Origin of the sequence: Streptomyces flaveolus, assembly GCF_000716535.1 — a bacterium.
Lineage (GTDB): Bacteria > Actinomycetota > Actinomycetes > Streptomycetales > Streptomycetaceae > Streptomyces > Streptomyces flaveolus_A.
In genome coordinates, this window is record NZ_JNWV01000006.1 from 56,300 (window position 1) to 113,970 (window position 57,671).

Consider the following 57,671-nt stretch of genomic DNA (forward strand, 5'->3'; position numbering starts at 1 on the left):
CGCGAGGGCGCGCCGGTTCAGCGGCGGGATCAACATGTAGGCCACCATCGCGCCGACCCACAGCGACAGCGGGATGAAGTAGGGGGCGAAACCGGTGCCGTAGTTCGGCGCCCTGTGCAGGTCGTGGGAGGCCAGCCGGACCGGGTCGGCCATCACGCCGGTGCGCCGGTCGCGGTCCTGCTTGTCGTAGTCCGGGATCTTCCTCGCGCCCGAGTGCAGCCCGCCGGCGAGCTTCCCGGAGCCGTCGGACAGCTTGTACAGGCCGCCGTTGAGGGTCTCGGCGCCGGACTTCGCGGTGCCGATGCCCTTGTCCAGGGTGACCGCGCCGGTGTGCGCGGTGCCCAGTCCGGTGTGCAGCTTCTCGGCGCCGGCGGCGACCTTGTGCGCGCCGGTGTTCAGCTTGTCGATCTTCTTGACGGCGTCCTCGACGTCCTCGGACAGGTGCGGTGCGCGCTCGGCCAGGGCGTCGGCCTGCTTCTGGAGCGTGCCCAGGTTGTCCCGCATCGTCTTCAGGTCGCCGTCCTGGTCCGCGATCAGCGTGTTGAGGTCGTCGGCGACGGTGGCCACCTCGGCGGCGGCCGTCCTGGCCCGCTTCAGTTCGGGGCAGGCCGGGTCGGGGATCGTCGCGCTCTCGCAGCGGTCCTTGTAGACCTCGTCCAGGACGGCGGAGGAGGCGTGCGCGGTCTTCGCGGCGCCCGGCGCGAGCTTCACCAGCACGTCGAGGTTGTCCTTGACCGCCTTGGCGGAGTCGGAGACCAGCCGGGCGGTGTCCCCGATGGTCTTCTCGTTGCCCTTCAGGAACGGGCCCACCTCGGCGTAGACGCCGTCGACCTTGTCGGCGAGCGCCTGGGTACCGTCGGCGACCTGCCGCGAGCCCTCCTGGAGGTCGCCGGCGCCGGTGTCGAGCTTCTTCAGGCCCTTGGCCAGCTTGCCGCTGCCGTCCTTGGCGTCCTTCAGCCCGTCCGCGAGGTCCTTGGAACCCTTCTCCGCCTTTCCGATCCCGCTGTTCAGCTTGTCGGCGCCCTGGGCGGCCGTGACGGTCTTGTCGTGGATGTCGGAGAAGGACACGAAGATCTTGTCGAGGAAGCTCCGTGAGGCCTTGCTGGACGCGGCCGAGCGCACCTCGTTGAAGACCGTGCGGGAGATCTGGCCGACGATGTAGTTGTTCGCGTCGTTGGTGCGCACCCGGAGGGCGCCGGTCTCGGGGGAGTCGCCCGAACTGGACGCGATCCGGCTGCTGAAGTCGGCCGGCATGGTCAGCGACAGGTAGTAGGTGCCGTTCTCGACGCCCGCGCTGGCCTCCGCGTCGCTGACCTCGTGCCACTCGAAGGTACGGCTGTCGCGCAGTCCGTCGACGATGTCGTCACCGGCGGTGATCTTCTTCCCGCCCGCCGTGGCGCCCTTGTCGTCGTTCACCAGGGCCACCGGGATGCGGTCCAGACGGCCGTACGGGTCCCAGAACGACCACAGGTACAGGGCGCCGTAGAGCAGGGGCAGCACGAGCAGCGCGACGAGGGCGGCCCGGGGGAGCTTCCCGCGCCCGAAGCGCCTCAGCTCAAGCGCGGCCAGCCTCGGTGAGCGCATCACCGGCGTCCTCCTTCTTCGGCGCGGCGTTCTCCGGCGCGGCGTTCTCCGGTTCGGCGTTCTCCGGTTCGGTCCTCCGCGGTGCGGTGAGCACGGTGACGCAGTCCGCGGGAGCGGTGCGGCACACGGCCACGACCGTCGTGCCCGCGCGCGTGAGCGACCGCAACAGGGCCCAGATCTCCGTTCGTTCGGCGTCCGAGAGCTTCATGTCGACGTCGTCCACGCCGAGCAGCCGGGGCCGGCCGAGCAGGGCCAGCGCGAGGGACAGGCGCAGCTCCTGCGGCCGTTCCAGGTCGCGTACGGCCGTCCGGGAGCCCTTCGGGAGCGTCTTCAGGTCGAGGCCGGCGGCGGCCAGGGCCGCGTCGACCCGCAGCCTCGCCTCGTACGCGCGCTGGGCGCGCGGGCGCAGCACCTGGCGCAGGGAGTCGCCGAACCGGCTTTGCAGCAGGGCGCGTTCGCGCAGGTGCTCGCCGACCGTGAGGGCCGGCTCCAGGTCGGTCACGCCGGTCACGTTGACCACCGCGCTGACCCGGCGCAGGGCAGCCATCTGGCGCGGGAGTTTGAACCCGGCGACGGTGGCCACTCCTTCGGTGGGCTTCATCCGCCCCGTGAGCGCGAGCAGCAGAGACGTGCGGCCGGAGCCGGACGGTCCCTCGACCGCGATCAGCGAGCCGGGCGCCGCGTCCAGGGTGACCCCGCGGAAGGCCCACCCCCGCGGCCCCTTGAGCCCGAGCGCCTCGGCGCTGACGTCGGCGCCGACGGTTCCGTCCGCGCCGAGCGTTCCGTGTGCGTCGTCCACAAGCCCCCCTGCCGGCGTAGGCCGTATTTGAACTGACTGGTCAGTGCAAAAATACGCCCGAACCTACGATCGAGGCAAAAGCCCAGGTCAGAACGGATTGTCAGTGGCATACCGCACGATGGGCACATACGGCATTCGTGCCGTCACCCAGACGACAGGAGGTTCGTCATGGCCCACTCGTCCGCAGCCGCCGCCCGTCGGCGCCGCGCCACCGGCCCTGCCCCCTCACTGACCGGCCCGGCGAGCGACGTGCACCCCGTGCTCCGCCGGGCCACGGCCCCGCCCGCCGCCCTCGACCTGCTCGCCCAGGCGCGTGCCGGACTGGAGGAGGCCACCGTGCTGGACACGCCGAACGAGCGCTACGCGACGGCCCACCTCGCCGCCCTGCGCACCGCCGCCGCCGTGCTCGCCGCCCGGGGCCGGCCCGAGACCACCCCGCGCCGCCGGCCCCGGATCCGCAGCGCCTGGGAAGTGCTGCCCGAGATCGCACCGGAGCTGACCGAGTGGAGCGCGCTGTTCGCCTCCGGGGCCGCGCGCCGCGCCCGGGCCGAGGCGGGCATCCAGGGAGCGGCCGGGCAGCGGGACGCCGACGACCTGATACGCGACGTGGAGATGTTCCTCCGCATCGTGGAGCGGATGCTGGTCCTCCAGCCGGTCCTGCCCCAGCCCCGCCAGGACCCCGCCGGCGCCACCGACGCCGTCGACGGCGGCACCAGCCCCGGCGGGGACGGCCCGAGGAGGGGAGGCGGTCCGGCGGGCGGTCTGCCGGACGCGGGCTGAGAGGCGGAGGTCCTCGCCACGGACGGGCGGGGCCGCGCCACGGACCACCCGCCGGGGAGGCGCGCGTGGTCGGCGCCGTCGCGGTGACCAGGCGCGGCGTGGAGGCAATAGGGTGGACATCGCCTGAAGTCCCGCCCCGCCGAGGAGTCAACTGCCGTGTCGGACCCGATGCGCCCGCCCGTCTCCCACCACCCCCAGACGACGTCGCTGCGCTCCGACCCCTCCCGTCCTCGCGCCTCTCTCCGTACGGCCGTGGTCTGGGAGGTGCTGCAGGACGCCCTCGACCGCCGGGTCAAGGCCACGGGCCGGGACTCGCTGGACGTCCTGGACACCGGAGGCGGCAGCGGCAGGTTCGCCGTGCCCCTCGCCCGCCTCGGCCACCGCGTCACCGTGGTCGACCCCAGCCCCAACGCCCTGTTCGCACTGGAGCGGCGCGCCGCCGAGGCCGGCGTCGCCGAGCGGGTCAAGGGCGTCCAGGGCGACGTGCACGGGCTGTTCGACGTGGTCGAGCGCGGCGGCTACGACGCCGTCCTGTGCCACGGCGTCCTGGAGTACGTGGACGACCCGGCCGAGGGCATCCGCAACGCGGTCGCCGCGCTGCGCCCCGAGGGCGTCCTCAGCCTGCTCGCGGCCGGCCTCGGCGGCGCGGTGCTCGCCCGCGCCCTGGCCGGCCACTTCACCGAGGCCCGGCAGGCGCTCCAGGACCCCGACGGCCGCTGGGGCGCCGGCGACCCGATGCCCCGCCGCTTCACCGCCGAGCAGCTCACCGCGCTGGTCGAGGGCGCGGGCCTGCGGGTCGGCGCGGTGCACGGCGTGCGCGTCTTCGCCGACCTGGTGCCCGGAGTCCTCGTGGACACCGAGCCCGGTGCCCTCGACGCCCTGCTGCAGCTGGAGGCCGCGGCGGCCGAGCTGCCCGCCTTCCACTCCGTCGCCACCCAGCTCCATGTGCTCGGGGAGACCACGCGTACTCGCGAGGTCTGAGATCACGATTGGCACGGGCGCGCATCCCGGGACCGGGGCGCACTGCCGGGACGAGCCCCTGATCAGCGCCTCGGCCGCAGATGGAGTACGCCACAAGCCCCCCGATCGAGGGGTTTGCGCCGTATGATCGAGGTACACCGTCCGGCATGACGGGTCGGCCGCCGGGGAATGGAAGCCTCAGCGAGTCGGATGGCCATGACGGGCTCCGGTTGGCCAATTGGCGTAGAGGGGCGGGTTTCACGGGGGCGATTCCCTGCCTATCCTGAAGGGACCCCCCGGGTCGCCCCCGGCGACTGCACGATGAGGAGGACTCCGTGCCGCTCTCTGAGCACGAGCAGCGAATGCTTGAGCAGATGGAGCGAGCGCTGTACGCCGAAGACCCCAAGTTCGCGTCGGCGCTTGAGGGAAACGGGCTGCGGACGTACACCCGGCGGCGGGTCTACCAGGCGGTCGCAGGCTTCCTCGCGGGTATCGCGCTCCTCATGGCCGGAATGGTCGCGCAGCTGATCTGGGTCAGCGTGGTGGGTTTCCTCGTCATGCTGGGCTGTGCCGTGCTCGCCGTCACCGGCTGGCGCAAGGCACCGAAGCCGGGTGAGCAGCCCCCGGGCACCCCGCAGCGCCAGGGGCGGCCGAAGCGCTCCGTGATGGACCGGATCGAGCAGCGCTGGCAGCGCCGCCGGGACGAACAGGGTCACTGACGGCTCGGCGCCTCCGCGGCGCCGGACCAGCAGACATACGTGAGGGGCGGCCACCAGCCGGTGGCCGCCCCTCACGCGTGCTCAGCCGCCCTCGCGGCGGCGCTCAGCCGCCCCACACGGCGCGCCGGCCGCGGCGCGCCCGTTCCGCCCGCCGCCGTGCCGCGTGCGTCTACCTGCGCTGCCGTGCCGCGTGCTTCAGGCCCGCTGCCAGGCCGTGTGCGTTCATGCTCGCTGCCGCGCGGCGTATGTCCACCTGCGCAGCCGCGCCGCGCCCGTTCACCCGCGCTGCCGTGCCGCGCGCGGTCAGCCCCGCTGTCCGGACGGCCGGCGCAGCGTCGGGCGGGCCGCCGCGGCCCGGGTCCGCAGGGCCGACCAGCGGGCCGACACCGTCCACAGCACCCGGACCGACGAGCGGGGCAGGAACAGTGCCCGCAGCCGCGTCCCGGTGCTCACCGTGGCCCGCAGCCCCTCGATCACCCGGCGCACGTCCTGTGCCGTCCCCGCCGCCGGGCGCGGCCGGGGCGCGTAGAGCACCTGCTCCACCGCGTCGGCCACCCGGTGCACGGCGGCCCCGGTCGCCGGATCGAGATGGCCGAGCCGGACGATCCGTTCGGCGGCCTTGCGCGGAGTCAGCGACTCGTCCGGCGTGATGCCGTGGTCCCAGGCGCTGTCGGTCAGCTCCTGCCAGGCCGCCAGGGTGTGCGCCGCCGTGCCCTGAGCCGTCCGGGCGTGCCCGCCCAGCCGGCGCCCGCGCATCCGCTCCCGCCACAGCAGCGGTGACAGCGGCACCGCCAGGACCAGCAGCGCGCCCAGCCCGATCAGCGGCCACCACCACCAGCCGTCGCCGCCGTCCTCCTGGTGCGCGATCGCCGCCGCGGACGGGCTGCCGCAGGCCTGGAGCTTGCGCAGCTCCCCGGCGCAGCTCTCGCTCGGCGACGCCGCCGCCGAAGGCGCCGAGGACGCGCCCTTGGACGGCAGCGCCTCCTCCGGCACCGAGCTGCCGGGCGTGTCCGACTGGGTGTACGACGGCGTGGTGCCCCGGGTGGGCGTCGGCTCGAAGCGGGTCCAGCCCACGCCCTCGAAGTACAGCTCGGGCCACGCGTGCGCGTCCTTCTGGTTCACCGCGACCGTGCCGTCGGCCTGCGGGGTGCCGGGCGCGAAGCCCACCGCGACCCGGGCCGGGATGCCGAGGGTGCGGGCCATCGCGGCCATAGCGAAGGAGAAGTGGACGCAGAAGCCCTGTTTCTTCTTCAGGAAGTTCGCTATGGCCCCGGAACCGCGGCCCACCTGCACCGAGGTGTCGTACTGGAAGCCCCCGGTGACCGCGAACCAGTCCTGGAGCTTGACGGCTTCCTCGTAGTGACTGCTCGCGCCCGCCGTGATCTCCTGCGCGGTGCGGGCCACCACCTTCGGCAGCGAGGACGGCACCTTGGTGTACTCGCGCCTCAGGGCGGCCGGCGGCTGCGGCGCGGCGGCGAGCTGCTCCGCCGTCGGCTGCACGTCCAGGCTGGTCACCTGGTAGGTCTCGCCGCGCGTGGTCTGGCCGCGGTCGCCGACGAGGGTCATCCCGACGGGCTCGTACCGCCACCGGCCGCTGATCTTGACATCGCTCGGCGGGTAGGGCATCGGCAGCCAGTCCTGCGCGTACCAGTCCGCCGCGGTGACGGTCGTCGTCACCTTGCCGCGCGTGACGTCCGAACCCAGGCCGATGGGTGTGGGGAGCTTGTCCGGCACGCCGACGATGTGCCGTTGGGCCGGCTTCCAGGTGGTCCCGTCGAAGTCGTCCAGGGAGACGATCCGCAGATACAGGTCGGAGATGTCGTTCGTGTCCGTCCGCAGCGTCAGCACCTGGCGGTCGTCGTTCGTGTTCAGGTTGTCCCGCAGCGACACCAGTGGGTTGACCGCGGAGATCGTGCCCCCGCTGCCGTTGCCCACCCCCACGCCGGTGCCCGCCGCGTCCAGCAGGCCGCCGTCGATCGTGGGCAGGGCGAGCGGCACCACCACGGCCACGCCGAGCGCGACCGCGCCGATCCGGCGCCCGGTGCGCACCGGTGCCACGGCGCCCTCCGGGCCGCCCGGCGTACGGGGCGCGCCGCCGAAGACCCGGCCCCACTGGGCGAGCCGGTCCCGGCCCTCCGCGAGCAGCAGCATCAGATAGCCGGCCGCCGCCACCAGGAACCACAGCCAGCCCGCGCCGCCGCCGGACAGGCCCGCGGCCACCGAGTACAGCGCGAGCAGCGGCAGCCCTGCCGGGGCCGCGCTGCGGAGCGTCACCGCGAGCGTGTCCACCAGCAGGCCGATCACCAGCGCACCGCCGATCAGCATCAGCTTGATGCCGTCGGTGACCGGCGCCGGCGTCGCGTACCGGCTGACGTCGTCCGTGCCCTGCTGGAGCAGGTCGGCGAAGTACCGGAAGGTGTCCGGGCCGGGGATCAGGCCGATGAGCGCGTGCCCCCGGGCGAAGACCAGGGTGAGCAGCATCAGGGTGACCAGCGCCTGCGCCGCGACGGTCAGCGTCCGGCCCAGCGGCACCCGCCGGGCCGCCGCGCCCACCCCGGTCTGGATGGCCACCAGCGGGACCAGTTGCAGCAGCCAGGTCGGCTCGGTGACCAGCGGCAGCAGCGCGCAGGAGGTCATCAGGGTGGCCGCCGCCGCGCACAGTGCCAGTCGTGCCCGCCCGCTCATCCCCGCGCCTCCCCGGTCACGGCGGCCAGGCCGGAGCGTTCCTGGTCCGCCTGCTGCCACAGTTCGTCCAGCGAGGCGCCGCGCGGCACGCTCAGCGCCGTCCAGCCCGCCTCGCGCAGCATCCGCAGCCGCTCCCCGTGCCGGTCGTCCGGTCGGGGCACGTCGGTCGACTCCCGGGTCCAGGTGTCGGGGTCCAGCACGAAGGCGACGGCGCCGCCGCTGCGCCGGCTCATCTTGGCGACCGTCGTGGCCTGCTCCTCGTCCAGGTCGCCGAGGAAGGCGATCAGCAGCCCCTCGTTGCCGCCGCGCAGCACGTCGTACGCCCGGGACAGCCCGGTGCCGTCGGAGTGGTCGATCACCGCGAGGGTGTCCATCATCAGCCCGGCCGCGTCCGCCGTCTCCTGTCCGGTGCCCGCGAACCCGTCGGCACCCTCGCCCGGCACCGCGCTGCCGCTGTCGGTCAGCAGCCGTACCGAGAAGCCGCGCTCCAGCATGTGCACCAGCACGGAGGCGGCACCGGAGACGGCCCACTCGAAGGCCGAGTCGGGGCCCGCGCCCTCGAAGGCGCCGCCGCGGGTGTCCAGGAGCACGGTGCACCGGGAGCGCCGGGGCTGCTCCTCGCGGCGCACCATCAGCTCGCCGTAGCGCGCGGTGGACCGCCAGTGCACCCGGCGCAGGTCGTCGCCGTAGCGGTAGCCGCGCGGGATGACGTCGTCCTCGCCGGCGAGGGCCAGCGAGCGCTGCCGCCCGTCGCCGTACCCCTTGGCCTCCCCGCCGAAGCGGACCGGGGAGAGCGGCTCCACGCGCGGGATGACCGTCAGGGTGTCGTACGTCGAGAAGGAGCGGGTCAGCTCGCACATGCCGAAGGGGTCGGTGAGCCGCAACTGGAGCGGGCCGAGCGGATAGCGGCCCCGCAGGTCGGAGCGGACCCGGTAGGACACCTCGCGGCGGCCGCCCGGCTCGACCCGGTCCAGCACGAAGCGGGGCCGGGGCCCGAGGACGTACGGCACCCGGTCCTGGAGCATCAGCAGGCCGGTGGGCAGCCGGGAGACGTTGTCCATGCGCAGGTGCACCCGCGCCTCGCTGCCGGCGGGGACGCGCGCGGGGGACAGGCGGCGGCTCGCGGCCACCCGGTAGCGCGTGCGGTACAGCACGGCCGCGCAGATCAGGGCCAGTACGGCGAGCAGCAGGCCGACCCGCAGCAGTTCGCCGAGGCCCAGCACGAACGAGCAGATCGCGGCGGCGATCCCGGCCGCGAGGAAGGAGCGGCCCCGGGTGGTGAGGCCCGCCAGGGCCGTACGGATCCCGCCCGCCTCCCCGCGGTCGGCCTCCGCCGGTCCGGCCCCCCAGGAACTCATCACAGACTCCGCGGGGGCTGCTGGGGATAGGCGGGGACGTTCCGGCCCAGACCGCCGAAGCCGTTCTGCGGGGCCTGGGCTGCGGGCACCGCGGTGTGCTGGAGGAGCTCCAGCACCACCTGCTCGGCCGTGCGGCGGTTGAGCTGGGCCTGGGCGGTGGGCAGCAGACGGTGGGCGAGGACGGCGACGGCGAGTGCCTGGACGTCGTCCGGCAGCGCGTACTCCCGGCCGGCGAGGGCCGCGGACGCCTTGGCCGCGCGCAGCAGGTGCAGCGTCGCGCGCGGGGAGGCACCGAGTCTGAGGTCGGGGTGGGCGCGGGTGGCGGCGACCAGTTCGACCGCGTAGCGCCGGACCGGCTCGGCGACGTGCACCCCGCGGACCGCCTCGATCAGCTTCACGATCTCGTGCGCGTGCGCCACCGGCTGGAGGTCCTCCAGCGGGCTGACCCCGCCGTGGATGTCGAGCATCTGCAGCTCGGCCTCCACGCTCGGGTAGCCGACGGAGACGCGGGCCATGAAGCGGTCGCGCTGGGCCTCGGGCAGCGGGTAGGTGCCCTCCATCTCGACCGGGTTCTGGGTGGCCACCACCATGAAGGGGCTGGGCAGTTCGTACGTCTGCCCGTCGATGGTGACCTGCCGCTCCTCCATCGACTCCAGCAGGGCGGACTGGGTCTTGGGCGAGGCGCGGTTGATCTCGTCGCCGATCACGATCTGCGCGAAGATGGCGCCCGGCTTGAACTCGAAGTCCCGGCGCTGCTGGTCCCAGATCGACACGCCCGTGATGTCCGAGGGCAGCAGGTCCGGTGTGAACTGGATGCGCCGCACCGAGCAGTCGATGGACCGCGCCAGCGCCTTGGCGAGCATCGTCTTGCCCACCCCGGGGACGTCCTCGATCAGCAGGTGGCCCTCCGCGAGCAGCACGGTCAGCGCGAGTCGTACGACCTCGGGCTTGCCCTCGATCACGCCCTCCACCGAACCGCGCACCCGCTCCACCGTCGCGGTCAGATCCGTGAGGTTCGCTCGATCGTCATAGGTCGTCACCCGGCCCTCCTCGGCCCGTTCTTTCCGGGCCGGCGCTCTCGTGCGAAACCGGCCCACCGAAACACGGACACCACGCGGGAGAAGTTCCGCGTGACGTCACACCCCGCATTCTTGCTGCCGTTACCGATTCGTGTCACTCGCCTGTGGACAACTGCCCCCGCGATGCCGGTCTTACGACTTTTCGACCGTATTTTCGATACGAGGACGGCGGATGTGTTCCGGGGCGGTGGGCCGGCACCCCGGATCAGGCCGGGTCGACCTCGCGCAGCAGGCCGGTGCGCACGTCGAAGACGAAGCCGCGGACGTCGTCGTTGTGCAGCAGGAACGGCGAGGTGCGCACCCGCTGCATGGACTGGCGCACGTCCTGGTCCACGTCCCGGAAGGACTCCACCGCCCAGGACGGCCGCTGGCCGACCTCCATCTCCAGCTCGCTGCGGAAGTCCTCGGTGAGGGCCTCCAGGCCGCAGCCGGTGTGGTGGATGAGCACGATGCTGCGGGTGCCGAGCTTGCGCTGGCTGATGGTCAGCGACCGGATGACGTCGTCGGTGACCACACCGCCCGCGTTGCGGATCGTGTGGCAGTCGCCGAGCTGTAGACCGAGGGCCTTGTGCAGGTCGAGGCGCGCGTCCATGCACGCGACGACGGCGACGTTGAGAACGGGGCGGGCGTCCATGCCGGGGTCCGTGAACGCTTCGGCGTACCGCCGGTTGGCTTCCACGAGGCGGTCGGTCACGGTGTCGCCGGCCGTTATGGCGCCTTCGGATCCAGTGGGCACTGCTGCAGAAGTCGTCATGCTGACGACGTTACTGGTCACGCGAGGTTCCAGCCCGCTGTGAGGAAGGACAAAAATCGTCATCGTGGCATGTTGTGAGGTAACCCACACGGAGGGCGAACCGGACCCGACGGATGAATCCGTTCGAATGACCGCCCGGGCCGCGCGCGGTGCGCGACGCGCAGGCCGGTTGATTGACCGCGAGACACGGTGGACTAAAGTGGCGCGAAGCGGGAGGCGTGGCTCTTCCTGCTGGTGAAACCCCTGGAGACCCCGGCATGCGCCCGGACCGTCTCCCCACGCGCGCGGCGCGTACGTACGGCTCGGCCTCCTCCCGCTCCCGGTCGGCTGACGCTTCCGGCGCCGGCAGGCCGCCCCTTACGAGCTGGCGGGGACCCGTGGCGGTGCGTATCCTGCGCCGGATCCTGAGAGGCCCCCTTGAGCCAGAGTCGACACGTCCCGGTGATGCTCCAGCGGTGCCTGGATCTGCTGGCGCCCGCCCTGGAGCGGCCGGGCGCGGTGGTCGTCGACTGCACCCTCGGCCTCGGCGGGCACAGCGAGGCACTGCTCGGCCGGTTCCCCGAGGCACGGCTGATCGGCCTCGACCGGGACAAGGAGGCGCTGCGGCTGTCCGGTGAGCGGCTGGCGCCCTACGGCGACCGCGCCACCCTCGTGCACGCCGTGTACGACGAGCTGCCCGAGGTGCTGGACCGGCTCGGCATCGCGCGCGTGCAGGGCGTGCTGTTCGACCTCGGTGTCTCCTCCATGCAGCTCGACGAGGCCGACCGCGGCTTCGCCTACGCGCAGGACGCCCCGTTGGACATGCGCATGGACCAGACGACCGGGATCAGCGCCGCCGAGGTCCTCAACACCTACCCGGCCGGCGAACTCGTGCGGATCCTGCGGGCGTACGGCGAGGAGAAGCAGGCCAAGCGGATCGTCGCCGCGATCGTCCGGGAGCGCGAGAAGGAGCCGTTCAGCAACAGCGCGCGGCTCGTGGAACTCATCCGGGACGCGTTGCCGCAGGCCGCCAAGCGTACCGGCGGCAATCCGGCCAAGCGCACCTTCCAGGCGCTGCGCATCGAGGTCAACGGCGAACTGTCGGTTCTGGAGCGGGCGATCCCGGCCGCCGTGAAGGCCCTCGACGTCGGCGGGCGCATCGCCGTGCTGTCGTACCACTCGCTCGAAGACCGGCTCGTCAAGCACGTGTTCGCGGCCGGGGCCGCCTCCACCGCGCCGCCCGGGCTGCCCGTCGTGCCCGAGCGCTACCAGCCGCGGCTCAAGCTGCTCACCCGTGGTGCCGAACTTCCCACCGAGGAAGAGATCGCCGAGAACCGCCGGGCCGCACCGGCCAGACTGCGGGGTGCCGAGCGCATCCGGGAGGACGTCGAGTGAGCGAGACGGGTCGGAAGGGTTCCCCCGGGCACCGGGGGAGCGGTGTCCCGCACGCACCGGGGGAGCAGTGAGCAGGAAACCCGAGCTGAAGGGGAGGGCCGCCCGGCTCGCCCGGCTCCTCCCGGCCGGTCGCGCCCAGGCGGCCCGCACCCCGTTCGTCCTGCTCGTCGTCGTGCTCCTCGGCGGCGGCCTCATCGGCCTGCTGGTGCTGAACTCCGCGCTCAGCGAAGGCTCGTTCAAACTCGCCGACCTGCAGAAGCAGACGAAGAACCTCACCGACGAGGAACAGGCCCTCCAGCGGGACATCGACGCCTACTCGTCCCCCGACGCCCTGCAGCGCCGCGCCCGCGAACTCGGCATGGTCCCCGGCGGCGACCCGGCGTTCCTCGGCCCCGACGGCACCGTCAAGGGCGTCCCCGGCGTCGCCGCCCCCCAGCCCGCCGCCCTCACGGCCCCGGCCGGCCCCGAGCCGCTCACCCCGGCCGACGCCGCCCTCGCCACCGTCCCGCCCACCGCCCCGGCCCCCACCGTGCCACCCCAGCCCCCGAGCGACCCGGCAGCAGCGCCCCCGGCGCCGCCCGCCACCCTCCAGCCCATCCCCACCCCGACCCCCGGCAGGTGACGGAAGTGTCCGACAGGGAACCGCCGCGCCGCCGTGTGCCCGGGCCCGCCAAGCCCCCCCGGCCGCGGGGTGCCGTCCGGCGGCAGCCCGCGCCCGGTGCCCGGCCGGTCCGCCGCTCAGGCGGGGCCCGGCCCCCGGTGTCGCGCCCGCTCCGGCTCGGCAGCCCCCGGCCCCGGCTGCGCCTGGTCAGCCTCGCCCTGACCCTGGTGCTGCTCGCCTTCGTGGTGCGGCTGCTCCAGGTCCAGGCCGTCGACGCGAGCTCCTACACGGCGCGGGCCGAGCAGAACCGGTACGTGGTGCACACGCTGGCCGCCGAGCGCGGCGAGATCACCGACCGCAACGGCGTCGCCCTCGCCGTCAGCGAGGACGCGTACGACATCACGGCCGACCCGACCATGTTCAGCCGCGCGCAGCTGAAGATCTCCGACGGCCCGGAGCAGGCCGCCGCGCTGCTCGCCCCGATCCTCGGCCAGGACCAGGCCACGCTCGTCAAGAAGCTGCGGCCCGCGAACAAGAACTCCCGCTACACCCGGCTCGCCGCCCGGCAGACCCCGCAGGTCTGGAAGCAGATCAAGGACCTGAAGACCGCGCTCACCAACAAGTCGGAGACGGACCACACCACCGTCAACGTGCTGTCCGGTGTCTTCGCGGACCCCAGCAGCCAGCGCGTGTACCCCAACGGCGACCTGGCCGCCGGGATACTGGGCTGGGTCAACGCCGACGGCCAGGGCGGCGGCGGCATCGAGCAGGAGTTGGACAAGCAGCTGTCCGGGAAGGACGGCAAGGTCCGCTACGCCCAGGCCGGCGGGCGCGAGGTGCCGACCGCCGGGTCCACCGAGACCCCCGCCGTGCCCGGCTCCGACGTCGAGCTGACCATCGACCGCGACATCCAGTGGGCCGCGCAGAACGCGATCAGCGAGCAGGTGAAGAAGTCCAAGGCGGACCGGGGTTACGTCATCGTCCAGGACACCCGCACCGGCCAGATCCTGGCCATGGCCAATTCCCCCGGCTTCGACCCCAACGACCTGTCGAAGGCCGACGGCGACGCCATGGGCAACGCGGCCGTCCAGGACGCCTACGAGCCCGGCTCCACCGCGAAGGTGATGTCGATGGCGGCCGTGCTGGAACGGAACGTCGCGACCCCGCTCACCCATGTCGTCGTACCCAACCGGCTGCACCGCGGCGACCGGCTGTTCCAGGACGACGTCGACCACGCCACCTGGTACCTGACCCTCAACGGCGTGCTCGCCAAGTCCAGCAACATCGGCACCATCCTGGCCACCGGCGAACTCGGCAAGACCCAGCCCGAGGCCAACAAGGTCCTCTACTCGTACCTGCGCAAGTTCGGCATCGGCAGCCCCACCGGCCTCGGCTTCCCCGGCGAGACCGCCGGCATCCTCGCGCCGCCGCAGAAGTGGTCCACCTCGCAGCAGTACACGATCCCTTTCGGCCAGGGCTTCTCCATCAACGCGATGCAGGCCGCCTCCGTCTACTCGACCATCGCCAACGGCGGCGTGCGCGTCCAGCCGACCCTGGTGCGCGGCACCAAGGGCGCCGACGGCCGCTTCGTCCCGGCACCGAAGCCCGAGCAGACACGGGTCGTCAGCCAGAAGACCGCCAAGAGCCTCGCGCAGATGCTGGAGTCCGTCGTGGACGACGGGCAGGGCACCGGTGTGAAGGCGCGTATCCCCGGGTACCGGGTCGCGGGCAAGACCGGCACGGCCAACCGCGTGGATCCGGTCACCGGCCGCTACCGCGGCTACACGTCGTCCTTCGCCGGCTTCGCCCCCGCCGACAACCCGCGGATCACCGTCTACTGCGCCATCCAGAACGCCACCTCGGGCAGCTACTTCGGCGGCCAGATCTGCGCCCCCATCTACAAACAGGTGATGGAGTTCGCCCTGAAGACCCTGCAGGTCCCGCCGACCGGCGCGAAGCCCGCCAGCCTGCCCGTCGACTACAAGCCCTGATCAGCACCTCGGAAACACCAGGAACCAGCTCGTGACAACGATCACCCCGGACCCCGGGAACCAAGGCGCCCGCGGGCCCTCACTTCGCTCCGGAGCGGGTGCGCCCGGTACGCTCACCGCCGTGCCACACGCTGATCAGTCCCAAATCACCCAGAAGGGCCAACCCGTGACATATCCGGGACTGCCCCGGCCTGCGACGCTCCCCGCCACACCCCTCGCGGAGCTCGCCGGCCAGCTGGGTGTCACCGCGCCGGAAGCCGCCGCCGAGGTCACGGGGATCACCCACGACTCGCGCGCGGTCCGCCCCGGTGACCTGTACGCCGCCCTCCCCGGCGCCCGGCTGCACGGCGCCGACTTCGTCACCCAGGCCGCGAGCCTGGGCGCCGTCGCCGTCCTCACCGACCCCGAGGGCGCCGAGCGCGCCGCCGCGTCCGGGCTGCCCGTCCTGGTGGTCGAGGATCCGCGCGGCCGGATGGGAGAGCTGGCGGCCACGATCTACCACCACCCGGGCCGCGACCTGCTCCAGATCGGCATCACCGGCACCTCCGGCAAGACCACCAGCGCCTACCTGGTGGAAGGCGGCCTGAAGACCGTCCGTTCGACCGGTCTCATCGGTACCGTCGAGATCCGCATCGGTGACGAGCGCATCAAGTCCGAGCGCACCACCCCCGAAGCCACCGACCTCCAGGCACTGTTCGCCGTCATGCGCGAAGAGGGCGTCGAGGCCGTCGCCATGGAGGTCTCCAGCCACGCCCTGGTCCTCGGCCGGGTCGACGGCTGCGTCTTCGACATCGCCGTCTTCACCAACCTCAGCCCGGAACACATGGAGTTCCACTCCGACATGGAGGACTACTTCCGGGCCAAGGCGCAGCTGTTCACGCCGAAGCGCAGCAAACTCGGCGTGGTCAACGCCGACGACGAGTACGGCCGCCGGCTCGCGAAGGAGGCGACCGTGCCGGTCGTCACCTACTCCGCCGAGGGCCACCCCGACGCCGACTGGCGCGCCGAGGACGTCCAGGTCGGCCCCATGGACTCGACGTTCACCGTCCTCGGCCCGAACGGCGAGCGGGTGCACGCCAAGTCGCCGCTGCCGGGCCCCTTCAACGTGGCGAACACCCTCGCCGCCATCGTCGCCCTCGCCGCGGCCGGCCTCGACCCGCAGACCGCCGCCGACGGCATCGCCGCCGTCCCGGGCGTCCCGGGCCGCCTGGAGCGCGTCGACGCCGGGCAGCCCTACCTCGCGGTGGTCGACTACGCCCACAAGACCGACGCCGTCGAGTCGGTGCTCAAGGCGCTGCGCAAGGTCACCAAGGGCCGGCTGCACGTCGTCCTCGGCTGCGGCGGCGACCGCGACCGGACCAAGCGCGCCCCGATGGGCGCCGCCGTGGCCCGGCTCGCCGACACGGCTGTACTGACCTCCGACAACCCCCGCTCCGAGGACCCCCTCGCGATCCTCGCCACCATGCTCCAGGGCGCGGCCTCCGTGCCCGCGCACGAGCGCGGCGAGGTGCTCCTGTTCGAGGACCGGGCCGCCGCCGTCGCCGCCGCCGTGGGCCGCGCCCAGGCAGGCGACACGGTGCTGGTCGCGGGCAAGGGCCACGAGCAGGGCCAGGACATCGCCGGCGTGGTCCGTCCCTTCGACGACCGCCAGGTCCTTCGCGAAGCTATCCAGAAGACCCAGGGATGAAAATCCAGAAGACCCAGGGGATGAACTTGTGATCGCCCTCTCCCTCGCCGAGATCGCAGCAGTCGTCGGCGGGCAGACGCACGACATACCGGATCCGTCCGTGCGGGTCACGGGACCGGTCGTCCGGGACTCCCGCGAGGTGGTGCCCGGCAGCCTGTTCGCCGCCTTCGTCGGCGAGCGCGTGGACGGCCACGACTACGCCCGGGCGGTGACCGAGGCCGGCGCGGTGGCCGTGCTGGCCTCCCGCCCGGTCGGCGTCCCCGCGATCGTCGTCGAGGACGTCCAGACGGCCCTCGGCGCTCTCGCCCGGCACGTCGTCCGCCGGCTCGGCGCGACCCTCGTCGCCCTGACCGGCTCGGCCGGCAAGACCAGCACCAAGGACCTCATCGCCCAGGTGCTCCAGCGCAAGGCGCCGACGGTGTTCACGCCCGGCTCGCTCAACAACGAGATCGGGCTGCCGCTGACCGCCCTGTCCGCCACCGAGGAGACCCGGTTCCTCGTGCTGGAGATGGGCGCCCGCGGCATCGGGCACATCCGCTACCTCACCGGCCTCACCCCGCCGCGGATCGGCCTGGTGCTCAACGTCGGCACCGCCCACATCGGTGAGTTCGGCGGCCGCGAGCAGATCGCCCAGGCCAAGGGCGAGCTCGTGGAGGCCCTTCCCGCCGCGGAGGAGGGCGGCACGGCGATCCTCAACGCCGACGACCCGCTGGTGCGGGCCATGGCCTCCCGTACCAAGGCGAAGGTGGTCCTTTTCGGAGAGTCGGCCGAAGCGGACGTACGGGCCGAGAACGTACGACTCACGGACAGCGGACAGCCCTCCTTCAGGCTTCACACACCCTCCGGTGCAAGTGATCTGACGATGCGCCTGTACGGTGAGCACCACGTGTCGAACGCGCTCGCCGCGGCCGCCGTCGCCCATGAGCTGGGCATGTCCGCGGAAGAGATCGCCACCGCGCTCTCCGAGGCGGGCTCCCTCTCCCGCTGGCGCATGGAGGTCACCGAGCGCCCGGACGGCGTGACCATCGTCAACGACGCCTACAACGCCAACCCCGAGTCCATGCGGGCCGCCCTCAGGGCGCTCGCGGCCATGGGCAGGGGGCGCCGTACGTGGGCGGTGCTCGGCAAGATGGCCGAGCTGGGGGACGAGGCGCTCGCCGAGCACGACGCCGTCGGACGGCTCGCCGTCCGGCTCAACGTCAGCAAGCTCGTCGCCGTCGGGGGGATTGAGGCCTCCTGGCTGCAATTGGGCGCATATAACGAGGGTTCGTGGGGTGAGGAGTCGGTGCACGTGTCCGACGCACAGGCGGCGATCGACCTGTTGCGCAGCGAGTTGCGCCCGGGGGACGTCGTGCTCGTGAAGGCGTCCCGTTCGGTGGGTCTGGAGAGCGTCGCCCAGGCGCTCGTCGAGAGCGGTGCCGAGGGTGAGGTTGCCGCCCGATGATGAAGCAGATCCTGTTCTCAGGAGTCATTGGCCTCTTCCTGACGCTGGTCGGCACCCCGCTGCTGATCAAGCTTCTCGCCCGCAAGGGCTACGGCCAGTACATCCGTGACGACGGCCCGCGCGAGCACGCCAGCAAGCGCGGTACGCCGACCATGGGCGGTATCGCCTTCATCCTGGCGACGATCGCCGCGTACTTCCTGAGCAAGCTCATCACCGGTTACCCGCCCACCTACTCCGGGCTGCTGGTCCTCGGCCTGATGTTCGGCATGGGCCTGGTCGGCTTCCTCGACGACTACATCAAGATCGTCAAGCGGCGTTCGCTGGGTCTGCGGGCCAAGGCGAAGATGGCAGGCCAGCTGATCGTCGGCATCGCCTTCGCCGTGCTGTCGCTGCAGTTCTCCGACGCCCGCGGCAACACCCCGGCCTCCACCAAGCTGTCGTTCATCACCGACTTCGGCTGGTCCATCGGCCCGGTGCTGTTCGTCGTCTGGGCGCTGTTCATGATCCTCGCGATGTCGAACGGCGTGAACCTCACCGATGGTCTGGACGGTCTGGCCACCGGCGCCTCCGTGCTCGTCTTCGGCGCCTACACGTTCATCGGCGTCTGGCAGTTCCAGGAGTCCTGCGCCAACGCGGGCACCCTGACCAACCCCGGCGCCTGCTACGAGGTGCGCGACCCGCTCGACCTCGCGGTCGTCGCCTCCGCGCTGATGGGTGCCTGCCTCGGCTTCCTGTGGTGGAACACCTCGCCGGCGAAGATCTTCATGGGCGACACCGGCTCGCTCGCCCTCGGCGGTGTCCTCACCGGCCTGGCCATCCTCTCCCGCACGGAGCTGCTGGTGGCCATCATGGGCGGCCTGTTCGTCCTCATCACCATGTCGGTCGTCATCCAGGTCGGCTCCTTCCGGCTCACCGGCAAGCGCGTCTTCCGGATGGCACCGCTCCAGCACCACTTCGAACTCAAGGGCTGGTCCGAGGTCCTTGTGGTGGTCCGATTCTGGATCATCCAGGGCATCTGTGTGATCGTCGGACTGGGCCTCTTCTACGCGGGATGGGCAGCGGACAAGTGACCTCCTCGGTGCCTTCTGGGCCTTCCGACTTCCAGGGCAAGCACGTCACCGTCGCCGGGCTCGGCGTCTCCGGCGTCCCTGCGGCGAAAGTGCTGCACGCGCGCGGGGCGATCGTCACGGTCGTCAACGACGGCGACGACGCACGCGCGCGGGAACAGGCCGCGGAGCTGGAGGCGCTCGGCATCACCGTGCGCCTCGGCGACGGCGAGACCCTGCCGGAAGGCACCGAGCTGATCGTCACCGCGCCCGGCTGGAAGCCCGACAAGCCGCTGTTCATCGCCGCGGAGAAGGCCGGTGTGCCGGTCTGGGGCGACGTGGAGCTGGCCTGGCGGCTGCGCGGCCCCGACGCGGCCCCGTGGCTGGCCGTCACGGGCACCAACGGCAAGACCACGACCGTCCAGATGCTCGCCTCCATCCTGAAGGCGGCGGGCCTGCGCACGGCCGCCGTGGGCAACATCGGCGTCTCCCTGCTGGACGCGGTCCTCGGCGAGCAGCGGTACGACGTGCTCGCCGTGGAGCTGTCCAGCTACCAGCTCCACTGGGCGCCCTCCCTGCGGGCGCACTCCGCTGTGGTCCTCAACCTCGCGCCGGACCACCTGGACTGGCACGGCTCCATGGAGGCGTACGCGCGCGACAAGGGCCGCGTCTACGAGGGCAACAAGGTCGCCTGCGTCTACAACGTCGCCGACAAGGCCACCGAGGACCTCGTGCGCGAGGCCGACGTCGAAGAGGGCTGCCGAGCCGTCGGATTCACGCTCGGCACGCCCGGGCCCTCCCAACTCGGCGTCGTCGACGGCATCCTGGTCGACCGGGCCTTCGTCGAGAACCGGCAGAAGAACGCGCAGGAGCTGGCCGAGGTCTCCGACGTCAATCCCCCCGCGCCGCACAACATCGCCAACGCCCTTGCCGCCGCGGCCCTCGCCCGCGCGTTCGGGGTGCCCGCCGGCGCCGTACGGGACGGCCTGCGGGCCTTCCGCCCGGACGCCCACCGCATCGCGCACGTTGCCGACGTCGACGGGGTCGCGTACGTGGACGACTCCAAGGCGACCAACACCCACGCCGCCGAGGCGTCGTTGGCGTCATATGAACCGATCGTATGGATTGCGGGCGGTCTGGCGAAGGGGGCCACCTTCGACGAGCTGGTCGCCAAGTCGGCGAAGCGGCTTCGCGGGGTCGTCCTGATCGGCGCGGATCGCGCCCTGATCCGGGACGCCCTCGCGCGACACGCGCCGGAAGTACCCGTGGTCGACGTCGACCGGACCGACACTGGGGCGATGCTCCAGGCGGTGACGGAAGCGAAACGGCTGGCTCAGCCCGGCGACACGGTGCTGCTGGCCCCGGCCTGCGCCTCCATGGACATGTTCACCAACTACAACCAGCGCGGTGACGCGTTCGCGGCGGCGGTCCGCGAGCTCGGCGCCTGACCCCGGCCGCCTGCCGGGCGGATCTTGGGAGGGACGCGTGGGACGGTCGACGTTCAGTGGAGGCGCCGATGCCCAGTAGCCGTACCGGCCGGCCACCCGTGCAGCGGGCGTCCCGGCGCCCGCGTTCCGCCGTTCCCCGGCCGCCGCACGAGAACCCCGTACAACGGCTCTACACGCGTGCGCGCAAAGCCTGGGACCGGCCGCTGACCGCCTACTACCTGATCGTCGGCGGCAGTGTGCTGATCACCGTGCTGGGCCTGGTGATGGTCTACTCGGCCTCCCAGATCACCGCGCTCCAGCTCTCGCTGCCCGGGTCGTACTTCTTCCGCAAGCAGTTCCTCGCCGCGCTCATCGGCGGCGCACTGCTGTTCGCCGCCTCCCGCATGCCGGTGAAGCTGCACCGGGCGCTGGCCTATCCGATCCTCGCCGGCGCCGTCTTCCTGATGGCCCTGGTGCAGGTGCCCGGGATAGGGATGGCGGTCAACGGCAACCAGAACTGGATCTCCCTCGGCGGCTCCTTCCAGATCCAGCCCAGCGAGTTCGGCAAGCTCGCCCTGGTGCTGTGGGGCGCGGACCTGATCGCCCGCAAGCAGGAGCGCAAGCTGCTGACCCAGTGGAAGCACATGCTGGTGCCGCTGGTCCCGGTCGCGTTCCTGCTGCTCGGGCTGATCATGCTCGGCGGTGACATGGGCACCGCGATCATCCTCACGGCGATCCTCTTCGGCCTGCTCTGGCTGGCGGGCGCGCCGACCCGGCTGTTCGCGGGCGTGCTGTCCGTCGCCGGGCTGATCGGTGTGACGCTCATCAAGACGAGCCCCAACCGGATGGCCCGCCTCGCCTGCATCGGCGCCACCGAGCCCAAGGCCGGGGTCGCCGACTGCTGGCAGGCCGTGCACGGCATCTACGCCCTGGCCTCCGGCGGACTCTTCGGCTCCGGACTGGGCGCGAGTGTGGAAAAATGGGGCCAACTCCCGGAAGCCCACACCGACTTCATCTTCGCCGTCACCGGTGAGGAACTGGGCCTGGCGGGGACGCTGTCGGTGCTCGCCCTGTTCGCGGCTCTAGGCTATGCGGGTATCCGCGTGGCCGGACGCACGGAGGACCCCTTCGTGAGGTATGCCGCGGGAGGCGTGACCACCTGGATCACCGCCCAGGCGGTGATCAACATCGGTGCGGTGCTCGGTCTGCTGCCGATCGCCGGTGTCCCCCTCCCGCTGTTCTCCTACGGAGGGTCCGCCCTGCTGCCGACCATGTTCGCCATCGGGCTGCTGATCGCCTTCGCGCGCGACGAGCCCGCTGCGCGGGCAGCGCTTGCGATGCGGCAACCTCGCTTTGGTAAAAAGCGGGCGGGAGGCCCCGGTGCCGAGCGGGGGCCTCGGAGATGGAACACGATGCGACGGCGTGCCTCGGCGGCGCGCTCGTCCGGAGAGCGGTGAATTTCGGTGCATGTCGTACTCGCCGGTGGGGGGACCGCCGGCCACATCGAGCCCGCGCTCGCCCTCGCGGACGCCCTGCGCAGGCAGGACCCGACCGTGGGGATCACGGCCCTGGGCACGGAGCGCGGCCTGGAGACCCGGCTCGTCCCGGAGCGCGGCTACGAGCTGGCGCTGATTCCTGCGGTGCCGCTGCCCCGCAAGCCCACCCCCGAGCTGATCACCGTCCCGGGCCGGCTGCGCGGCACGATCAAGGCCGCCGAGCAGATCCTGGAGCGCACCAAGGCGGACTGCGTGGTCGGCTTCGGCGGCTACGTCGCCCTGCCCGGCTACCTGGCCGCCAAGCGCCTCGGTGTGCCCATCGTCATCCACGAGGCCAACGCCCGCCCGGGCCTGGCCAACAAGATCGGCTCGCGGTACGCGGCCCGGGTCGCCGTCTCCACCCCGGACAGCAAGCTGCGTGACGCCCGCTACATCGGCATCCCGCTGCGCCGCTCCATCGCCACGCTGGACCGCGCCGCCGTCCGGCCCGAGGCCCGGCACCGCTTTGGTCTCGACCCCAACCTGCCCACGCTGCTCGTCTCCGGCGGCTCGCAGGGCGCCCGGCGGCTGAACGAGGTGACGCAGGCGGTCGCTCCGTGGCTCCAGCAGGCCGGCATCCAGATCCTGCACGCGGTCGGCCCGAAGAACGAACTGCCGCAGGTGCACCAGATGCCGGGAATGCCCCCCTACATCCCGGTAAGTTACCTGGACCGGATGGACCTCGCGTACGCGGCGGCCGACATGATGCTCTGCCGCGCGGGCGCGATGACCGTCGCCGAACTCTCCGCCGTCGGGCTCCCGGCCGCGTACGTCCCGCTGCCCATCGGCAACGGCGAACAGCGGCTCAACGCCCAGCCGGTGGTCAAGGCCGGCGGCGGGCTCCTCGTCGACGACGCGGACCTCACCCCCGAGTGGGTGCAGCAGAACGTGCTGCCCGTGCTCGCCGACCCGCACCGGCTGTACGAGATGTCCCGCGCGGCAAGCGAGTTCGGCCGCCGGGACGCCGACGACCTGCTCGTCGGCATGGTGTACGAGGCGATCGCCTCGCGCCGATAGGACCGTATGACGAAAGGGCAGTGAGCAGCGTGGCCGGACCCTCCACCGCCGAGCGCGGTGAACGCCAGCAGGAGTCGTCCGGCCCGCCGCTCGTCCGCGGGTCCAACCGGCGGCGCCTTCGCCTGGTCATCGCCCTGGTCGCCCTTCTCGTGCTCCTCGGGGCCGGTTCCGCCTGGGCGCTGTACGGCTCCACGTGGCTGCGCGTCGAGCATGTCCCGGTGTCGGGCACGCGCGTGCTGACTCCGGCCGAGGTGCGGGAGGCGGCGGCCGTGCCCGTCGGAAAACCGATGATTTCCGTCGACACGGATGTCATCGAAGCCCGACTTCGCCGGAAATTGCCCCGAATTGACACCGTAGATGTGGTTCGTTCCTGGCCGCATGGAATCGGCCTGAAAGTGATCGAGCGCACTCCGGTTCTGTTGATCCGAAAGGGCGCGAACTTCGTCGAAGTCGACGACGACGGTGTCCGGTTCGCCACGGTCGCGCAGGCGCCGAATGGCGTTCCGATGCTGGAATTGTCCGCGTCCCGGACGGGTCCGGGTGCCGCCAGCTTCCGGCGCTTCGGCACCGACCGGCTGGTGCGCGAGGCGGTCCGGGTCGCCGGGGACCTGCCGGCCGCCGTGGCGAGGACCGCCCGGGCCGTCCACGTGCGCACCTTCGACGACATCACGCTGGAGTTGGCCGACGGCCGCACCGTCGCGTGGGGCAGCGGCGAGCAGGGCCGCGCCAAGGCGCGGGCCCTCACGGCTCTCATGAAAGCATCTCCCGGCGCGCGGCACCTCGACGTCAGCGTCCCCACCGCCCCTGCGTCATCGGGGAGTTGACGCACATCCGCGCAGGCCAGCACCCTGGTTGGGCAGCGCTACGGCTGATCACATAGGGTGAAAAGAAAAACGGGAGGTTCGGCGTGTTCGTTGAACGGGCGCCACTTGTCGACTTAGTGTCCTGTTCAGAAGACTCCAGGGAACAGACACACTGGTAACCCTAAACTTCAGGGTTAGGGTTCGGGTCGGCGTTACGGACCGTCCCATTCGGCATCCGTCGTCCCGGCGCGGGGCACCGCACGGCGGCGACAACGTAATTCGAGGCGAGAGGCCTTCGACGTGGCAGCACCGCAGAACTACCTCGCAGTCATCAAGGTCATCGGTGTCGGCGGCGGTGGTGTCAATGCCATCAACCGGATGATCGAGGTCGGTCTCAAGGGCGTCGAGTTCATCGCCATCAACACCGACGCACAGGCGCTGTTGATGAGCGACGCCGACGTCAAGCTCGACGTCGGCCGCGAACTCACCCGCGGACTCGGCGCCGGAGCCAACCCGGCCGTCGGCCGCAAGGCCGCCGAGGACCACCGCGAGGAGATCGAGGAGGTCCTCAAGGGGGCCGACATGGTCTTCGTGACGGCCGGTGAAGGCGGCGGCACCGGCACCGGCGGCGCGCCCGTCGTGGCCAACATCGCGCGCTCGCTCGGCGCCCTCACCATCGGCGTGGTCACCCGCCCGTTCACCTTCGAGGGACGGCGCCGCGCGAACCAGGCCGAGGACGGCATCGCCGAACTCCGCGAAGAGGTCGACACCCTCATCGTCATCCCGAACGACCGGCTGCTGTCCATCTCGGACCGCCAGGTCTCGGTCCTGGACGCCTTCAAGTCCGCCGACCAGGTCCTGCTCTCCGGTGTTCAGGGCATCACCGACCTCATCACCACCCCCGGCCTGATCAACCTCGACTTCGCCGACGTGAAGTCGGTCATGTCCGAGGCCGGTTCGGCCCTCATGGGCATCGGCTCGGCCCGCGGCGACGACCGCGCGGTGGCCGCGGCCGAGATGGCGATCTCCTCGCCGCTGCTGGAGGCGTCCATCGACGGCGCCCGGGGCGTGCTGCTCTCCATCTCCGGCGGCTCCGACCTCGGCCTGTTCGAGATCAACGAGGCCGCCCAGCTGGTCAGCGAGGCCGCCCACCCCGAGGCCAACATCATCTTCGGCGCGGTCATCGACGACGCCCTCGGCGACGAGGTCCGGGTGACCGTGATCGCGGCCGGCTTCGACGGCGGCCAGCCCCCGGCCCGCCGGGACAACGTCCTCGGCTCGGCCTCCGCCGGCTCGGCTCCCGCCCGCCGCGAGGAGCCCGCCCCGGCCCGGCCGAGCGAGCCCAGCCGTCCGTCCTTCGGCTCGCTGGGCAGCGTCAAGCCGAAGGAGGAGCCGGAGCCGGCGCCCGAGCCGGTGGCCGAGATCCCGGTCCCCCCGCCGGTGACGCCGGCGCCCCGGACCTACTCGGACAGCGCGGCCGAGGAACTGGACGTCCCGGACTTCCTCAAGTGATAGGACAGCGCGAGAGCGTGAGCGGCGCGCACTTCGCCTTCACCGACCGGTGGGGCGGGGTGAGCGCCGCTCCGTATGAGGAGCTGAACCTCGGCGGCGCGGTCGGCGACACGCCCGAGGCGGTGCGGGGCAACCGGGAGCTGGCGGCCAAGTCGCTGGGCCTGGACCCCGCCCAGGTCGTCTGGATGAACCAGGTGCACGGCGCGGACGTCGCCGTGGTGGACGAGCCGTGGGGGAGCACGGTGCCGGAGGTCGACGCGATCGTCACCGTCCGGCGCGGACTCGCCCTCGCCGTCCTCACCGCCGACTGCGTACCGGTGCTGCTGGCCGACCCCGTCGCCGGGATCGTCGCAGCGGCCCACGCCGGCCGGCCCGGCATGGTCAAGGGGGTTGTCCCCGCCGCCGTACGCGCCATGGTCGAACTCGGCGCCGAGGAGGACCGGATCGTCGCCCGCACGGGCCCGTCCGTGTGCGGCCGGTGCTACGAGGTGCCGGAGGCGATGCGCGCCGAGGTGGCCGCCGTCGAGCCGGCGGCGCACGCCGAAACGAGCTGGGGCACGCCGGCGCTCGATGTGAGCGCCGGGGTGCACGCGCAGCTCGACCGGCTCGGGGTGTGCGACCGGGCGCAGGCGCCGGTGTGCACGCTGGAGTCGGACGACCACTTCTCGTACCGCCGCGACCGCACCACCGGGCGGCTCGCGGGCTATGTCTGGCTGGACTGATGGGGCATGACGGACCGTAAGACCGAACTCGCCGCGAATCTGGCGAAGGTGGAGGAGCGCATCACCGCCGCGTGCGTGGCGGCCGGACGCGCGCGGGAGGAGGTGACCCTGATCGTGGTCACCAAGACCTACCCGGCCGGCGATGTGCGGATCCTGTCGGAACTCGGTGTGCGCCACGTCGCCGAGAACCGCGACCAGGACGCGGCCCCGAAGGCCGCCGCCTGTGCGGATCTGCCCCTCACGTGGCACTTCGTCGGCCAGTTGCAGACCAACAAAGTGCGTTCCGTGGTCGGTTACGCCGATGTCGTGCAGTCCGTCGACCGCTCCCGGCTCGTCGCCACGCTGTCGAAGGAGGCGGTGCGGGCGGAGCGCGAGGTGGGCTGTCTCATCCAGGTCGCGCTCGACGCCGGCGCGAGCGGCAGGGGGGACCGCGGTGGCGTGGCCCCCGAAGGAATCGAAGAGTTGGCCGACCTCGTCGCCGACGCGCCCGGGCTGCGGCTCGACGGACTGATGACCGTCGCTCCGCTCAGCGGGGAGTACGCGGGGCGCGAACAAGCGGCGTTCGAGCGCCTGATGGTTTTGTCGACTGACCTGCGCCGAGCTCATCCGGCTGCAACCATGGTGTCGGCAGGGATGAGTGCGGACCTCGAACAGGCCGTGGCCGCCGGGGCGACACATGTGCGCGTCGGCACCGCGGTACTCGGAGTCCGCCCTAGGCTCGGGTAACGTCGCCAGGAAGTCGGACCACAGCAGAAAATATGGTCAATGCGCCCCAAGACGGGCACAAAGGCCACGTGGATCGCGGGCACTTGGCAGTCGTCAGTCGATCCACCACAGAGCGGAGGACTCAGAGCATGGCCGGCGCGATGCGCAAGATGGCGGTCTACCTCGGCCTCGTGGAGGACGATGGGTACGACGGCCGCGGATTCGACCCCGACGACGACTTCGAGCCCGAGTTGGACCCGGAGCCCGAGCGGGACCACCGACGGCACGAGCCGTCGCACCAGTCGCACGGTGCACATCAGTCCCAAAGGGACGAAGAGGTGCGAATCGTACAACCGCCCGCGCCTCGCGAACCGGTGGCCCGTTCGACTTCGCTCGCCGCGGAATCCGGACGTCCGGCGCGGATCGCGCCCGTGGCATCCATCACACAAGAACGTCAGTCCCTGGAGAAGAACGCGCCGGTGATCATGCCCAAGGTCGTGTCGGAACGAGAGCCTTACCGGATCACCACGCTTCACCCGCGGACCTACAACGAGGCCCGTACCATCGGGGAACACTTCCGTGAGGGCACCCCGGTGATCATGAATCTGACTGAGATGGATGACACAGACGCCAAGCGACTTGTCGACTTTGCGGCCGGTTTGGTGTTTGGTCTTCACGGCAGCATCGAGCGGGTGACGCAGAAGGTGTTCCTGTTGTCTCCTGCTAACGTCGATGTCACGGCGGAGGACAAGGCCCGCATCGCAGAGGGCGGGTTCTTCAACCAGAGCTGAGACGTACGACCGGATCGAAGCACGGAAGAGCACGGAACAGGGGAGAGGGAACCACAGGCCATGAGCGTGTTCGCGCAGGTGATCTACATCGCGCTGATGGTGTTCCTCGTCGTGCTCATCTTCCGGCTGGTCATGGACTACGTTTTCCAGTTCGCCCGCTCGTGGCAACCCGGCAAGGCGATGGTGGTCGTACTGGAGGCCACCTACACTGTCACCGATCCACCGCTGAAGCTTCTGCGGCGGTTCATTCCGCCGCTGCGTCTCGGGGGCGTGGCGCTCGACCTGTCCTTCTTCGTACTGATGATCATCGTCTACATTCTCATCTCCGTCGCCGGGAGCTTCGTGAGATGAGGGTGGGGACGATCCGGTCTTGCCGACTGCCGATGACTACGTTGAGGTGAAGAGATGCCGTTGACCCCCGAGGACGTGCGGAACAAGCAGTTCACGACCGTCCGCCTCCGAGAAGGCTATGACGAGGACGAGGTCGATGCCTTCCTCGACGAGGTCGAAGCCGAACTGACCCGTCTGCTCCGCGAGAACGAGGACCTGCGCGCCAAGCTGGCCGCGGCCACCCGCGCCGCCGCACAGAACCAGCAGAACGCGCGCAAGCCCCCGGAGCAGGACCAGCAGCAGCACCAGCAGCAGCACCAGCAGCAGGGCATGCGAGGTCCTGGCGCTCCGGTGCCCGCCGGGATATCGGGCCCGCCGCAGCAGCAGATGGGTGGCCCCATGGGTGGTCCGCCCCAGCTGCCGAGCGGTGCCCCGCAGCTGCCCGCCGGCCCCGGCGGTCAGGGCGGCCCGCAGGGTCCCGGCCCGATGGGCCAGGGTCCGATGGGTCAGGGCCCGATGGGCGGTCAGCCGCCCATGCAGCAGCAGATGGGCGGCCCGATGGGCGGTCCCATGGGTGGCCCCATGGGCGGTCCGATGGGTGGCCCCGGTCAGGGCCCCGGTGGCGACAGTGCCGCCCGTGTCCTCTCGCTGGCCCAGCAGACCGCCGACCAGGCGATCGCCGAGGCCCGCTCCGAGGCCAACAAGATCGTCGGCGAGGCCCGCAGCCGCGCCGAGGGTCTGGAGCGTGACGCCCGTGCCAAGGCCGATGCCCTGGAGCGGGACGCGCAGGAGAAGCACCGCGTCGCCATGGGCTCCCTGGAGTCCGCCCGCGCCACGCTGGAGCGCAAGGTCGAGGACCTGCGCGGCTTCGAGCGCGAGTACCGCACGCGCCTGAAGTCGTACCTGGAGTCGCAGCTGCGTCAGCTCGAGACCCAGGCCGACGACTCGCTGGCCCCGCCGCGCACCCCGGCCACCGCGTCGCTGCCGCCGTCCCCGGCGCCCTCCATGGCTCCGGCCGGCGCGAGCGCCCCGTCCTACGGCGGCAACCAGACGATGGGCGGCAACCCCTCGCCGTCCGCCCCGTCCTACGGCGGCCAGCAGCAGATGACCCCGGCCATGACGCAGCCCATGGCCCCGGTCCGCCCGCAGGGCCCGTCCCCGATGGGTCAGGCTCCCTCGCCGATGCGTGGGTTCCTGATCGACGAGGACGACAACTGAGCACCGGGCACCAGTACGACAACGGCGTCGGCAGCGTCTGATAGGGCGGGCCCCCTGGACTTCGGTCCTGGGGGCCCGCCCTTTTTACGCGGGTTGCGTGACGGCGGAGCCCATGGCGGCCATGACGAAGGGCCCGGCCTCCTTGACGGAGACCGGGCCCTTCTCGTACCGCTCGGCGCCTACGCCTTGCGCAGCCGGAACGTGAGAGACAGCCCCTCGTCGGTGAACGGCTCACCGAAACCGTCGTCGCCCTCGCCCTGCCGGAAGTCGGTCGACAGCACCTCGTCGGCGATCAGCTCCGCATGCTCGGCCAGCGCGGCGACCACCGCCGGGTCGGTCGACTCCCAGCGCAGGGCGATCCGGTCGGCGACGTCCAACCCGCTGTTCTTGCGGGCCTCCTGGATCAGCCGGATCGCGTCACGGGCCAGGCCCGCCTGCCGCAGCTCCTCGGTGATCTCCAGGTCCAGCGCCACCGTGGCACCGGAGTCGGAGGCCACCGACCAGCCCTCGCGCGGGGTCTCCGTGATGATCACCTCGTCCGGAGCGAGGGTGACCGTCTCCCCGTCGACCTCCACGGAGGCCGTGCCCTCGCGCAGGGCGAGGGACAGTGCGGCGGCGTCGGCGGCGGCGATCGCCTTCGCCACGTCCTGCACCCGCTTGCCGAACCGCTTGCCGAGCGCCCGGAAGTTGGCCTTCGCGGTCGTGTCGACCAGGCTGCCGCCGACCTCGCTGAGCGACGCCAGCTTCTCGACGTTCAGCTCCTCCGTGATCTGCGTGTGCAGCTGCGGGTTCAGGGCCTCGAACCCGGTCGCCGCGATCAGCGCCCGGGACAGCGGCTGACGCGTCTTGACACCGGACTCCGCGCGCGTGGCACGGCCCAGCTCCACCAGCCGGCGGACCAGGACCATCTGCTTCGACAGCTCCGGGTCGATCGCCGACAGGTCCGCCTCCGGCCAGGTGGCCAGGTGCACGGACTCCGGCGCGCCCGGGGTGACCGAAACGATCAGGTCCTGCCACACCCGCTCGGTGATGAACGGGGTGATCGGCGCCATCAGCTTGGTGACCGTCTCCAGCACCTCGTGCAGCGTGCGCAGCGCGGCCTTGTCGCCCTGCCAGAAGCGGCGGCGGGAACGGCGGACGTACCAGTTCGACAGGTCGTCGACGAACGCGGACAGCAGCTTGCCGGCGCGCTGGGTGTCGTACGCCTCCAGGGCCTGCGTCACCTGGTCGGTGAGCGCGTGCAGCTCGGACAGCAGCCAGCGGTCCAGCACCGGACGCTCGGCCGGCGCCGGGTCCGCCGCGGACGGCGCCCAGTTCGACGTACGGGCGTACAGGGCCTGGAAGGCGACCGTGTTCCAGTAGGTCAGCAGCGTCTTGCGGACGACCTCCTGGATGGTGCCGTGGCCCACCCGGCGCGCGGCCCACGGCGAGCCGCCGGCCGCCATGAACCAGCGCACCGCGTCCGCGCCGTGCTGGTCCATGAGCGGGATGGGCTGCAGGATGTTGCCCAGGTGCTTGGACATCTTGCGGCCGTCCTCGGCCAGGATGTGGCCCAGGCAGACGACGTTCTCGTACGACGACTTGTCGAAGACGAGCGTGCCGACGGCCATCAGCGTGTAGAACCAGCCACGGGTCTGGTCGATCGCCTCGGAGATGAACTGCGCCGGGTACCGGCTCTCGAACAGCTCCTTGTTCTTGTACGGGTAGCCCCACTGCGCGAACGGCATCGAGCCCGAGTCGTACCAGGCGTCGATGACCTCCGGCACGCGCGTGGCCGTCGCGCCGCAGCCCTCGTGCGGGCAGGCGAAGGTGACCTCGTCGATGTACGGGCGGTGCGGGTCGAGGCCGGACTGGTCGGTGCCGGTCAGCTCGCTCAGCTCGGTGAGGGAGCCGACGCAGGTGAGGTGGTCCTCCGCGCAGCGCCAGATCGGCAGCGGGGTGCCCCAGTAGCGGTTGCGGGACAGCGCCCAGTCGATGTTGTTGTTCAGCCAGTCGCCGTACCGGCCGTGCTTGACCGTCTCCGGGAACCAGTTGGTCTTCTCGTTCTCCTGGATGAGCCGGTCCTTGATGGCCGTCGTGCGGATGTACCAGGAGGGCTGCGCGTAGTAGAGCAGCGCGGTGTGGCAGCGCCAGCAGTGCGGGTAGCTGTGTTCGTACGGCAGGTGCTTGAAGAGGAGGCCGCGCTGGTTCAGGTCATCGGTGAGCTTTTCGTCCGCCTTCTTGAAGAAGACGCCGCCGACCAGCGGGACGTCCTCCGCGAAGGTGCCGTCCGGGCGGACCGGGTTCACGACCGGCAGGCCGTAGGCGCGGCAGACCTTCAGGTCGTCCTCACCGAAGGCCGGGGACTGGTGGACCAGACCCGTACCGTCGTCGGTGGTGACGTACTCGGCGTTCACGACGAAGTGCGCCGGCTCCGGGAACTCCACCAGCTCGAACGGACGTTGATACGTCCAGCGCTCCATCTCGGCGCCGGTGAAGGTCTGGCCCGTGGTCTCCCAGCCCTCGCCGAGCGCCTTGGCGACGAGCGGCTCGGCGACGACGAGCTTCTCCTCGCCGTCGGTGGCGACGACGTAGGTCACGTCGGGGTGCGCGGCGACCGCCGTGTTGGACACCAGGGTCCAGGGGGTCGTCGTCCAGACCAGGAGCGCGGCCTGACCGGCGAGCGGACCGGAGGTGAGCGGGAAACGGACGTACACCGACGGGTCGACGACCGTCTCGTAGCCCTGCGCCAGCTCGTGGTCGGACAGGCCGGTGCCGCAGCGCGGGCACCAGGGGGCGACCCGGTAGTCCTGGACCAGGAGCCCCTTGGTGAAGATCTGCTTCAGCGACCACCAGACCGACTCCACGTACTCGGGGTCCATGGTCCGGTAGGCGTCGTCCAGGTCGACCCAGTAGCCCATGCGGGTCGTCAGCTCGGCGAACGCGTCGGTGTGCCGGGTCACGGACTCGCGGCACTTGGCGTTGAACTCGGCGATGCCGTACGCCTCGATGTCCTGCTTGCCGGAGAAGCCCAGTTCCTTCTCGACGGCCAGCTCGACGGGCAGGCCGTGGCAGTCCCAGCCGGCCTTGCGGGCCACGTGGTAGCCGCGCATGGTGCGGAAGCGGGGGAAGACGTCCTTGAAGACGCGGGCCTCGATGTGGTGGGCGCCGGGCATGCCGTTCGCGGTGGGCGGGCCCTCGTAGAACACCCATTCCGGGCGGCCCTCGGACTGCTCCAGGCTCTTGGCGAAGATCTTCTGCTCGCGCCAGAAGTCGAGCACGGCGTGCTCAAGAGCGGGCAGGTCGACCTGTGCGGGCACCTGGCGGTACGTCGGCGCTGTCATCTGCGAGCATCCTCCAACGGACTTGCTGCCTTCCGTCGGAGGGACGAGAGCCTTCGTTCCTGTCTACGCCGTGTGCGGCGCGCTCCCGCGGTACCACCCTCCTTGGCCCCCCGCCGCGCCGTACGCGCCGGTGAGCCCCCTCATTGGGGTCGCGAGGCCGGTTCTACTCGCCGCCGCCCTTCGGCTGCGGCTTTCTTCCGGCGGCTCCGGGGTGATCTTCACGTCGCGCTCGCCCCCGGGCTCACACCGTCCCCGGGTCGCTCTGGGCTGCCTACGCCGCTACTCGTCCCCATCCACGCTTCTCGCTCCGCCCAGTGTACGGCGCCGCGCGGACAGCGGCGGACCGGTTTTCCGCGCGGCGGGGGCGCGGGCCGTACGACCGGGCCGTGTGACCCGAATGGCGAGGGGAGCGGGCGCCGGGGTCGGTGCGGTACCGGCCCGGCGGATTACCCGGCGGGGAGCTGGGCACAACGGATGCATGCCCGTGGCTCGGGGGGTGCGGGCGGGCGAATCGGGCGGTGTGCCCCGTTGCCGCGGGACTCAAGTCGATTTATCGTCCCAGCACGATTCGCGAGCAAGATCACAATATGTGAAGGGGCCGCGGCCATGGTGGCGAAGAAGACCGCCGTACAGCAGCCGGCGACCGGGAAGACCGGCGCGAGGCCTGCCACCAAGAAGACGGCCCCGGGCAGGACGGCCGCCACGAAGACGGCTGCCAAGAAGCCGGTGGCCGAGAAGGCGGCGCCCGTCGAGGCGGCTGCCACGAAGACGGCTGCCACGAAGGCGGTGGCCCCCAAGGCGGCCGTCGGCGAGAAGTCGGCCGCTGCGGGGAAGGTCGCGAAGAAGGCGGCTGAGAAGGCTGAGAAGAAGGCGGCCGTGAAGAAGACGGCTGTGAACAAGACGGCCGACAGAACGGTCGCGAAGGAGGTCGCGGGTACCAAGGCGGTCACCGGGAAGCCGGCCGCGACGGAGACGGCTGTGAAGGACGCGACGGCCAGGAAGACGGCCGTGGCGGACAAAGCCGCGATGAGGAAGACGGCCACGAAGAGGTCGGCCGCCAGGCGGACGGCCGCGGCGGACAAGTCCGCGATGAAGGAGACGGCCGCCAAGGAAGCGGCCGAGAAGGAGACGGCCGCCGAAGAAGCGGTCGGCAAGAAGGCCGTCGCCGAGAAGACCGCCGCCAAGAAAGCCGCTGCCAAGAAGGCCGCGGTGAAGGAGACGGCCGACAAGAGCACGACCAAGGACGCGGGCGCGGCGCGGGCCGCGAAGCAGACGGGAGCCACGACAGTGGTTGCGAAGAAGACTCCTGGCACGGCCACGGCGGAACAGTCCGCCGTTCCCAAGGCGCGGCTCGGCGCGGTGGAGCCCGGCGAACTGGCGGTACGCCCCGGCGAGGATCCGTGGACCCCGGAAGAGGCCGACGCGGCCCGCGCGGAGCTGCAGTCCGAGCTGGAGCGGCTGCGGGAGGAGATCAGCTCGTCCGAGGCGTCCCTGGTCGGCCTGATGCGGGACTCCGGGGACGGTGCCGGGGACGATCAGGCCGACACCGGCACCAAGAACATCACGCGCGAGCACGAGCTGGCGCTGGCCGCCAACGCGCGCGAGATGCTGATCCAGACCGAGCGCGCCCTGGAACGGCTCGACGCGGGCACCTACGGCCTGTGCGAGAACTGCGGCGACCCCATCGGCAAGGCCCGGATGCAGGCGTTCCCGAGGGCCACGCTGTGCGTGGAGTGCAAGCAGAAGCAGGAACGCCGCTCCTGAGCGCGAGAGGGCCTCGGGGCGTGCCGTAGTCTCGTCCTCAGTCAGGGCACCTAGGTTGAGGGACTCACGTGGCAGAGGCGGAGCGGATCATCGGTACGCCGGACACCCCGGACGACGGCGGCGAGCACGAGGCGTCGGCCGGAGCACCCGCCGGCGGCGCCGCGGTCGGTGCGTCCGGGGAGGCGGGCGCGTCCGGCGCGGGCGAGCAGGGGACCCCGGCGCGACGGACCGGCCGCGGGCGCCGGATCGCCGTGCTGTTCGCGGTGGCCGCGTTCGCCTACGCCCTCGACCTGGTCAGCAAGATGCTCGTCGTCTCCCGGCTGGAGGGGCACGCGCCCATCCAGGTCGTCGGGGACCTGCTGGAGCTGCACGCGATCCGCAACCCGGGTGCCGCCTTCGGGTTCGGCGCGGCATTCACGGTGATCTTCACACTGATCGCCGCGGCCGTGATCGTCGTGATCATCCGCCTGGCCCGCAAGCTGTACAGCTTCCCCTGGGCGGTCGCGCTCGGCCTGCTGCTCGGCGGCGCGCTCGGCAACCTCACCGACCGCGTCTTCCGGGCGCCGGGCGTCTTCGAGGGCGAGGTGGTGGACTTCATCGCGCCGAAGGGGTTCGCCGTGTTCAACCTCGCCGACTCCGCGATCGTGTGCGGCGGCATCCTGATCGTGCTGCTGTCCTTCCGCGGCCTGGACCCCGACGGCACGGTCCACAAGGACTGACGCGGGGGTCCGCCCGGGTTTTCCACAGGCTCGTGCGGAGCCGTTCGGCCCGTCCGGCATACTCGACGGGTGAGCACGATTCCCGAGATCCGTACCCTGCCCGTGCCCGACGGCCTGGAGGGCGAGCGCGTCGACGCCGCCATCTCCCGCATGTTCGGCTTCTCCCGCACGAAGGCCGCGGAGCTGGCCGCGGCCGGCAAGGTCCAGGTCGACGGCGCGGTGGTCGGCAAGTCCGAGCGGGTGCGCGGCGGTGCCTGGCTGGAGGTCGAGATGCCGCAGGCGCCCGCGCCGGTGCAGGTGGTCGCCGAGCCGGTCGAGGGCATGGAGATCGTGCACGACGACGATGACGTGGTCGTGATCGTCAAGCCGGTCGGCGTGGCCGCGCACCCGTCGCCGGGCTGGTCCGGTCCGACCGTCATCGGCGGTCTCGCCGCCGCCGGGTACCGGATCTCCACCTCCGGCGCCGCCGAGCGCCAGGGCATCGTGCACCGCCTGGACGTCGGTACGTCGGGCCTGATGGTGGTCGCCAAGTCGGAGTACGCGTACACGTCGCTCAAGCGCCAGTTCAAGGAGCGCACGGTCGACAAGCGCTACCACACCCTCGTCCAGGGCCACCCGGACCCGACGAGCGGCACCATCGACGCCCCGATCGGCCGCCACCCGAACCACGACTACAAGTGGGCGGTCACGGCCGACGGCAAGCCCTCGGTGACCCACTACGACCTCATCGAGGCCTTCCGCGCCGCCTCCCTGCTGGACGTCAAGCTGGAGACGGGCCGCACCCACCAGATCCGCGTCCACATGGCCGCCCACCGCCACCCGTGCGTCGGCGACCTCACCTACGGCGCCGACCCCACCCTCGCCAAGCGGCTGCGCCTGACCCGCCAGTGGCTGCACGCCGTGCGCCTCGGTTTCGAGCACCCCGGCGACGGTTCCTGGGTGGAGTTCGAGAGTGACTACCCCGAGGACCTCCGGCAGGCCCTCGACCAGGTCCGGGAGGACACATGGGCGTGATCCCCGCCTACACCGTCCGGGTCGCCGAGGACCCCGCCGACCGCGAGGCCTGCTTCACGGTCCGCAAGGAGGTCTTCGTGGCCGAGCAGGGCGTGGCCGAGGACATCGAGTACGACGCCTACGACGCCGTGGCCGTGCATGTGCTGGCGGTCCGCGAGGACGGGGTGCCGCTGGGCACCGGACGCCTGCTGTACGGCGAGGCGGCCGCCGCGAAGACCGGCGGGGACCCGGCGGTGGGCTCCCTGGGCCGGCTCGCCGTCTCCCGGGCGGCCCGTGGGCTCGGCGTCGGCGCGGCCCTGGTGCGCGCCATCGAGGACGCGGCACGCACGCGTGGCCTCACGGCGGTGGACCTGCACGCGCAGACCCACGCCCTGGGCTTCTACGAGCGGCTCGGTTACGAGGCGTACGGCCCTGAGTTCCCGGACGCGGGCATACCGCACCGGGCGATGCGCCGGGCCCTGTAGCCAGGGGAGCCGCTGCCGGCCGCGCGGCTCACGCCGGGGTGCGCGGCCGTCCAGGCGTCGGTACGCCGGGTCGCGGGCGTCATGGCAGGCTTGAGGTCTGCCGTGTGATCGTCGACTCCCGGAGCGCCGTCCGTGGATCAGCTGGCTCTGTTGTTCGTACTGCTGCTCGGGGCCCTGGTGAGCGTCCCGGTGGGGGACCGGTTCGGGGTGCCGGCGCCGGTGCTGATGACCCTCTTCGGCGGGGCCCTGGCGGTGGCCGAATTCGTGCCCAACGTGGACATCCCGCCGGACCTGATCCTGCCCGGGCTGCTGCCACCGCTGCTCTACGCCGCCGTACGCCGGACCTCCTGGCGGCAGTTCGCGGCCAACATCCGCCCGATCTTCCTGCTGGCCGTGGCCCTGGTGTTCGTCACGACGGTGTGCGTGGCGTTCGTCGCCAACGCCATCGTGCCGGGGCTGCCGATCGCCGCCGCCGTCGCGCTGGGTGCCCTGATCGCGCCGCCGGACCCGGTCGCGGCGACCAGCGTCGCCGGTCAGCTCGGGCTGCCGCGCCGCCTGGTGTCGATCCTGGAGGGCGAGGGCCTCTTCAACGACGTCACCGCCATCGTGCTGTACCACGTGGCCATCGCCGCGGCCGTGAGCGGCACCTTCTCGCCCTGGCGGGCCGGCCTGGACCTGGTGCTGTCGGCCGTCGTCGCGGTGGCCGTCGGCCTGGTGCTGGGCTGGGGCGCGAACAGGCTGATGGACCTGCTCGGTGATCCGACCCTGCAGATCGGCATGACCCTGCTGGTGCCGTACGCCTCCTACGTGCTCGCCGAGAAGCTGCACGGCTCCGGGGTGCTCGCGGTGCTCACCACGGCCCTCTTCCTCGCCGAGTACGCCACCGACGCCGACGACGTGATGACCCGGCTCGCCGGGCACACCTTCTGGGACATCATCGACACGCTCGTCACGGGCGTCGCCTTCGGACTCATCGGACTGGAGCTGCACAACGCCATCCGCACCGCCCAGGGGCGGTGGGGCGAGATGCTCGGCTGGGCAGCGGCCGTGGTGGGCGTGGTGGTCGTCGTACGGCTGCTGTGGCTGCTGCCGGCGACCTGGCTGACCAAGCGGCTGCACGCCCGCCGGGACTACGACGAGGAGATCCCGGTGAGCTGGCGGGAGACCGTCGTGATGTGGTGGTCCGGGATGCGCGGGGTGGCCTCGGTGGCGCTGGCGCTGGCCGTGCCGCTGAAGACGGACGCCGGGGCGCCGTTCCCCGACCGGGACGAGATCGTCTTCATCGCCTTCGGGGTGATCGTCGCCACGCTGGTGGTGCAGGGGCTGACGCTGCCGTGGCTGGTGAGGCGGCTCGGGGTGCGGGCCGACTCCGAGCGGGAGAAGGAGTTCGAGAAGGAGCTGGCGGTGCGGGCCGCGAAGGCGGCGAAGCGGCGGCTGCGGGAGATCGAGCAGGTGGAGGAACTGTCCGAGGAGCTCTCCGAGCAGATGCTGCGGCGGGCCTTCGACATCGGTATCCGGATCAGCCCGGACATGGGGGAGGAGGAACGGCGGGAGGCGCACCGGCAGCGGGCCAAGCGGCTGAAGCGGGTGCGGCGCATCCAGAACGAGATGCTGAGCGCCGCGCGCCACGAGGTACTGGCGGCGCGGAGCGAGCCCGGGGCGGACCCGGAGATCGTGGACCGGGTGCTCCGGCATCTCGACGTGCGGAGCCTGCGGTGAGTGCTGCGCACGAGGCCCCGGCCAGTCATACGAATGTGCCGGCCCTGTGGATAACTCCCGGCATCGCCCGCCCCCCGCTCCTACTCTCGGATCATGACTCGCAACATCGTGATCAGTGGTGGCGGTACGGGCATCGGGCTGGCGGCGGCACGGGCGTTCGCGGCGGACGCGGACCGGGTGCTGTTGCTCGGGCGGCGTGCGGACGTGCTGGAGAAGGCCGGGGTGCCCGGGGCGCTCACCTACGCGGCGGACCTGTCCGAACCGGATGACGTGCGCGGTGTCGCCCGGTTCGTCGCCGACGAGCTGGGCACCGTGGACGTGCTCGTGAACTGTGCCGGAGGAGCCGGATACCTGGAGCCCCCGGCCGGCAGCGACGACCCCCTCGACCGGGTCGCCCACGACTGGACCGTCAACTTCCGGCAGAACACCCTGACCGCGGCGCTCCTCACCGAGGCGCTGAAGGACCGGCTCGCCGAGCCCGGCGGACGGGTGCTGTTCCTGAGTTCCATCGCCGCCTACCGAGGCTCGGGCACGGGTGCCTACGCGGCGGCCAAGGCCGGGCTGCACCCGTACGCCCACGACCTGGCCCGGGAGTTGGGCCCGCGCGGCATCACCGTGAACGTGGTCGCCCCCGGGTACGTCGAGGACACCGAGTTCTTCGGCGCCACGATGGACGAGGACCGGCGGGCGAGGCTCGTCGCGGACACCTCGACCGGCCGCGCCGGCATACCCGGGGACGTCGCCGAGACCCTGCACTGGCTGGCGTCGCCCGCCGCCGGGCACGTCACCTCGCAGATCGTCCAGGTGAACGGAGGTGCCGAACGGGGCCGTTGAGCGCGGCCGGTCAGCCCCGACCGGTGCGCGGGAAGTCGTAGGCCCGGCGGAGGGAGGCGCCGTCGGGGGAGGGGACGCGCGACGGCGGCAGCACCGACTCGGCAGTGTTCACCCGGGGCAGTGCGTAGGGGTGCTCCGCGGACAGCCAGCTGATCATCTGCTCGCGGACCGCGACCCGCACCGTCCAGATGTCGTCGGCGTCCTTCGCCGTCACCAGCGCGCGCACCTGGATGGTGTTCGGTGTGGTGTCCGTCACCTGGAGGTTGCACGCGCGGCCGTCCCAGGCCGGGCACGCGCGCAGGATGTCCCGCAGCTTCTCGCGCATCGCCTCGATCGGCGCGCTGTGGTCGAGGTGCCAGTAGACGATCCCGGTCATCTGCGGGGTGCCGCGGGACCAGTTCTCGAAGGGTTTGGAGGTGAAGTACGACACCGGCATCGTGATCCGGCGCTCGTCCCAGGTCCGTACCGTCAGAAAGGTCAGGGTGATCTCCTCGACGGTGCCCCACTCGCCGTCGACCACGACGGTGTCGCCTATGCGCACCATGTCGCCGAAGGCGATCTGCAGCCCGGCGAACATGTTGGACAGCGTCGACTGGGCGGCGACACCGGCGATGGCGGCGATGATGCCCGCCGAAGCCAGCAGGGAGGCGCCCGCGGCGCGCATCGCCGGGAACGTCAGCAGCATCGACGAGACGGCCACGACGATGACGATCGCGGACACCACCCGCATGATCAGCTCCACCTGCGTGCGCACCCGGCGCACCCGGGCCGCGTCGCGGTGGACGCGGGCATAGCGGGAGTAGGTGGTCTCGACGATCGCCGCGGCGATCCGGATCACCAGCCAGGCGGCCGACCCGATCAGCACCAGCGTCAACGTCCTGCCGATGCCGACCTGGTGCCGCTCCAGGAGCTTCGCCTGGTCGTACGAGCCACGCAGCAGAGCGGCGCACAGTACGAGCTGGTAGGGGATGCGGGCACGGCGCAGCAGCCCCCACAGGGGGGTGTCGTGGTCGCGTTCGTCGGCCTTGCACAGCAGCCGGTCCGTGCCCCAGCCGATGGCCAGGGTCAGCAGCACCGTGCCGCCGAGCACGATCAGGGGGCGGAGTACGTTCTCCATGCCTCCGCTCCTAACCGGCGCGCGCAGGGCATGAACATGTGAGTTCGGCGCGTTCCTGGGTACGGCGGCACCGGCACACGCGTGGCCGGCTGGCACCATGGCCTCATGAACATCATGCTCTTTCACTCGACCTACGGGCTCAGGCCCGCGGTGCGCGAGGCCGCGGACCGGCTGCGCGCGGCGGGCCACGAGGTGTGGACGCCGGACCTCTTCGAGGGGCGGACGTTCGACACCGTGGAGGAGGGCATGGAGTTCAAGGAGCGGACCGGCAAGGAGGAGCTGCTCAAGCGGGCCGTGCTGGCGGCGGCGCCGTACTCGGACCGGGGGCTGGTGTACGCCGGGTTCTCGCTCGGCGCCTCCATCGCCCAGACCCTGGCCCTCGGCGACGACAAGGCGCGCGGGCTGCTGCTCCTGCACGGCACGTCGGACATCGCGCCGAACGCGCACGTGGACGAGCTGCCGGTGCAGCTCCACGTGGCCGAGCCGGACCCGTTCGAGACGGACGACTGGCTGAGCGCCTGGTACCTCCAGATGGGCCGGGCGGGCGCCGATGTGGAGGTCTACCGGTACGCCGGGGCCGGGCACCTCTACACCGATCCCGAGCTGCCGGACTACGACGCGGAGGCCGCCGAGGCCACCTGGCGGGTGGCGCTCGGCTTCCTCGAATCGCTCGGCTGAGCGGTCGCGCGGCGACGGCGGTTACACCGGGTCGTAGGTCCGCTCGACCTTCTGCGTGCCGCTGCGCGTGCGGTAGGAACGCACCCAACTGGAGGTGGCGTTCGCGTCGGTGCGGTCGGACAGCACGTAGTAGTCCATCTGCGCGCGGTCGGCGGTGATGTCGAGCACGCCGTAGCCGTGCCGGTCGGTGTCCACCCAGTGGACGTGCCGGTTGGCGGCCTTGATGACCGGCGCGGCGACCGCGGAGACCGTGCCCTCGGGCACCTTCACGATGTCGTCCAGGTTGTCGGAGGTCACCGAGGTCACCACGAACTCGGTGGCCGCCGACGCCGACAGCGGGTAGGTGCCCGCGTCCACCGGGACGTCGTTGGCCCACGCCATGTGGATGTCGCCGGTCAGGAAGACGGTGTTGCCGATGGCGTTGGAGCGCAGGTGGGCCAGCAGTTCACGGCGGTCGTCGGTGTAGCCGTCCCACTGGTCGGTGTTGGCGGCGATGCCCTCCTGCGGCAGTCCGAGCAGCTTGGCGAGCGGCTTGAACAGGTCGGCGGAGAGGGAGCCGAAGGAGAACGGCGAGATCATCACCGAGTTGCCGACCAGCCGCCACCTGGTGTCGGAGGCCTTCAGACCGGCCTTCAGCCAGTCGAGCTGGGCGCGCCCGGTGAGCGTGCGGTCCGGGTCGTCCACCGAGCCGCTGGCCGTGGACGCCTGCTGGGAGCGGAAGGAGCGCAGGTCCAGCAGGGAGAGGTCGGCGAGCTTGCCGAAGCGCAGCCGGCGGTAGGTGGTGCCCGCGATGGCCGGGCGGACCGGCATCCACTCGAAGTACGCCTGCTTCGCGGCGGCCTGACGGGCCGACCAGGTGCCCTCGGCGCCCTCGGTGTGGTTGACGGCGCCGCCCGACCAGGCGTTGTCGGCGAACTCGTGGTCGTCCCAGATCGCGATGACCGGCGCCTTCAGGTGCAGGGCCTGGAGGTCGGGGTCGGTCTTGTACTTGGCGTGCCGGATCCGGTAGTCGGCGAGGGTGAGGATCTCGTTCGCGGGCGCGTGCGGGCGCACGACCTTGCCCCGGGTCCCGTACTCACCGGACTTGTACTCGTAGATGTAGTCGCCGAGGTGCAGCCAGGCGTCCAGGTCGTTGCGGGCCGCGAGGTGGCGGTAGGCGGAGAAGTAGCCGGCCTCCCAGTTGGCGCAGGAGACCACGCCGAACCGCAGGGAGGAGACGTCCGCGTCCGCCGCCGGCGCGGTGCGGGTGCGCGCCACCGGGGAGTCGGTGCCGCCGGCCGAGAAGCGGAACCAGTAGTCGGTGGCCGGCTCCAGGCCGCGGATGTCGGCCTTCACGGTGTGGTCGGAGGCGGCCGTCGCGGTGGTGGAGCCCTTGGCGACGATGCTGGTGAACGCCTTGTCCCTGGCGACGACCCAGCTGACCTCGGTGTCCGGGCCGAGCCCGGAACCCGGTATCGCCTCCGGGGCCGGGGTCACGCGGGTCCACAGCAGGACGCCGTCGGGCAGCGGGTCGCCGGAGGCGACACCGTGCAGGAAGGCGGGGGTGTCCGTGGCGGCGCGGGCCGGCAGTGCGGCGGCCAGCGGCCCGGCCAGGACAGCGGTCGCCGCCGCGGCCTTGACGACCGTACGGCGGCGGGGCGAAAGCGAACCGAGGCCCTGGGAGGTCTCGGATGATCTGTATCGACTGGTCACGGACGATCAGGTTACTGATCGGTACGCGTCAGAGCGGGCGAACTCGCAAAAGTTCGCCCGCTCTTTGACTGACGGTCAGCCCTTGAGGGCCGCCTCCAGCGCGGTGTTGAACTCGGCGACCGACATGGGCGCGTTCTTGCCGTCGGAGCCCGTCAGCGTCTTGCCGTCCATCTTCAGGGTCGGGGTGCCCGAGATGCCGTCCTTGTCGAAGATCTTGGACTCTTCCAGCGCCCACCTGTCGTAGGTGCCGTCCTTCACGGCCTTCTGGAAGGCCGCGTTGCCCTTCAGCGCGGGGACCGTGTCAGCGATCTCGATCAGGTAGCTGTCGTCCTTGAACTTGTCGGTGGTCTCCTCGGGGTGCCACTTCTTGGAGTACATCGCGGTCTTGTACTCGAGGAATGCCTCGGGGCTGACGTTGAGCGCGGCGCCGAGGGCGCTGAGCGCGTTCTTGGAGCCCTCGCCGGTCAGGTTCTTGTCGAGGAAGGTGGCACCGACGTACTGGATCTTGAACTTGCCCGCGTCGAGGTCCTTCTTGACGGTCGGGCCGACCGCCTGCTCGAACTCGGCGCAGACCGGGCAGCGCGGGTCCTCGTACATCACGAGGGTCTTCTTGGCGCTGCTCTTGCCGATGACGATCGTCGTGCCGTCCGTGCCCGTGGTGTTGGCCGGCTTGACGAGCTTGTCGTCCTTCGCGGCCTCCCAGTAGGCGGGCTTGTTGTTCTGCACGACGGCGTAACCTATGCCGCCGGCCGCGGCCAGGACGGCCAAGACCGAGGCGGCCACGACGAGCTGCCGCTTGGCCTTGTCGCGCTTGGCCTGCCGCTCGCGCTCCTGGCGCAGCCGCTCCCGGGCCGCCGTCTTCGACGCCTGGCTGTTCCGCTTGCTCATATTGGTGATCTCCATGTGGGACGCGCACACGTCGTACGCGGGATACGTGCGGGGGACTGATCGTGCTCAGGCGAATGCCGGTGAGCGCGGCGGTCCTCGCCGTCCCAGGGAGTGCGTGAGGAGCCGTTCGCGGGCGGTGGCGCGACGCGGGGCCGGGCGGGGCAGCCGGCGGGCCGGCAGCGGCCGTGCGGCGACCGCGGCCACCGCCAGCAGCAGCGGCCGGAACGTGGTGGCGGCGACCGCCCGCAGCAGCTGGGTCAGTGCCCGCTCGCCCCGGCGCAGCCAGGCGGCGGCGAGCAGCCCCACGCCGATGTGCGTGGCGAGCAGCAGCCAGGCGGCGGCCGGGCTCGCATGGGCGAGCAGCGCCCCGGCATGGCCGGGACCGCCGGTCATCTGAGCCAGCGGGGTGCCCACCCGGCCCTCGCACAGCACATCCAGGCCCACCGCGCGCAGCGGACCGGCGACCGGGCCGCCCGCGCGGCCGTAGCAGGCGTGCTGGCCCGTGGTGAACACCGTGTCGGCGGTCAGTTCCAGCGGGATCAGCAGGGCCGCGATCCGGCCGAAGCCGCGCTCACGGCCCGCCAGCGCGTACGCGGTGACGAACACCCCGGCGGCGACCGCGCAAACGGTCGCCACCGGCAGCGGAGCACGGGACAGCAGCACGTGCGACGCGGTGCTGAGCGTCACGACGAAGGCCGTGAACAGCGCCGCGCGCACGGCTCTGAGCTGGGTCCCGGATATGTCCATAGCGAAAGGAGAGTCTGTCACGTACGCGGGTAAAGGACCCCTAAAGGGTGCCTGTGAATCCGTGAAGGTTACAGCCCCGGAATCCGGCCGTTGCGGAACAGGTCGACGAAGATCTGGTGATCGGCACGCGCGCGTGCGCCGTAGCTGTGCGCGAAGTCCACCAGCAGGGGCGCGAAGCCCTCCTCGTCGGCCGCGAGCGCCGCGTCGATGGCCCGCTCGGTGGAGAACGGCACCAGGGACTCGCCGGAGGTGTCGTCCGCCGCCGCGTGCATGGTGGCGGTGGCCCGGCCCAGGTCGGCGACGACGGCCGCGATCTCCTCCGGGTCGTCGATGTCGTCCCAGTCCAGATCCACGGCGTACGGCGAGACCTCGGCGACCAGCTGGCCGGCGCCGTCCAGCTCGGTCCAGCCGAGCCACGGGTCGGCGTGCGCCTGGAGGGCGCGCTGGGAGATCACCGTGCGGTGGCCCTCGTGCTGGAAGTACTCCGCGATGGCCGGATCCGTGATGTGCCGGGAGACGGCCGGGGTCTGGGCCTGCTTGATGTAGATCACGACGTCGTTCTCCAGGGCGTCGCTGTGGCCCTCCAGGAGGATGTTGTACGACGGCAGGCCCGCGGAGCCGATGCCGATGCCCCGGCGGCCCACGACGTCCTTCACCCGGTACGAGTCCGGGCGGGCCAGGGAGGAGTCCGGCAGCGTCTCCAGATAGCCGTCGAAGGCCGCCAGGACCTTGTACCGGGTGGCCGCGTCCAGCTCGATGGAGCCGCCGCCCGCCGCGAAACGGCGCTCGAAGTCGCGGATCTCGGTCATCGAGTCGAGCAGGCCGAACCGGGTCAGCGAGCGGGCGTCACGCAGCGCGTCCAGCAGCGGACCCTGGGCGGTGTCCAGCGTGAACGGCGGCACCTCGTCCCGCTTGGCGCCCGTGGCCAGGGCGTGGATCCGCTCGCGGTAGGCGGCGGCGTACACCGTCACCAGCTCGGTGATCTGCGCGTCGCTGAGGGCCTTCGCGTACCCGATGAGCGCGACCGACGCCGCGAAGCGCTTCAGGTCCCAGGTGAACGGGCCGACGTAGGCCTCGTCGAAGTCGTTGACGTTGAAGACCAGCCGGCCGTTGGAGTCCATGTACGTGCCGAAGTTCTCCGCGTGCAGATCGCCGTGGATCCACACGCGCGAGGTGCGCTCGTCCAGGAACGGGCCGCCGCGCTTCTCGGCGTCGAGGTCGTGGTAGAAGAGGGCCGCCGTGCCCCGGTAGAAGGCGAAGGCCGAGGCGGCCATCTTCCGGAACTTGACCCGGAACGCGGCCGGGTCGGCGGCCAGGAGCCGGCCGAAGGCGGTGTCGAAGACGGCGAGGATCTCCTCGCCGCGCTGCTCCTCGTCGAGCTGGGGGACCGACATCGCGGGGTGCCTCCTGGTGCGTTACCTGTACGACAGCGTTTCTGCCGTACCCAACGCACGAAGGTACGCGGGAGTGCCCGCCCGCCGCCCGACCACCACCCCTCGTCGGGGCGCTTCGCGCCAAGTCCTCGTCCCGGTTGTCAGTGCCGCGGCATAGACTTCGACGCTGACCCCAGAACTGTCCGCCAGCCCGTCGCCGAGTGTTTCCCCGGAGGCTCAACCGTGTCGAAGCCGCCCTTCACGCACCTGCACGTCCACACCCAGTACTCGCTGCTGGACGGTGCCGCGCGGCTGAAGGACATGTTCAACGCCTGCAACGAGATGGGCATGACGCACATCGCCATGTCCGACCACGGCAACCTCCACGGGGCGTACGACTTCTTCCATTCCGCGAAGAAGGCCGGAATCACCCCGATCATCGGGATCGAGGCGTATGTCGCCCCCGAGTCCCGGCGCAACAAGCGCAAGATCCTCTGGGGCCAGCCGCACCAGAAGCGGGACGACATCTCCGGTTCCGGCGGTTACACCCACAAGACGATGTGGGCCGTGAACAGGACCGGTCTGCACAACCTCTTCCGGCTCTCCTCCGACGCCTACGCCGAGGGCTGGCTGCAGAAGTGGCCCCGGATGGACAAGGAGACCATCGCCCAGTGGTCCGAGGGCATCGTCGCCTCCACCGGCTGCCCCTCCGGCGAGGTGCAGACCAGGCTGCGCCTCGGCCACTTCGACGAGGCCCTCAAGGCCGCCGCCGACTACCAGGACATCTTCGGCAAGGACAAGTACTTCCTGGAGCTGATGGACCACGGCATCGAGATCGAGCGCCGGGTCCGCGACGGCCTCCTGGAGATCGGCAAGAAGCTCGGCATCCCGCCGCTGGTCACCAACGACTCGCACTACACGTACGCGCACGAGGCGGGCGCCCACGACGCCCTGCTGTGCATCCAGACCGGCAAGAACCTCTCCGACCCCGACCGCTTCAAGTTCGACGGCACCGGCTACTACCTGAAGTCCACGGACGAGATGTACGCCATCGACTCCTCGGACGCCTGGCAGGAGGGCTGCGCCAACACGCTCCTCGTCGCCGAGATGGTGGACACCACCGGCATGTTCGAGAAGCGCGACCTCATGCCCAAGTTCGACATCCCCGAGGGCTACACCGAGGTCACCTGGTTCCAGGAGGAGGTCCGCCGCGGCATGGAGCGCCGCTTCCCCGGCGGCATCCCCGAGGACCGCCAGAAGCAGGCCGAGTACGAGATGGACGTCATCATCCAGATGGGGTTCCCGGGCTACTTCCTCGTGGTCGCCGACTTCATCATGTGGGCCAAGCGCCAGGGCATCGCGGTCGGCCCGGGCCGAGGCTCCGCGGCCGGCTCGATCGTCGCCTACGCGCTCGGCATCACCGACCTCGACCCGATCCCGCACGGCCTGATCTTCGAGCGGTTCCTCAACCCCGAGCGCATCTCGATGCCCGATGTCGACATCGACTTCGACGAGCGCCGGCGCGTCGAGGTGATCCGGTACGTGACGGAGAAGTACGGCGCCGACAAGGTCGCCATGATCGGCACCTACGGCACCATCAAGGCCAAGAACGCGATCAAGGACTCCGCGCGCGTGCTGGGCTACCCGTACGCGATGGGCGACCGCATCACCAAGGCCATGCCCGCCGACGTCCTCGGCAAGGGCATCCCGCTGTCCGGCATCACCGACCCCAGCCACCCGCGCTACTCGGAGGCCGGCGAGGTGCGGGGGATGTACGAGAACGAGCCGGACGTGAAGAAGGTGATCGACACCGCGCGCGGTGTGGAGGGCCTGGTCCGGCAGATGGGCGTGCACGCCGCCGGCGTGATCATGTCCAGCGAGACCATCACCGAGCACGTCCCGGTCTGGGTGAGGCACACCGACGGCGTGACCATCACCCAGTGGGACTACCCGAGCTGTGAGTCGCTCGGCCTGCTGAAGATGGACTTCCTGGGCCTGCGCAACCTCACGATCATGGACGACGCCGTCAAGATGGTGAAGGCCAACAAGGGGATCGACATCGATCTCCTGAGCCTCCCGCTCGACGACCCCACGACCTTCGAGCTGCTCCAGCGCGGCGACACCCTCGGCGTCTTCCAGTTCGACGGCGGCCCCATGCGGTCCCTGCTGCGGCTGATGAAGCCGGACAACTTCGAAGACATCTCCGCCGTGTCGGCCCTGTACCGGCCGGGCCCGATGGGCATGAACTCCCACACGAACTACGCGCTGCGCAAGAACGGGCAGCAGGAGATCACGCCGATCCACCCCGAGCTGGAGGCGCCGCTCAAGGAGGTCCTGGACGTCACCTACGGCCTGATCGTCTACCAGGAGCAGGTGCAGAAGGCCGCCCAGATCATCGCGGGCTACTCGCTCGGCGAGGCCGACATCCTCCGCCGCGTGATGGGCAAGAAGAAGCCGGAGGAGCTGGAGAAGAACTTCGTCATCTTCCAGGCCGGCGCGCGCAAGAACGGCTACAGCGACGAGGCCATCCAGGCGCTCTGGGACGTGCTGGTCCCCTTCGCCGGCTACGCGTTCAACAAGGCGCACTCCGCGGCGTACGGCCTGGTGTCGTACTGGACCGCGTACCTGAAGGCGAACCACCCCGCCGAGTACATGGCCGCCCTGCTCACCTCGGTCAAGGACGACAAGGACAAGTCGGCGGTCTACCTCAACGAGTGCCGCCGCATGGGCATCCGGGTGCTCCCGCCGAACGTCAACGAGTCCGAGGCCAACTTCGCCGCCCAGGGCGACGACGTGATCCTCTTCGGCCTGTCCGCCGTCCGCAACGTCGGCACCAACGTGGTCGAGTCGATCATCAAGTGCCGCAAGGCCAAGGGGAAGTACGCCTCGTTCCCCGACTACCTCGACAAGGTCGAGGCGGTGGTCTGCAACAAGCGCACCACCGAATCGCTGATCAAGGCCGGCGCCTTCGACTCGATGGGCCACACCCGCAAGGGCCTCATGGCGCAGTACGAGCCGATGATCGACAACGTGGTCGCGGTCAAGCGCAAGGAGGCCGAGGGCCAGTTCGACCTCTTCGGCGGGATGGGCGAGGAGACCACCAGCGAGCCCGGCTTCGGCCTCGACGTGGAGTTCACCGACGACGAGTGGGACAAGACCTATCTGCTCGCCCAGGAGCGGGAGATGCTCGGTCTGTACGTCTCCGACCACCCGCTCTTCGGCCTGGAGCACGTGCTCTCCGACAAGGCGGACGCGGGCATCGCCCAGCTCACCGGCGGGGATTACGGGGACGGCTCGGTGGTGACCATCGGCGGCATCATCTCCGGCCTGCAGCGCAAGATGACCAAGCAGGGCAACGCCTGGGCCATCGCCACCGTCGAGGACCTCGCGGGCTCCATCGAGTGCATGTTCTTCCCGGCCACCTACCAGCTGGTGTCCACCCAACTGGTCGAGGACGCCGTGGTGTTCGTCAAGGGCCGCCTCGACAAGCGCGAGGACGTGCCCCGGCTCGTCGCCATGGAACTGATGGTCCCGGACCTGTCCAACGCGGGCACCAACGCGCCGGTGGTGCTCACCATCCCGGCCGTGAAGGTGACCCCGCCGATGGTCAGCCGCCTCGGTGAGATCCTCAGCCACCACAAGGGCGACAGCGAGGTCCGGATCAAGCTCCAGGGCCCGCGCAAGACCACCGTGCTCCGCCTGGACCGGCACCGGGTCAAGCCCGACCCGGCGCTGTTCGGCGACCTGAAGGTCCTGCTCGGCCCGTCCTGCCTGGCCGGCTGAGGCCCGGCGGAGGGCATCGAGACGGGCGTCGAGAAGGGCGTCGAGAAGGGCGTCGAGGAGGCATGAACGCGAAGGGGCGCACCCTTGACGGGTGCGCCCCTCACGTGTGCCCGGGCTTCAACTGCCCTTTAGTTGTGGCCGAAGCTCTTCTGCTTCTTGCGAGCGGCCTCGGAGGGGCTGCCCGGGGCGTGCGCCATGGGCGGCTCGTGCTCCTCCGCCTGCGGACGCTGCGCGTGCTCGGACTGCGGAGCGCGGTTCTGCGGGCCGGACTGCTTGCGGTTCTTGTTCTTGGCCATGGTGATCTGCCTCCTGTGGGGGATCTAGGGGCCAGGGCCGGGACCAGATTCACATACGCTGACATCAAGCGCATGTCGGATAATTACCGTGTGTGACAGGGGTGGTGGGCGGACCGGAACCGCAAACGCCACGCCGAAGATCGAGTTCGGGCCGTTAACCCCCGCGTGGTCGGGCAGACTCGAAGGAAGTCCGAAGCAAAGCCTCCCGGGAAGAGGGTGAGTCGCGTGGACCGCTGCATCGTCCTGGTGGACGCCGGGTATCTGCTGGGAGCCGCCGCCAGCCTCCTCGCCGGTGAGCCCTCGCGGTCCCGGATCACCGTCGACCACGCCGCGCTGATCCAGGCGCTGCGGGAACGCGCGGAGTCCGACACCGAGCGCCCCCTGCTGCGCATCTACTGGTTCGACGGCGCCCCCGACCGGGTCCCCCAGCCGGAGCATCGCCGGCTGCGCGTGATGCCCCGGGTCACCGTCCGCCTCGGCGCCCTCACCCGGAGCGACGGACGCTGGGCCCAGAAGGGCGTCGACGCCGCCATGCACGCCGAGCTGACCGAGCTGGCCCGCAACCGCGCCTGCTCCGACGTCGTCCTTGTCACCGGCGACGGCGATCTGCTGCCCGGCATGATGGCCGCCAAGGAGCACGGCGTCGCCGTCCACCTGTGGGCCGTCCAGGCCGCCGACGGCGACTACAACCAGTCGGAGGACCTGGTCGCCGAGGCCGACGAGCGGCGCGTGCTGGACCGCGCCTGGATCACCCAGGCCGTCCGCGCCAAGGAGCTGACCGGCGTCTGCGCCCCGCCACCCGCGCCCCGCCCCGAGATCGCCGCGATCCTCTCCGCCCCGCTGCCCGAGTCCGCGCTCGGCACCGCGTCCGAGCGGCCCGCCGAACAGCCCGCACACCCGCCGGCCGCCGCCGTGGCAGAGAACGGCACCCAGGAGCGGGTGACCGCCCCCAAGGGCGTCCCCACCCCCAAGGACCTGGCCGCGCTGCGCGCACCCGGCGCCCAGCCCGTGCAGCACCCGGCCACCGCGACCCTGCGCTGGTCCTCCGACAAGGGCTGGGTCGACCGGCCGGGCGCGGTCGCCGAGCCGCCCGAGGTCGCCTCCATGCCGACGCTGGCCCAGCTCACCACCGCCGAGCAGCGGTGGGCCGACCGCGAGGAGGACATCACCACCGTCGGCGGCGACCCGTACGAGGTCGGGCAGGTCTTCGCCCGCCGCTGGATCTCCCGGCTCGGCGACCAGAGCCATCTGCAGCGGCTGTCGCAGATGTACCCGCGCATCCCGCACCGGATCGACGGAGAGCTGCTGCGGTACGCGGCCCGGTTCGGGCTGCTCGCGCACAAGGACGACCAGATCGACGAGCACGACCGTTACGCCATTCGGGCGGGGTTCTGGCGGGAGATCGACGTCCCGGCGGCGGCCGAACAGCACGCGCCCGCCGCCGACTGAACGCCCGGAGCCGCCCCCAAAGGCGAGTAAAGGCCCCCGACCCCGTAGGCTCGTCCCTTGTGAGTACGCGCGCGGGACAGGCACTTCGGTACGACGAGGTCGTACGCGTGCGCGGGCTCGGCAAGACCTACCCGGCCGTGAAGGGCCGGCGGGGCGCACCGGGCACCCCGGAGGTGCGGGCCACCGACGGGGTGGAGCTGGACGTGCGGCGCGGTGAGGTCTTCGGGCTGCTCGGCCCGAACGGTGCCGGCAAGTCCACCCTCGTCCGGCAGCTCACCGGGCTGCTGCGGCCGGACACCGGCAGCGTCGAGATACTCGGCCACGACATCGTGCGCCACCCCGAGCGGGCCGCCCGGCTCCTCGCCTACCTGGGCCAGGAGTCCACCGCCCTGGACGAGCTGACCGTCTCCCTCGCGGCCGAGACCACCGGACGCCTGCGCGGCCTGGACGTCCGGCGGGCGCGGGCCGAGCGGGACGCCGTCCTGGAGGAGCTGGGGCTGACCCCGATCGCCGGGCGGGCGCTGAAGAAGCTGTCCGGCGGGCAGCGGCGGCTCGCCTGCGTCGCAGCCGCGCTGGTCGGGGAACGGCCGCTGCTCGTGCTGGACGAGCCGACCACCGGCATGGACCCGGTGGCCCGGCGCGCGGTGTGGGCGGCCGTGGACCGGCGGCGGGCCGAGCGGGGTACGACCGTGCTGCTGGTCACTCACAACGTCATCGAGGCCGAGACGGTCCTGGACCGGGTCGCCGTGCTCGACCAGGGCCGGGTCATCGCCTGCGACAGCCCCGCCGGACTCAAGGCGCAGGTCGCCGGCGAGGTGCGGGTGGAGCTGATGTGGCGGGAGCGGGCGCCGCTGGAGGTGCCCGAGGTCGCGGTGTTGCGCGAGCGGGCGGTGGAGTCCGGCCGGCGCTGGACGCTCCGGCTCGCGCCCGAGGAGGCCCGCGCCGTCGTCGCCACGGTGACCGGCGGGACCGCCTTCGCCGCCCTGGACGACTTCACGCTCGCCACGCCCAGCCTGGAGGACGTCTACCTGGCGCTGGGCGGCGCGGCCCGGCAGGGGCTGGTGAAGACATGAGCACACCGGCCGCGGAACGCGTATGGGGCGGTACGACCGCCGTGGCGAACAGCCCCGCCGGAGCGGCGGCCGTAGCGAAGAGGCCCGCCGTGGTGACCGCCGTGGGGAAGAGGAGCAACCCGTCGTGAGTGTCGTACCCGCCGAGGTTCTGCCGGGCGGTGCCCGGGCCGTGCCGGACGCGGCGGCCGGCGCGGCCGAGCTCGGGCCGCCCGCGCGGCTGTGGCCGTCGCTGGTGGCCGTCTACCGGGCGCAGCTCTCCCGCGCCCGGGTGGCGCGGATCACGCTGCTGTTCGTGGCGACCTTCCAGTCCATCGGGATCGCCGTGATGATGCGCGGCGTCGTCGACAGCGGCCACGAGGCCCAGTCCGTGGTGGCCGGGTCCTCCGTGCTGGTCGTCGCGTACGTCGCGCTGAACCTGCTGTCGCAGTACTTCGGGCAGCTCCGGGCCAGCGGCGGGCTCGACCACTACGCCACGCTGCCGGTGCCGCCGGCGGCCGTCGTGCTGGGCGCGGCGGCGGCGTACGCCTCCTTCACCGTGCCGGGGACCTTGGTGACCGCCGTCTTCGGCTGTGTGCTGTTCGGGCTGCCGCTGTCCAACCTGTGGATCCTGGTGGCCGTCATCCCGCTCGCCGGGGCCGCGCTGGCCGGGCTGGGCGCCGCCTGCGGGCTGCTCGCGCCCCGCCCGGAGCTGGCCACGCTGCTCGGTCAGCTGGGCATGTCGGCCGCGCTGCTGCTCGGCGTGCTGCCGGCCGACCGGATGCCGGAGATCGTACGGCTGGCCCGTGACCTGCTGCCGTCGACGTACGGCGTGGAGGCGTACGCGCGGACCTTCGGGACGGACCCCGACTGGGCCGTGGTCCTCGCTGACCTGGGGGTGTGCGCGGGCGTCGGTGTGATCTCGCTGGCCGTGGCGACCTGGGCGTACCGCAGGGCCGCCGTCCGGTGACGCGGCCCACTGCACGACCTGGCACGATGGTCGGGTGACCGCACCGCTGACTCCGCCTCCTCCGCCGCACGAGAACTCCCCGCACCAGGTCTGGCAGACGCCGCCGCCCGCCGGGGCGCCGGGTGCGGGTGCGTACGAACAGGACGGCCCCGGGATGAAGACGGAACTGCGGGAGGCCGCCGTGATCGCGGTGGCGGTGGCGCTCGGCGGGGTGCTGCTGGGGCTGCTGTGGTGGTGGCTGGCGCCGCACGTGCCGCTGATCGCTGACGAGGTCGACAAGAACTGGGTCGTCTACGTCAAGGACAGCGAGGGTGAGCAGGCGGTCGGGGTGGACGGTACGTTCACCCTGCTGGGGCTCGCCTTCGGGCTGGTCAGCGCCCTGGTGGTGTTCCTGCTGCGGCGGCGCGGCGGTGTGCCGGCCGTGGTGGCACTCGGCCTCGGCGGGCTGCTCGGATCCCTGCTGGCCTGGCGGCTCGGGGTGTGGCTGGGGCCCGAGTCCGACGTGCTCGCGCACGCGCGGGCCGTGGGCAAGGGGGTGACGTTCTCGGCGCCGCTGAAGCTGTCGGCGAAGGGGGCGCTGCTGGCGTGGCCGCTGGCGGGCTTGCTGGTGCACCTCGGACTGACCGCGCTGTTCGGGCCCCGGGACCCCGAGGTGCCGCACGGCGAGAGGCCCTGACGGACGCCGTGGAGTGAGCGCGGTGGCGGGCGAGCCGTCGCCGCCGGGCGGGCCGGCGGGCAGCGTCAGCCGCGTCCGATCGGCGCCAGCACCGCCTCCGTCAGCCGCGTCCGATCGGCGCCAGCACCGCCTCCGTCAGTTTCGCCAGGTCTCCCGGCGCCAGCTCGACCTCCAGGCCCCGGCGGCCCGCCGAGACACAGATCGTCGCGTGGGACTCCGCCGAGTCGTCGATGACCGTCGGGAGCTTCTTGCGCTGGCCGAGGGGCGAGATGCCGCCGCGCACGTAGCCCGTGGTGCGTTCGGCGAGGGCCGGGTCGGCCATGGCCGCCCGCTTGCCGCCCACCGCCGCCGCGAGCGCCTTCAGGTCCAGCGAACCGGCCACCGGGACCACACCGACCACCAGGGAGCCGTCCACGTCGGCCACCAGGGTCTTGAAGACGCGGTCGGGGGAGACGCCCATCGCCTCCGCCGCCTCCTCGCCGTAGGAGGGGTGGGACGGGTCGTGGTCGTAGGCGTGGACCGTGAACTCCACGCCCGCCGCCGTGAGGGCCACCGTCGCGGGCGTTCCCCCGGACTGCTGCTTCTTCGACTTCTTCGCCATCGGGGTGTCGGGCTTCCTCAGTTCAGACTCGTCGGCGTCCGCGTCAGCTCGAACGCGGGCAACGACGGCAGACTACGGATGATGGACGTCTCCGCGCGAAGGAGTTTCAGCTCGTCCCGGAGCCGGGAGGCGGTGTCCGGGGCCTGGAGCAGCCGCTGCTTGGTCGGCGTGTCGTGCACCATCGCGGCGGCCACCAGGTACGACACCACGGCCGGGTCGTCCGGCAGGTCGGTACCGGTGGACAGTGAGCGCTCGCGGGCGCCCGCCAGACGCTTCTGGTACTGGCGGAAGGAGCGCAGGACGCCCTCGGCCAGCGCGCCGGCCTCGTCCCCGGGCTCCTCCGGCAGCTCCTCCAGCTCGGCGGTCAGGAACGGGCCGGACGCGTCAACGGACAGCAGGCGGACGCGGGTCGTGCCCGTCGCCAGCACCTCGAAGGTGCCGTCGGAGCGCTCCCGGATGGTCGCCGCGTCCGCCACACAGCCGACCCCGTGGAAGGCCTTGAGCGGGTCGGGGCCGAAGCCCGCGGCCGGGCCCCGGTCGGGCTGGGCCGTGGGATCGGGCATGCCCGGGGCGCTCGGCGCGACCTCGTGGCCGTCGCGGATGGCGACGACGGCGAAGCGGCGAGGCTCCTCCTCGGGGGTCTTCAGCAGCGAGCGCATCATGGAGCGATAACGCTCCTCGAAGACGTTCAGCGGCAGCACGAGCCCCGGGAACAGCACCGAGTTCAGCGGAAAGAGCGGCAGACGGACGGTGGTCACGGCGCCCCAGCCTAGTGGTCGGCGGCGCGGGCGTGTCCGCCGTGCTCGCCGAGAGGGTCCGGGGACGCCGTCAGCAGCCCGGCCGGGGCGGGCCGCGGCCCAGCCGTCTCCAGGTGTTCGCGCACGCGCAGGAAGTGGCCGAGCGGGTCGTCCGAGAGCCGGTCCCAGGGGAAGGAGGTGGCGTAGGGGCCGATCAGGCGGAGCTGGGTGCGGGCGTCGTCCCAGCGGTCCAGCCGCAGCAGCAGGTACAGCAGTTTGTTGCGGACCTCGGCGGGCCACGGGTCGGCCGCCGGGAAGCGCCCGGACAGCTCGACGGCACGGTCGGCCGCCGCGTCCAGCCGGGCGCGCGGCACCTCGGGGCCGCAGCCGTCGGTCAGATAGCCGAAGGCCGCCCGGGCGGGCAGCGCCTGGACGAGCGAGTCCGCCGGGGCGTCCTGCGCGGCCCGGTCGGCGAAGTCGAAGCACTCGCGGTGGGAGCCGTGCCGAGTGTGGGGCGTGTCCCCCCACAGGGTGCAGCAGAAGGCGGCCAGGTAGCGCAGGGCGGCCACGTGGCAGCCGTAGTGGTGCGGGGCGCGCCGGACGGCCGCCTCCCACAGCTCCTCGAAGTAGCGGTGCCCGGCCCGCGAGCCGCGCGCGTGGTCGAGCGCGATCCGCCAGGGCACCGGGTCGCGGTCGTCGGCGCGGGCGGCGGCGGTGATGAGCGGGCTCACCTCGCGCAGCAGCTCGGCCCGGGCGGGCGAGGGCCAGGCGTGGTCCACCGCCAGCTGGGCCCCGAGCAGCAGCACGCCGGGGTCGTCCGGGGCGGCGGCGCGCCACTCCTCGTACCACTCGGGGCGCGAGCGGGCGAAGGCGGCCAGGCGCCGCACGTACCGGTCCCGGTTCTCCCACTCGGCCGCGGTGCGGGTGGCCGCGAGCAGGCCGGCCGCGGCGGCGTACTCGCCCCGGCCGGCCGCGACCAGCGCGGGCGAGAGGCGGTCGTCGGGCGCGTCGAGCACGGCCTCGTCCCCGGTCGGCGGTCGGCCGGCCGGGCGCGCGGAGCGTTTGGTCGTCCGGGTGGGGCGGATGAACGAGGGCAGCAGAGCCATGGTGTCGACCATTGAAAGTCCGCAGGTCGGGGCCGCGCCAGAGGGCCTGGGCAAGTCATGGAAAGTTGTACGCCCGACAGTCAAGGGCCGGTAAAGGGTGAATGTGCATTTTGTGCGAGGTGTGTGGGCGGAGGGTGGATTCCGTCAGCTCTGACGGATGCCGTCGGGCCCGCCGCGTTCCGTCGGCCCCCCGATCCGCCGGCTCCACGGATCCGTCGGTCTCCCGCCTTCGTCGGCTCCACGGCTCCGTCGGCCTCCCGCATCCGTCGGCCTCCCGGCTTCCGTCAGCCCCGCCGCAGCAGCCGGGTCGCGCCCGCCGCCACCGTCGTCGCCAGGACCCAGCCGATCAGGATCAGCGCCGCCGCCAGCCACTGCCAGCCGCCGCGCAGCTGCCACTGGCCGGCCTGGCCCAGGTCGATCACCGGCAGCAGCAGGTCCAGCGTGAACAGCGCCGGGCTCCAGACCGGATGGCCGCCGGAACTGACCGGCGGATGGTCCGCGCGCGCGAAGGCGAGCGTGCCCGCCGCCCACAGCACCGCCATCCACACCGCGGCCCGGCCCGGGCGGTAGCCGTAGGCGACCGTCCAGTCCTGGAGGTAACCCCAGGACTTCCCGGCCAGCGGCAGCGTCTCACGCCGCCGGCGCTGCTTGGCGAGCAGCACCTCGCGCGCGTCCTCGTCCTCGCCGGCCGCCCGCAGCACCGCCGCCAGCCGCTCGTACGGCTCCGGGGCGTACTCGGCGGTGGCCGCCGCCACCCAGTCCAGACGCTGGGTCAGCGGGAAGGGGCCCTGCGGCACCAGGCTCTCGTAGGCGAACCCGCCCATGTGCAGATTGCCCGCGTCCGGCCAGCTGCTCGCCCGGTCCACCAGGTTCACCACCCGCGCGCCGGACAGCACCACCTTGCCGCGCTCCGGCTTGTCCCCGAGGAAGCGCAGCTCAGGCGTCTGCACCCGGCGCAGCGACAGCTCCTGGTCGTCGGTGAAGGCGAACCGGGCCCGCTCCAGGTCGACGGCGTCCCCGAACCGCCCGTCGTCCAGACGCACCCCGCCCCGGGACTCGAACCGCTGGATGCGTGTCCCGCGCGCGGGTGTCGTGCCGCTCAGCAGCGGGTTGCCCACGCCGGCCGGGGTCAGGTACAGGGTGCGCTCGACCGTGAGCTGCGGGGCGTTCAGGGCGAAACGGGCGTAGGGGTTGGCGAGCTTGGCGCCGCGCAGGCTGAGCGAGACGCCGATCTGGGCACCGCGCAGGCTGAACTCGCCGTGCGACTCCAGCATCTCCGCCTGGAGGTCCTGGCCGACGGTCAGGCCGTCGGCCGCGATGGACCGGCCGCCGCGGTCCCGGTACGCGACCGCCTGGTTGAGCAGCAGATCGGTGCCGATGTGCGCGTCCGTCAGCCGGACCCCGTTCTGGAAGCGGCAGCGCGGCAGATGCAGATCGCCCTCCGTGTGCACGCGGGCGGCCTCCAGGCGCGGCACCGCGCAGTCCACCAGGCGCAGGGTCGTGAACCGGGCCTCCGGCAGCCGCACCTCCTCGTCGAAGCGGCAGCCGCGCAGCTCGACGTACGGCGTGACCTGGCCGCCCGCCAGGTCCAGCGGATCGGTGATCCGCACGCCGACGAGCTTCAGCGCGGACACCCGGCCGGCGAGTGCCGGCGGGCCGTCGAGGAGCAGCCAGCAGACGATGCGGGCCCGGACGGTCCGCTCGGGACCCCAGGGGTGCCCGCCGTGCGGATCGTCCACCGCGAAGTCGCC

The 57,671-nt window shown here is 71.8% G+C and carries 49 protein-coding genes (2 of these 49 running past the window's edge); 32 read left to right on the top strand and 17 right to left on the bottom strand.

Features of this window, described 5'->3' with window-relative positions; genetic code table 11:
- A protein-coding gene (locus OO52_RS06855) for a YhgE/Pip domain-containing protein (protein ID WP_030642002.1) crosses the window boundary here: on the bottom strand, positions 1–1,584 show its 5' portion. It extends 501 nt beyond the left edge of the window; only the first 1,584 of its 2,085 coding nucleotides appear in the window; the start codon lies at positions 1,582–1,584; the stop codon falls past the left edge of the window.
- Positions 1,556–2,383: an ATP-binding cassette domain-containing protein gene (locus tag OO52_RS06860; RefSeq protein ID WP_030642003.1), complete on the bottom strand. Its 828-nt coding sequence runs from the start codon at positions 2,381–2,383 to the stop codon at positions 1,556–1,558. Before OO52_RS06860 ends, OO52_RS06855 begins: the two co-directional genes overlap by 29 nt.
- A gap of 168 nt (positions 2,384–2,551) precedes the next feature.
- Here OO52_RS06860 and OO52_RS06865 point away from each other — a divergent pair, with 168 nt between their 5' ends.
- From OO52_RS06865 to OO52_RS06875, 3 genes are all read left to right on the top strand, one after another.
- Positions 2,552–3,163 carry an SAV_6107 family HEPN domain-containing protein gene (locus OO52_RS06865; protein ID WP_030642004.1) on the top strand — a complete coding sequence of 204 codons (612 nt, stop codon included), beginning with the start codon at positions 2,552–2,554 and terminating at the stop codon, positions 3,161–3,163.
- Positions 3,164–3,319: 156 nt separating this feature from the next.
- Positions 3,320–4,144, top strand: coding sequence for a class I SAM-dependent methyltransferase (locus OO52_RS06870; protein ID WP_030642005.1), 825 nt, complete (start codon positions 3,320–3,322; stop codon positions 4,142–4,144).
- A gap of 314 nt (positions 4,145–4,458) precedes the next feature.
- The gene (locus tag OO52_RS06875) at positions 4,459–4,842 is read left to right on the top strand and encodes a DUF3040 domain-containing protein (RefSeq protein ID WP_030642007.1); all 384 of its coding nucleotides are present in this window, start codon (positions 4,459–4,461) and stop codon (positions 4,840–4,842) included.
- Between the two features lie 303 nt (positions 4,843–5,145).
- Here OO52_RS06875 and OO52_RS06880 read toward each other — a convergent pair whose 3' ends face one another.
- The 4 genes from OO52_RS06880 to OO52_RS06895 form a co-directional block, all read right to left on the bottom strand.
- Complete coding sequence (locus OO52_RS06880; RefSeq protein WP_030642009.1) at positions 5,146–7,527, bottom strand: transglutaminase TgpA family protein; 2,382 nt, start codon at positions 7,525–7,527, stop codon at positions 5,146–5,148.
- Positions 7,524–8,885 carry a DUF58 domain-containing protein gene (locus tag OO52_RS06885; RefSeq protein ID WP_030642011.1) on the bottom strand — a complete coding sequence of 454 codons (1,362 nt, stop codon included), beginning with the start codon at positions 8,883–8,885 and terminating at the stop codon, positions 7,524–7,526. The genes OO52_RS06880 and OO52_RS06885 overlap by 4 nt, the downstream gene beginning before the upstream one ends.
- A complete protein-coding gene (locus OO52_RS06890; protein WP_030642013.1) occupies positions 8,885–9,925 on the bottom strand; it encodes an AAA family ATPase in 1,041 nt (346 codons plus the stop codon). Before OO52_RS06890 ends, OO52_RS06885 begins: the two co-directional genes overlap by 1 nt.
- Before the next feature lie 244 nt (positions 9,926–10,169).
- Positions 10,170–10,718: a beta-class carbonic anhydrase gene (locus tag OO52_RS06895; protein WP_030642015.1), complete on the bottom strand. Its 549-nt coding sequence runs from the start codon at positions 10,716–10,718 to the stop codon at positions 10,170–10,172.
- A gap of 417 nt (positions 10,719–11,135) precedes the next feature.
- On the opposite strand from OO52_RS06895, the gene rsmH reads away from it, so the two are divergent.
- The 16 genes from rsmH (at position 11,136) to OO52_RS06975 (ending at position 28,921) form a co-directional block, all read left to right on the top strand.
- Positions 11,136–12,092, top strand: coding sequence for a 16S rRNA (cytosine(1402)-N(4))-methyltransferase RsmH (rsmH, locus tag OO52_RS06900; RefSeq protein ID WP_078630057.1), 957 nt, complete (start codon positions 11,136–11,138; stop codon positions 12,090–12,092).
- Positions 12,093–12,159: 67 nt separating this feature from the next.
- Positions 12,160–12,714, top strand: coding sequence for a septum formation initiator family protein (locus OO52_RS06905; protein ID WP_030642019.1), 555 nt, complete (start codon positions 12,160–12,162; stop codon positions 12,712–12,714).
- Positions 12,715–12,719: 5 nt separating this feature from the next.
- Positions 12,720–14,684 carry a peptidoglycan D,D-transpeptidase FtsI family protein gene (locus OO52_RS06910; RefSeq protein WP_279616778.1) on the top strand — a complete coding sequence of 655 codons (1,965 nt, stop codon included), beginning with the start codon at positions 12,720–12,722 and terminating at the stop codon, positions 14,682–14,684.
- Between the two features lie 31 nt (positions 14,685–14,715).
- Positions 14,716–16,371 (top strand): UDP-N-acetylmuramoyl-L-alanyl-D-glutamate--2,6-diaminopimelate ligase, encoded by a 1,656-nt coding sequence (locus OO52_RS06915; protein WP_167347897.1) that lies wholly within the window; start codon positions 14,716–14,718, stop codon positions 16,369–16,371.
- Positions 16,372–16,399: 28 nt separating this feature from the next.
- Entirely contained in the window at positions 16,400–17,815 is a 1,416-nt protein-coding gene (locus OO52_RS06920; protein WP_030642026.1) for a UDP-N-acetylmuramoyl-tripeptide--D-alanyl-D-alanine ligase, read from the top strand.
- Positions 17,815–18,885 (top strand): phospho-N-acetylmuramoyl-pentapeptide-transferase, encoded by a 1,071-nt coding sequence (mraY, locus tag OO52_RS06925; protein WP_030347870.1) that lies wholly within the window; start codon positions 17,815–17,817, stop codon positions 18,883–18,885. Before OO52_RS06920 ends, mraY begins: the two co-directional genes overlap by 1 nt.
- A complete protein-coding gene (gene murD, locus OO52_RS06930; protein WP_030642028.1) occupies positions 18,867–20,309 on the top strand; it encodes a UDP-N-acetylmuramoyl-L-alanine--D-glutamate ligase in 1,443 nt (480 codons plus the stop codon). Before mraY ends, murD begins: the two co-directional genes overlap by 19 nt.
- A gap of 68 nt (positions 20,310–20,377) precedes the next feature.
- A complete protein-coding gene (ftsW, locus tag OO52_RS06935; RefSeq protein ID WP_030642030.1) occupies positions 20,378–21,745 on the top strand; it encodes a putative lipid II flippase FtsW in 1,368 nt (455 codons plus the stop codon).
- 6 nt (positions 21,746–21,751) lie between these two features.
- Positions 21,752–22,840, top strand: coding sequence for an undecaprenyldiphospho-muramoylpentapeptide beta-N-acetylglucosaminyltransferase (murG, locus tag OO52_RS06940; RefSeq protein WP_014672168.1), 1,089 nt, complete (start codon positions 21,752–21,754; stop codon positions 22,838–22,840).
- A gap of 29 nt (positions 22,841–22,869) precedes the next feature.
- Positions 22,870–23,664: a cell division protein FtsQ/DivIB gene (locus OO52_RS06945; protein ID WP_030642033.1), complete on the top strand. Its 795-nt coding sequence runs from the start codon at positions 22,870–22,872 to the stop codon at positions 23,662–23,664.
- Between the two features lie 279 nt (positions 23,665–23,943).
- Positions 23,944–25,155 (top strand): cell division protein FtsZ, encoded by a 1,212-nt coding sequence (gene ftsZ / locus OO52_RS06950; protein ID WP_030642036.1) that lies wholly within the window; start codon positions 23,944–23,946, stop codon positions 25,153–25,155.
- Positions 25,152–25,877, top strand: coding sequence for a peptidoglycan editing factor PgeF (pgeF, locus tag OO52_RS06955; protein ID WP_030642039.1), 726 nt, complete (start codon positions 25,152–25,154; stop codon positions 25,875–25,877). The genes ftsZ and pgeF overlap by 4 nt, the downstream gene beginning before the upstream one ends.
- A gap of 6 nt (positions 25,878–25,883) precedes the next feature.
- Positions 25,884–26,603: a YggS family pyridoxal phosphate-dependent enzyme gene (locus OO52_RS06960; protein WP_030642040.1), complete on the top strand. Its 720-nt coding sequence runs from the start codon at positions 25,884–25,886 to the stop codon at positions 26,601–26,603.
- A gap of 128 nt (positions 26,604–26,731) precedes the next feature.
- Positions 26,732–27,373 (top strand): cell division protein SepF, encoded by a 642-nt coding sequence (locus OO52_RS06965; protein ID WP_030642042.1) that lies wholly within the window; start codon positions 26,732–26,734, stop codon positions 27,371–27,373.
- A gap of 60 nt (positions 27,374–27,433) precedes the next feature.
- Positions 27,434–27,724 carry a YggT family protein gene (locus tag OO52_RS06970; RefSeq protein ID WP_030347861.1) on the top strand — a complete coding sequence of 97 codons (291 nt, stop codon included), beginning with the start codon at positions 27,434–27,436 and terminating at the stop codon, positions 27,722–27,724.
- A 54-nt stretch (positions 27,725–27,778) separates the two neighbouring features.
- Entirely contained in the window at positions 27,779–28,921 is a 1,143-nt protein-coding gene (locus OO52_RS06975) for a DivIVA domain-containing protein (RefSeq protein WP_030642044.1), read from the top strand.
- Positions 28,922–29,100: 179 nt separating this feature from the next.
- Here the strand turns inward: OO52_RS06975 and ileS are convergent, their stop codons facing one another.
- Positions 29,101–32,244 carry an isoleucine--tRNA ligase gene (gene ileS, locus OO52_RS06980; protein WP_030642046.1) on the bottom strand — a complete coding sequence of 1,048 codons (3,144 nt, stop codon included), beginning with the start codon at positions 32,242–32,244 and terminating at the stop codon, positions 29,101–29,103.
- A 606-nt stretch (positions 32,245–32,850) separates the two neighbouring features.
- On the opposite strand from ileS, the gene OO52_RS06985 reads away from it, so the two are divergent.
- The 6 genes from OO52_RS06985 (at position 32,851) to OO52_RS07010 (ending at position 38,758) form a co-directional block, all read left to right on the top strand.
- Positions 32,851–34,008 carry a TraR/DksA family transcriptional regulator gene (locus OO52_RS06985; protein WP_030642048.1) on the top strand — a complete coding sequence of 386 codons (1,158 nt, stop codon included), beginning with the start codon at positions 32,851–32,853 and terminating at the stop codon, positions 34,006–34,008.
- Between the two features lie 68 nt (positions 34,009–34,076).
- Entirely contained in the window at positions 34,077–34,727 is a 651-nt protein-coding gene (lspA, locus tag OO52_RS06990; protein ID WP_030642050.1) for a signal peptidase II, read from the top strand.
- 69 nt (positions 34,728–34,796) lie between these two features.
- Positions 34,797–35,741, top strand: a complete 945-nt coding sequence (locus OO52_RS06995; RefSeq protein ID WP_030642052.1) for an RluA family pseudouridine synthase — start codon at positions 34,797–34,799, stop codon at positions 35,739–35,741.
- A complete protein-coding gene (locus tag OO52_RS07000) occupies positions 35,732–36,205 on the top strand; it encodes a GNAT family N-acetyltransferase (RefSeq protein WP_030642054.1) in 474 nt (157 codons plus the stop codon). Before OO52_RS06995 ends, OO52_RS07000 begins: the two co-directional genes overlap by 10 nt.
- Positions 36,206–36,337: 132 nt before the next feature.
- On the top strand, positions 36,338–37,924 hold the full coding sequence (locus OO52_RS07005) for a Na+/H+ antiporter (protein ID WP_030642055.1): 1,587 nt from the start codon (positions 36,338–36,340) through the stop codon (positions 37,922–37,924).
- 93 nt (positions 37,925–38,017) lie between these two features.
- Entirely contained in the window at positions 38,018–38,758 is a 741-nt protein-coding gene (locus OO52_RS07010; protein WP_030642056.1) for an SDR family NAD(P)-dependent oxidoreductase, read from the top strand.
- Positions 38,759–38,768: 10 nt separating this feature from the next.
- Here OO52_RS07010 and OO52_RS07015 read toward each other — a convergent pair whose 3' ends face one another.
- Complete coding sequence (locus OO52_RS07015; RefSeq protein ID WP_030642057.1) at positions 38,769–39,875, bottom strand: mechanosensitive ion channel family protein; 1,107 nt, start codon at positions 39,873–39,875, stop codon at positions 38,769–38,771.
- A 105-nt stretch (positions 39,876–39,980) separates the two neighbouring features.
- On the opposite strand from OO52_RS07015, the gene OO52_RS07020 reads away from it, so the two are divergent.
- Positions 39,981–40,553 carry a dienelactone hydrolase family protein gene (locus OO52_RS07020; RefSeq protein ID WP_030642058.1) on the top strand — a complete coding sequence of 191 codons (573 nt, stop codon included), beginning with the start codon at positions 39,981–39,983 and terminating at the stop codon, positions 40,551–40,553.
- A gap of 21 nt (positions 40,554–40,574) precedes the next feature.
- Here the strand turns inward: OO52_RS07020 and OO52_RS07025 are convergent, their stop codons facing one another.
- From OO52_RS07025 to OO52_RS07040, 4 genes are all read right to left on the bottom strand, one after another.
- Complete coding sequence (locus OO52_RS07025) at positions 40,575–42,245, bottom strand: alkaline phosphatase D family protein (protein WP_030642059.1); 1,671 nt, start codon at positions 42,243–42,245, stop codon at positions 40,575–40,577.
- A 75-nt stretch (positions 42,246–42,320) separates the two neighbouring features.
- On the bottom strand, positions 42,321–43,133 hold the full coding sequence (locus OO52_RS07030) for a DsbA family protein (protein ID WP_030642060.1): 813 nt from the start codon (positions 43,131–43,133) through the stop codon (positions 42,321–42,323).
- Between the two features lie 66 nt (positions 43,134–43,199).
- Positions 43,200–43,880, bottom strand: a complete 681-nt coding sequence (locus OO52_RS07035) for a hypothetical protein (RefSeq protein ID WP_030642061.1) — start codon at positions 43,878–43,880, stop codon at positions 43,200–43,202.
- A 68-nt stretch (positions 43,881–43,948) separates the two neighbouring features.
- Positions 43,949–45,274, bottom strand: coding sequence for a DUF2252 domain-containing protein (locus tag OO52_RS07040; RefSeq protein WP_030642062.1), 1,326 nt, complete (start codon positions 45,272–45,274; stop codon positions 43,949–43,951).
- A 222-nt stretch (positions 45,275–45,496) separates the two neighbouring features.
- Between OO52_RS07040 and dnaE the strand changes: the two genes are divergently transcribed.
- The gene (dnaE, locus tag OO52_RS07045; RefSeq protein ID WP_030642063.1) at positions 45,497–49,036 is read left to right on the top strand and encodes a DNA polymerase III subunit alpha; all 3,540 of its coding nucleotides are present in this window, start codon (positions 45,497–45,499) and stop codon (positions 49,034–49,036) included.
- A gap of 128 nt (positions 49,037–49,164) precedes the next feature.
- Here the strand turns inward: dnaE and OO52_RS51385 are convergent, their stop codons facing one another.
- Positions 49,165–49,332: a hypothetical protein gene (locus tag OO52_RS51385; protein WP_165951540.1), complete on the bottom strand. Its 168-nt coding sequence runs from the start codon at positions 49,330–49,332 to the stop codon at positions 49,165–49,167.
- Between the two features lie 225 nt (positions 49,333–49,557).
- On the opposite strand from OO52_RS51385, the gene OO52_RS07050 reads away from it, so the two are divergent.
- The 5 genes from OO52_RS07050 to OO52_RS07065 are packed head-to-tail and all read left to right on the top strand — an operon-like array spanning position 49,558 to position 53,476.
- A complete protein-coding gene (locus OO52_RS07050; protein WP_030642065.1) occupies positions 49,558–50,781 on the top strand; it encodes an NYN domain-containing protein in 1,224 nt (407 codons plus the stop codon).
- A gap of 59 nt (positions 50,782–50,840) precedes the next feature.
- Entirely contained in the window at positions 50,841–51,854 is a 1,014-nt protein-coding gene (locus OO52_RS07055) for an ABC transporter ATP-binding protein (protein WP_048910298.1), read from the top strand.
- A complete protein-coding gene (locus OO52_RS53930) occupies positions 51,851–51,982 on the top strand; it encodes a hypothetical protein (protein WP_267885017.1) in 132 nt (43 codons plus the stop codon). The genes OO52_RS07055 and OO52_RS53930 overlap by 4 nt, the downstream gene beginning before the upstream one ends.
- On the top strand, positions 51,979–52,800 hold the full coding sequence (locus tag OO52_RS07060; RefSeq protein ID WP_030642069.1) for an ABC transporter permease: 822 nt from the start codon (positions 51,979–51,981) through the stop codon (positions 52,798–52,800). Before OO52_RS53930 ends, OO52_RS07060 begins: the two co-directional genes overlap by 4 nt.
- A gap of 34 nt (positions 52,801–52,834) precedes the next feature.
- Positions 52,835–53,476, top strand: coding sequence for a hypothetical protein (locus OO52_RS07065; protein WP_030642071.1), 642 nt, complete (start codon positions 52,835–52,837; stop codon positions 53,474–53,476).
- 100 nt (positions 53,477–53,576) lie between these two features.
- On the opposite strand, the gene ybaK is transcribed toward OO52_RS07065, so the two are convergent.
- The 4 genes from ybaK to OO52_RS07085 all read right to left on the bottom strand — a co-directional run.
- A complete protein-coding gene (ybaK, locus tag OO52_RS07070; protein WP_030642073.1) occupies positions 53,577–54,077 on the bottom strand; it encodes a Cys-tRNA(Pro) deacylase in 501 nt (166 codons plus the stop codon).
- A 17-nt stretch (positions 54,078–54,094) separates the two neighbouring features.
- Positions 54,095–54,835: an LON peptidase substrate-binding domain-containing protein gene (locus OO52_RS07075; RefSeq protein WP_030642075.1), complete on the bottom strand. Its 741-nt coding sequence runs from the start codon at positions 54,833–54,835 to the stop codon at positions 54,095–54,097.
- An 11-nt stretch (positions 54,836–54,846) separates the two neighbouring features.
- Positions 54,847–55,932: a hypothetical protein gene (locus OO52_RS07080; RefSeq protein WP_030642077.1), complete on the bottom strand. Its 1,086-nt coding sequence runs from the start codon at positions 55,930–55,932 to the stop codon at positions 54,847–54,849.
- A 272-nt stretch (positions 55,933–56,204) separates the two neighbouring features.
- A protein-coding gene (locus OO52_RS07085) for a hypothetical protein (RefSeq protein WP_030642079.1) crosses the window boundary here: on the bottom strand, positions 56,205–57,671 show its 3' portion. 111 nt of this gene lie beyond the right edge of the window; only the last 1,467 of its 1,578 coding nucleotides appear in the window; the start codon falls outside the window, past its right edge; it ends in the stop codon at positions 56,205–56,207.

Excerpts from the sequence above, each read along its gene's own strand:
- OO52_RS06975 (WP_030642044.1), top strand. The coding sequence starts at position 27,779 with ATGCCGTTGACCCCCGAGGACGTGCGGAACAAGCAGTTCACGACCGTC.
- OO52_RS06880 (WP_030642009.1), bottom strand. The coding sequence starts at position 7,527 with ATGAGCGGGCGGGCACGACTGGCACTGTGCGCGGCGGCGGCCACCCTG.
- OO52_RS53930 (WP_267885017.1), top strand. The coding sequence starts at position 51,851 with ATGAGCACACCGGCCGCGGAACGCGTATGGGGCGGTACGACCGCCGTG.
- ftsW (WP_030642030.1), top strand. The coding sequence starts at position 20,378 with ATGCCCAGTAGCCGTACCGGCCGGCCACCCGTGCAGCGGGCGTCCCGG.
- OO52_RS07020 (WP_030642058.1), top strand. The coding sequence starts at position 39,981 with ATGAACATCATGCTCTTTCACTCGACCTACGGGCTCAGGCCCGCGGTG.
- ybaK (WP_030642073.1), bottom strand. The coding sequence starts at position 54,077 with ATGGCGAAGAAGTCGAAGAAGCAGCAGTCCGGGGGAACGCCCGCGACG.
- OO52_RS06965 (WP_030642042.1), top strand. The coding sequence starts at position 26,732 with ATGGCCGGCGCGATGCGCAAGATGGCGGTCTACCTCGGCCTCGTGGAG.
- OO52_RS07080 (WP_030642077.1), bottom strand. The coding sequence starts at position 55,932 with ATGGTCGACACCATGGCTCTGCTGCCCTCGTTCATCCGCCCCACCCGG.
- OO52_RS07010 (WP_030642056.1), top strand. The coding sequence starts at position 38,018 with ATGACTCGCAACATCGTGATCAGTGGTGGCGGTACGGGCATCGGGCTG.
- OO52_RS06985 (WP_030642048.1), top strand. The coding sequence starts at position 32,851 with ATGGTGGCGAAGAAGACCGCCGTACAGCAGCCGGCGACCGGGAAGACC.
- OO52_RS06895 (WP_030642015.1), bottom strand. The coding sequence starts at position 10,718 with ATGACGACTTCTGCAGCAGTGCCCACTGGATCCGAAGGCGCCATAACG.
- OO52_RS51385 (WP_165951540.1), bottom strand. The coding sequence starts at position 49,332 with ATGGCCAAGAACAAGAACCGCAAGCAGTCCGGCCCGCAGAACCGCGCT.
- OO52_RS06960 (WP_030642040.1), top strand. The coding sequence starts at position 25,884 with ATGACGGACCGTAAGACCGAACTCGCCGCGAATCTGGCGAAGGTGGAG.
- OO52_RS07035 (WP_030642061.1), bottom strand. The coding sequence starts at position 43,880 with ATGGACATATCCGGGACCCAGCTCAGAGCCGTGCGCGCGGCGCTGTTC.
- OO52_RS06865 (WP_030642004.1), top strand. The coding sequence starts at position 2,552 with ATGGCCCACTCGTCCGCAGCCGCCGCCCGTCGGCGCCGCGCCACCGGC.
- OO52_RS07030 (WP_030642060.1), bottom strand. The coding sequence starts at position 43,133 with ATGAGCAAGCGGAACAGCCAGGCGTCGAAGACGGCGGCCCGGGAGCGG.
- OO52_RS07015 (WP_030642057.1), bottom strand. The coding sequence starts at position 39,875 with ATGGAGAACGTACTCCGCCCCCTGATCGTGCTCGGCGGCACGGTGCTG.
- OO52_RS07040 (WP_030642062.1), bottom strand. The coding sequence starts at position 45,274 with ATGTCGGTCCCCCAGCTCGACGAGGAGCAGCGCGGCGAGGAGATCCTC.
- mraY (WP_030347870.1), top strand. The coding sequence starts at position 17,815 with ATGAAGCAGATCCTGTTCTCAGGAGTCATTGGCCTCTTCCTGACGCTG.
- OO52_RS07000 (WP_030642054.1), top strand. The coding sequence starts at position 35,732 with ATGGGCGTGATCCCCGCCTACACCGTCCGGGTCGCCGAGGACCCCGCC.
- OO52_RS06970 (WP_030347861.1), top strand. The coding sequence starts at position 27,434 with ATGAGCGTGTTCGCGCAGGTGATCTACATCGCGCTGATGGTGTTCCTC.
- OO52_RS06885 (WP_030642011.1), bottom strand. The coding sequence starts at position 8,885 with ATGAGTTCCTGGGGGGCCGGACCGGCGGAGGCCGACCGCGGGGAGGCG.
- ileS (WP_030642046.1), bottom strand. The coding sequence starts at position 32,244 with ATGACAGCGCCGACGTACCGCCAGGTGCCCGCACAGGTCGACCTGCCC.
- murD (WP_030642028.1), top strand. The coding sequence starts at position 18,867 with ATGGGCAGCGGACAAGTGACCTCCTCGGTGCCTTCTGGGCCTTCCGAC.